This is a genomic window from Achromobacter sp. UBA4530, from assembly GCF_002388205.1.
Lineage (GTDB): Bacteria > Pseudomonadota > Gammaproteobacteria > Burkholderiales > Burkholderiaceae_B > Achromobacter > Achromobacter animicus.
In genome coordinates, this window is record NZ_DGMA01000031.1 from 1 (window position 1) to 57,162 (window position 57,162).

Genomic DNA, 57,162 nt, shown 5'->3' on the forward strand with positions numbered 1-57,162 from the left:
GCGGTCCGGAGCCTTCGCTCCGGACTGCCCCTTCGTCATCGTCGTTGTCGCCTGCGGCGCCTGCCTTCCGATTCCCTCGGGCGCATCTACACGCCCCGCGCACCCAGGCCGCCGCCACACCGGGCTGCGGTGGTTTGAACTTGATAGGACGCTGGCGTGGGTGGGGTTCTTGAGGTTCTTGCCGACGCTTTTCGTGAGTCGGACCGTCTTGCGGGGCCCGCCCCACTGCGGCTGTCGTGGTCAAGTTTTAGTGGACACTTAGGTCGGTTGTTTTCGCGGCCGGCGGGCCTCATAGGTGGCCGGAGCCAGATACCCTAACGTAGAGTGCAACCGCCGGGTGTTGTAGAAGTTCTCGATGTAGTCCTGGATGTCCCGATGGGCCTCGGCACGGGTGGCGTAGGACGCCTTCCATAGGCGTTCGACCTTCAGGCTCAGGAAGAATCTCTCCATGACTGCGTTGTCCCAACAGTTTGCTCTGCGACTCATGCTGCACACGATGCCGTGCGCAGCAAGAATTGCCTGGTATTCCGCGCTTCCGTACTGGAAGCCTCGATCGGAGTGAAGCACGAGCCCAGGTCGAGGTCGGCGCTGCCGAATTGCCATCTCCAGTGCTTGGCGAACGACGGGCGTATGCGTCGTTGGCGATGTCGCCCAGCCAATCAGACGTCGCGAGTACAGATCCAACACGGCGGCCAGATGAAGCCATCCCTGAGCCGTATTGATGCAAGTGACATCCGTCACCCAAGCTCGGTTGGGCTGGCTCACATCGAACTGCCGATCGAGCACGTTCTTGAACGTCGGCTGCCCTAAATCGGTGATCGGGTTGCGAACGAACCGACGCTTCCAAACGGGTCTTAGAAAGGCCTGCCGCATCAGAGTGCGCGCACGATAGCGGCCAATGACAATGCCTTCAGCTCGCAACGCGTGAGAGATACGGCGGCTACCGTACGTCGATCCACTTGCGTTAAATGCCGCAGCTACATGCACCTGTTCGCGCAACGCCTTAGGACGTATCCGTCGGCTACGCTGAGCGTAATAACCGGATCGGCTAACACCCAACACCCGGCAGATGTGGCTGACGTGATAGGCCTTCTGTTGCATATGCGCCACCAGGGCAAAGCTCACTTGAGCTCGCGGGCAAAGAAGGCCGAGGCTTTTTTTAACAGCTCCATGTCCACCTTCGCTTGGCGCAACTCCATCTCCAACTCGCGGATACGTCGTTGCTCGGGCGTGATCGGCAAGCCTGGACCAGGATCGCCCAGTCGATCTGCCTTGTACTGGACCAGCCACCGCCGCAGTGCTGTCTCGCCTATCCCCAACGATTTGCAGACCTCGGCCACGCTAAGGTCTTTGTCCATAACCATGTGAACCGCCTGAAGCTTGAACTCAGCCGTAAAGGCACGCCGCTTTATCTTGGTCATGACTCACCTCCTAGGTTCAACCTAAATGGGTGTCTACCAAAATTAGACCACTACAGGCCGCGCGGGCGGCCTGGTGGGGCTTACGCGGTGTCTTGCGTCGGGGTGATGGCGCTGCGCGCTGGCGCGCGGGTGGCTTTTTGGCGGTGCCGTGTCGGTTGGCGACGGCTTGGTGATGGCTAGGTGTCTGACACCCCTGGGGCTTAACCGTAACGAGTGCAAGCCGGTCTACGCGGGGTGTCTGACACCGGGTTAGAAACGCCTCGCGTGTCAGACACCAAACTGGTTTGCGTTACTTCGTCGCGACCTTTTCCGGCGGGACCGGATTATCCCAGCCTCCGCCGATAGCGCGAATCAACCCCACCGTCGACCGGGCCTGTTCGGCAGTCAGTTGCACCGACACGCGTTGCTGCAAGAGCACGCTGCGGTCGGCTTCAATCACGTCCAGATAGCTGATCGAGCCTTCACGGTACTGCGTGTGCGAGAGCTTCGCGGCGCGGGCAGCCGCTTCCACCGCCTCGTTCTGGGCCTTGGTCTGGTCCGCGAGGATGCGCAGGTTCGCGAGGTTGTCTTCCACTTCGCGGAACGCGTTCAGGACGGTCTGGCGGTAGACGGCGACGTCTTCTTCGTAGACGGCGCGGGCGCGGTCCAGGCCGGCTTGGCGGCGGCCGCCGTCGAAGATGGGCATGGACAGGGCGGCGCCGACCAGGGGGCCCAGCAGGAACGTGCGGCTGGACCATTGGAAGAGGTTGCCCAGTTCCGAGGACTCGTAGCCGAAGGCGCCGGTGATATCCAGGCGGGGGAAGAACGCGGACTTGGCGGCGCCGACGCGGGCGTTGGCGGCGGCCATGGCGCGTTCGGCGGCGGCGATGTCGGGGCGGCGTTCGAGCAGCGTGGAGGGCAGGCCGGCGGGGATGGTCAGTGCGATCTTTTCGATGGGCTGCGGCGGCATGGTGAATTCGGACGGGGCGCGGCCCAGCAGGACGGCCAGCGCGTGTTCGGCGGTGGCGCGGCGGCGGTCGATGCCCAGGGCCTCGGATTGCGCGGAGGCGAGTTCGGCCTTGGCGCGTGCCAGGTCCAGTTCACTGATGTCGCCGGCGTCGTAGCGGCGCTGGATGAGTTGAAGGGTGTCGGTGCGCAGTTTGACGGTCTGGTGGTAGAGGCGCGATTCGGCGTCTTGTTCACGGACCAGGAAGTAGGTGGTGGCGACGTCGGCTTGCAGGGCGAGCAGGACGGAGCGGTAGAGCGCTTCGCTTTGCTGGGCGTCGGCGGTGGCGGCGTCCACTGTCGATGCGACGCGGCCGAAGAGGTCGGCCTCGTACGACACCGTGCCTTGCGCGCGCCAGGTGGTGACGGGGGAAGTCGACGTGCCGTCGGGCAGGCCTTGCGAGACGGCCGAGGGGCGTTGGCGGTTGGGGCCGAAGCCGGCGTCGAGGCTGGGGAAGAAGCCGGAGCGCGCTTCGCGTTGCAGGGCGCGGGCCTGGGTGAGGCGGGCGGCGGCGGCTTGCAGGTCCTGGTTGGCGCGCTGGGCTTCTTCTTCAAGCTGGTTCAGGCCTTCGTCGTTGAAGACCTTCCACCAGGCGCCGCGCAGGGCGTCCTCAGAAGGTTCGGCGGGCTTCCAGGTGCCGGCCTCGGACGCGGGCAGGGCGGCTTCCTTGAAGGCGGCGGGCGTGTCGGCCGTGGGGCGCTGGTAGGTGGGACCCACCGCGCAGCCGGCCAGCACGAGCAGCATGGCGAGCAGGGCGGATCCTCGGGTCAGTCTTTTGATCATGATGACGTTTCTCTTTGGCGCGCGTCCCGTGCAAATTTGGACGGGACGCGCTGGCTACTCTTTTTTCTGTCGGCTTACGCGTGGTGTTGCGGCGCGGGCGGCGCGTTGGGGTCGATGTGCGGCACGCAGACGGGCGCTTCGTGCGGCGCGGCGGAGTGCAGCTTCTTGCCGCCGAGCGAGCGGAGCAGGACGTAGAACACCGGCGTGAGGAACAGGCCGAACAGGGTCACGCCGAGCATGCCGAAGAAGACGGCGACACCCATGGCGTGGCGCATTTCGGAACCGGCGCCAGAGGACAGCACCAGCGGCACCACGCCCATGATGAACGCGATGGACGTCATCAGGATGGGACGCAGGCGCAGGCGGCTGGCTTCGATGGCGGCTTCGAGCGGCGTGCGGCCGTTCATTTCGAGCTCCCGGGCGAATTCGACGATCAGGATCGCGTTCTTCGCCGACAGCCCCACCAGCACCATCAGGCCGATCTGCGTGAAGATGTTGTTGTCGTTGCCGGTGAGGTAGACGCCGGTCAGCGCGGCCAGGATGCTCATCGGCACGATGAGGATCACGGCGAGCGGCAGGGTCAGGCTTTCGTACAACGCGGCCAGCACCAGAAAAACGAGCAGGACGCTGATGGGGAAGACCCACAGGCCGGCGTTGCCCGCGAGGATCTGCTGGTACGTGAGGTCAGTCCATTCGAACTTGACGCCACGCGGCAGGGTTTCGGCGGCGACGCGCTCGGCGGCGGCTTGCGCCTGGTCGGACGAGTAGCCGGGGGCGGGGCCGCCGTTGATGTCGGCGGCGGTGTAGCCGTTGTAGCGCACGACCATTTCGGGGCCGAAGGTCTGCTTGACGGTGACCAGCGAGGACAGCGGGACCATGTCGCCGGCGGCGTTGCGGGTCTTGAGCTGCAGGATGTCGTCGGCGTGGGCGCGGAAGGGCGCATCAGCCTGGGCGCGAACCTGGAAGACGCGGCCGAACCGGTTGAAGTCGTTGACGTACATGGAGCCCAGATAGATCTGCATGGTGTCGAAGACTTCGGTCACCGGCACGCCAAGCTGCTTGGCCTTGACGCGGTCCAGGTCGACGTCGAGCTGCGGGACGTTGATCTCGTAGCTGGAGAACGTGGGGCCCAGTTCCGGCGTCTGGCGCGCCTTTTCCAGGAAGGCCTGCTTGGCCTTGTCCAGTTCGGCATAGCCGAGGGCCGCGCGGTCTTCGAGCTGGAGCTTGAAGCCGCCGAGCGTGCCCAGGCCCATGACGGGCGGGGGCGGGAACACGGCGATGAACGAGTCCTGGATGGCTGCGAACTTCTGGTTCAGGGACGCGGCGATGGCGTTGCCGGACAGCTCGGCGTTGTTGCGTTCGCCGAAGGGCTTGAGCGTGACGAACACGATGCCGGCGCTGGAGCTGTTGGTGAAGCCGTTGATGGACAGGCCGGGGAAGGCGATGGCCGATTGCACGCCAGGTTCCTTCAGGGCGATGTCGCTCATGCGGCGGATCACGTCTTCGGTGCGGTCCAGCGAGGCGCCGTTGGGCAGCTGCGTGAAGCCGATCAGGTATTGCTTGTCCTGCGCGGGTACGAAGCCGCCTGGCACCAGGTACGACACGCCAATGGTGGCGGCGACCAGCACGGCGTACACGCCCATCGCGCCGGCCTTGCGGCGGATGACGCTGGCCACGCCGGTGCCGTAGGACTCGGACGCGCGGCCGAACATGTTGTTGAACCAGTTGAAGAAGCGGCCGAAGATGCGGTTCATGCCGCGGGTCAGCCAGTCGGGCTTGTCGTGGTGGCTCTTGAGCAGCAGGGCCGACAGTGCGGGCGACAGGGTCAGCGAGTTGAAGGCCGAGATCACCGTCGAGATGGCGATGGTCATGGCGAACTGCTTGTAGAACTGGCCGGTCAGGCCCGTCATGAAGGCAAGCGGCACGAACACGGCGCACAGCGTCAGCGCGATTGCGATGATGGGGCCGCTGACTTCGCGCATGGCGCGATAGGTCGCATCGCGTGGACTCAAGCCCGCCGCGATGTTGCGCTCGACGTTTTCGACGACCACGATGGCGTCGTCCACCACGATCCCGATGGCCAGCACCATGCCGAACAGCGACAGCGCGTTGATGGAGTAGCCGAACATCAGCAGCAGCGCGAACGTGCCGACGATGGACACGGGCACCGCGAGCAGCGGGATGATGGACGCGCGCCAGGTCTGCAGGAACAGGATCACGACCAGCACGACCAGCGCGATGGCTTCGAGCAGGGTGTGCACGACGGCTTCGATACTCGAGCGCACGAATTGCGTGGGGTCGTATTCGATGCGGTATTCCACGCCCGGCGGGAAGTCCTGGGCCAGCTCGGCCATCGCGGCGCGCACCTGGCTGGAGACGTCCAGCGCGTTGGCGCCGGGCGACTGCATGATGCCCATGCCGACCGCCTGCTTGTTGTTCAGGAGCGAACGCAGGCCGTATTCCTGCGCATCCAGTTCCACGCGGGCCACGTCGGACAGGTGCGTCACGGCGCCGTCCGGCGAGGTCTTCAGGATGATGTCGCGGAATTCTTCTTCGGTCTGCAGTCGGCCGCGCGCGTTCACGTTCAATTGCAGCGGCACGTCGCCCTGCGTGGGCGAGGCGCCGATCACGCCGGCGGCCACCTGCACGTTCTGTTCGCGGATCGCGTTGACGACTTCGGATGCGGTCATGCCGCGCTGCGCGACCTTTTGCGGATCGAGCCACACGCGCATGGAGTAGTTGCCCGACCCCCACACCGTCACTTCGCCCACGCCCGTGATGCGCGACAGGCGGTCCTTGACGTTCAGGATGGCGTAGTTGCGCAGGTAGGTGATGTCGTAGCGGTCATTGGGCGAGATCAGGTGCACGACCAGCGTCAGCGTGGGCGAGCTCTTGGCCGTGGTCACGCCCAGGCGCTGCACATCCGGCGGCAGGCGCGGCAGCGCCTGCGACACGCGGTTCTGCACCAGCTGCTGCGCCTTGTCCGGGTCCACGCCCAGCTTGAAGTTGACCGTCAGCGTCAGGTTGCCGTCGCTGTTGGCCTGCGACTGCATGTACAGCATGTCTTCGACGCCGTTGATGGATTCTTCCAGCGGCGAGGCGACGGTTTCGGCGATGACCTTGGGGTTGGCGCCCGGGTACTGCGCGCGCACCACCACAGACGGCGGCACGACTTCCGGGTATTCGGAGATGGGCAGCTGGAACATGGCCAGCAGGCCTGCCAGCAGCACCAGGATCGATAGCACGCCGGCGAAGATCGGCCGGTCGATGAAGAATTTCGAGATATTCATAAACGTTCTCGTTCGACGCGTCGGCTCAGTTCTGCGCCGAGGCGGTCTTGACCGGGTTGCGCTTGGCGGCAACCATGGGGACAACGGTCGGGGTCACGGCGTCGCCGGGGCGGATGCGCTGCAGGCCGTTGACGACGATGCGTTCGCCGGCAGTCAGGCCGGCGTCGACGACGCGCAGGCCTTCCTGATTGGCGCCCAGCTTCACCTGGCGGTAGACGGCGTGGTTCTTGTCGTCCAGCACCAGCACGAAGCGCTTGTCCTGGTCGGTGCCGATGGCGCGTTCGTCGATCAGCACGGCCTCGCGGGGTTCGCTGCCGCCCAGGCGGATGCGGGCGTAGAGGCCCGGCAGCAGGGTGCCGTCGGCGTTGTCGAACTCGGCGCGCACGCGGATGGTGCCGGAGGTGGCGTCCAGGCGGTTGTCCACCGACTGCACGGCGCCGGTGCGCGAGTAGCCGTCTTCATTGGCCAGGCCCAGTTCGACCGGCACCGCGCCATTGCGGCCGTTGCGGGCGGGGTTCACGTAGCGCAGGAACGTTTGTTCGTCCACGTCGAACGATGCGTACATCTTGGACACCGACACCAGCGTGGTCAGCGGCACCGATGCGGCGCCGGCGGCGACCACGTTGCCCACGGTGACCTCGGCGCGCGACACGCGGCCGTCCACGGGGGCCTCGATACGCGTGTAGCCCAGGTTGAGCTTGGCGTAGTCCAGCGCGGCCTGGGCGCCCTGCAGGTTGGCGGCGGCTTCGCGCGCGGCGTTCTGCTTTTCCTCGAAGTCGCGGCGGGCGATGGCGTTGTCGGTCAAGAGGCGCTGGCCACGGGCCAGTTCCGAGGCCGTGTAGGCGGCGCGCGCCTTGGCGGCGGTCAGCGCCGCGGCGGCGCGGTCCACTTCGGCCGCGTAAGGGCGCGGGTCGATGGTGAAGAGCACGTCGCCCTTTTTGACGATGCTGCCGTCCTTGAAATGGACGGCGGTCAGCGTGCCGGAGACCAGGGGGCGGATGTCCACGCGGTCGATGGCTTCCAGGCGGCCGGAATAGCGCTGCCAGTCGACGATCGTCTTGTTGAGGACTTCCGCAACCTCGACGGGCGGCGCGGCGGGGGCGCCCTGCGCCATCGCGACATTGCCGCCCGCGGGGCCGCGGGTGAGGGCATAGCCGCCGCCCGCCGCCAGCACGGCTGCAAATACGACGAGCACAGCAATACGTTTACGCGAAACCATGGTGTTTCCTTGAGTGGTCTTTTAGAGGCGGAAGCGCGCTTGCCCGGGATGCGGGGACGACGAGTCGGCGGGGCGGGGATGCCAGTCCTAAGAATCCGGCGCTATATGGATATGCTGCGGTGCAGCATCGACCGGGGTCGCTTATCCAGAGGCGGCGGGCGCCTGATCAGGGCGGGTCGCTGCGGGGGCGGAATCTGAGGATTGACATGCCCTTTTCTTGCGCCGGGCGGCAAGGGCACTTCAAGATGGTTTGCATTCTGAGTGTTTTGTCCGGGCGGATAAACCTGTCTATCCCGGCAACACTGTTCGTGGAGAATGACTAATCCAGGTCGAAATCGGGTTATGCTCCGTCCACCCCGACTTATTTGCCTAAGGACACCCTTGCCATGGACCGCTTTCAGGCTATGCAGGTGTTTGTGCGCGTCGTGGACGCCAATAGCTTCACCCGGGCGGCCGACAGCCTATCGCTTCCGCGCACCACCGTCACCACCATCATTCAGAATCTGGAACGCCTTCTTGGCGTTCGCCTGTTGAACCGCACCACGCGCCGCATCGGCCTGACGCCCGACGGCGCAGGCTATTACCAGCACTGCGTGCGCATCCTGGCCGACGTGGAAGAGACCGAGGCCTGCTTCCAGGAAGCGGCCCTGCGGCTCAAGGGCCGGCTGCGCATCGATGTGCCGACCTGCATCGGCCGGCTGATCCTGATTCCCTCATTGTGTGATTTCCACGACAAATACCCCGACGTCGAGCTGGTGCTGGGCCTGGGCGACCGTCCGGTCGACATGGTCCAGGAAGCCGTGGACTGCGTGATCCGCGCCGGCGATCTCGAAGATTCCAGCCTCGTCGCCCGCCGCATCGGCACTCTGCAGACCGTGACCTGCGCGTCCCCCACCTACGTGGCGCGCCACGGCATGCCGCAGACGATCGAATCGTTGCGCGACCACCACGCGGTGCACTATTTCTCCAGCCGCACCGGCCGCAACTGTGCCTGGGACTTCAAGGTGGACGGCAAGCACCAGGAAGTGGACATGAAGGGCACGGTGGCCGTGAACGAAGCGGGCGCCTACCTGGATTGCGGGCTGAAGGGCTTCGGGCTGATCCAGACCGCCCGCTACATGGCGCTGCCGTATCTGCAATCGGGTGAGCTGATCGAGATCCTGCCGCAGTGGAAGCCCAGCTCCACGGCAATCTCGGTGCTGTATCCGCAGAGCCGGCAGTTGTCGCCCAAGGTGCGGGCCTTTACCGACTGGGTGGCCGAACTGTTCGCCGGGTGTCCGCTGCTCAGCGGCCGCGACGAGACCGACCCGGCCGCCGCGTCCTGCGCGGTGTACCAGCGCAATCAGGGGCAGACCGCTCCGGCGCAACCGCCCGTGCCCGCTATCCCGGCGCTGGCCGACATGGCCCCGCGTCGCCGCACCGCCCGCGAGGAAGCTGCGGAATACGTGCTGTAAATCCGCGTAGGCTGGACGACGACATGGCGGACCTTCGGGTCCGCCATCTGCGTTAAGCACGGGAAACCCCGTAGTAAATACAGCCCTTACGTCCCTCGTATTGCATGAAACGTCTGTATAGTCCGACAGTCAAAGCCTACAACGCCCTTACAGTCGATCCGCTATGCAGCCTGTTCTACCCGCCTACCTGATCGCCCGTTGGCTGTTGCTGCTTGTGCTGTTGGCGGGGGTTTACTTCCTTAGCGGATTCCTGGTTCCGGCCCTGGCGGCGCTGATCATCGGCCTGGCCAGCTGGCCCCTGTACCAACGCCTCGTCGTCCGTTGCGGCGGCCGCACGGCGGTTGCCGCGTCGCTGGCGCTGCTCGTCGTCGTCGTGGTGCTGATCGTCCCGTTGTCGCTGGCCCTGTCCTATGCCATCAAGGAAGCCAGCGCTTTCGTCGCCTGGGCCATCGCGGCCAACCGCCACGGCGTGGACGTGCCCGCGTGGATTTCGTCCCTGCCGGTGGTGGGCGATCGCCTGGGACAGTACTGGCAATCCTATATCGGCCAGCCTCACGCGCTGGGCGCGCTGGTCGAAGCCGTCAGCGGCGAACACCTGGGCAACATCTACCGCATGGCGCTGGCCGCCACGGGCAACGTGTTCCAGTTGCTGCTGACGGTGCTGTTCATGCTGATCACGCTGTTCTTCGTCTACAAGGACGGCATCCGCATGGTCGCGCAACTGGACGTGCTGGGCGAGCGCATTCTGCCCGCCCGCTGGCAGCGCTTTTCGCGCGTGGTCCCGGCCACCATCAATTCCACCGTCACCGGCATGGGCCTGATCGCGCTGGGCGAAGGCGTGGTGCTGGGCATCGCCTACTGGGTCGCGGGTGTGCCGTCGCCCGTGCTGCTGGGCGTGGTCACCGGCTTCATGGCGCTGATTCCCGGTGGCGCGCCGTTGTCGTTCACGCTGGTGTCCCTGTATCTGGTGGGCTCGGGCCATGTGGTCGCGGGCATTGCGCTGATGGTCTGGGGCAGCGTCGAACTCTTCATCGTCGACAAGACCCTGCGCCCGCGCCTGGTGGGCGGTCCCGTCAAGCTGCCGTTCCTGCCGACCTTCTTCGGGCTGGTGGGCGGCGTGAAGACCATGGGCATCGTGGGATTGTTCGTGGGGCCGGTGCTGATGGCGCTGCTGGTGGCCGTCTGGCGCGAATGGGTGCACCACGAGGTCCAGGAGCGCGACGCCGCCCGGCTGACGCCGCCGCCGGTCCGCCCCGAGAAGACGCCAGCGGGCTGAGGACGCGGGAGCCGCCCGGCGGCCTTGCCATTTGGTAATCTAGCCATCCCGCGTGACCGGCGCCTTGCCCGGTGCGCGCCTGCCCGCCCGCAGACGCGCCGCCTACGCCGCGGGCTGTGAGGATCAAGATGTCCGGGTTATTGCCTGATGATCAGATAGCCGTCCTGCGCGAGCAGGGCTTCGTGGTGGCGCGCCAGTTCGCCAACCCGGAGCAGCTTGCCGCGCTGCGTGCGCTGGCTGAACGCCATTTGCGCGATCACGTCGCACCCATCGAATACGAAGCCGACCTGCGCTATCCCGGCGCGCCGCAATCGCGCAGCGCTGAGGGCGGCCTGACAGTGCGCCGCCTGCTCAACGCCTACGCGCGCGACCCCCTGTTTGCCCAATGGGCCACCGATCCGCGCATTGGGCAGTGGTTGAAGCGCTATTTCAACGAGACGCCGGTGCTGTCCACCGTGCACCACAACTGCGTGATGACCAAGCACCCGGCGTACGGCAGCCTGACGGGCTGGCATCAGGACATCCGCTATTGGTCGTTCTCGGATACGGATCTGGTGTCCTGTTGGCTGGCCCTGGGGCCGGAGACGCGCGCCAATGGCGGGCTGTCGTTCATTCCGGGCTCGCACGCGGCGGCATTTACGCCGGACCAATTCGACGACAAGAAATTCTTCCGCGAGGACGTGCCGCAGAACGCCGACTGGATCGCGCGCGCCGTCTGTCCGGAACTGCAAGCGGGCGATGTGGTGTTCTTTCACTGCCGCACCTTGCACGCCGCGCAGGGCAACAGCAGCGACCGCGTGAAGCTGTCGGTGGTTCATACCTACCACCCCGAGTCCTGCCATCCGCTGCCGGGCACGCGGTCGTCGTCGCAGGCGGGCGTGCCGCTGGCGGGGGCGTGACGCCCCGGAAAGCCCGTAGACTGTGGCATCAATGATCCGCGCGCCGGCAATGCTCCCATGCCGGACCGGTCCGCAATCCCTACTTCGGAACTGAAGCAACATGCGTGAAAAAATTGTCTTCATCGGCGGCGGCAATATGGCCTCCGCCATCATCGACGGACTGATCGGCCAGGGCCGGGCGTTGACCGATTTTCTGGTGATCGAACCCTACGCGCCGACCCGCGAGGCGCTGGTCGCACGCGGCTTGCCCTGCCAGGAAGGCGTCAGTGCCGACATCGGCGACGCCGCCCTGTGTGTGCTGGCCACCAAACCGCAAGTGCTGCGCGAAGCCTGCGGCCAGGTCCGGCAGCATCTGCCGGCCGAGGCCACCGTGGTCAGCATCGCGGCGGGCGTCGAGCTGGCTGCGTTGTCGGAATGGCTGGGCGGGCACGCGCGCATCGTTCGCGCCATGCCCAACACGCCGGCCAAGGTGGGCCTGGGCATGACCGGCCTCTTCGCCACGCCGGCTTGCGAGCAGGCCCAGCGCGATCAGGTCGACGCGCTGTTCGCGGCGGTCGGCGAACGCATCTGGACCGAATCCGAAGCCATGATCGACGCCGTCACTGCGGTGACGGGCAGCGGCCCCGGTTACGTGTTCCATTTCATGGCGGCGCTGGAAAAGGGCGCCGTCGAATTGGGCTTTGCGCCCGCCGATGCGCGCCGGCTGGCTGTCGCCGCCTTCCGCGGTGCGGCGGAACTGGCCGCCAGCGAAGACGTGCCGTTGACCGAATTGCAGGACCGCGTCACTTCCAAGGGCGGCACCACCTACGCCGCCCTGTCGCACATGCAGCAGGCGGGCGTGGCCCAGGCCATCACCGAGGCTGTGCACAAGGCGCAGCAGCGCGCCCGCGAGTTGTCCGCGGGATAAAGGCCCCGGCGCGGCAACGGGCCGTCAGCGATGACGGCCCAGCCGCCACAGCAAGACGGCCGCCACCAGAACGGCTGCGACATTGAACTGCATGGCCGACGCAAACGCCTGCGCATGGCGCTCGGCCGCGCTGGCTTCCGCGTAAGCCTCCAACGCACCGCCATACAGCATGCCTGCAGCCGACACGCCCAACGCGGCGCCCACCTGTTGCAAGGTCGACACCACGCCCGCCGCCATGCCGGCCTGGCGGTCGTCGACCAGCCCCATCGCCAGGTTGACCAGCGGCGTGTTGACCGCGCCTTGCGCCGCGCCCAGCCACACCAGCGCAGGCAGCAGCGTCCACGGCGACAGGCTGGCGCCGGCGATGCCGGTTTGCATCATCAGCGCCGCCGTCGCCCCGCCGTACAACAGCGCGGCCAGCGCGATCGCGCGCGTGCCGTACCGGGCGACCAGTCTTGGCGCCACCATCGATCCCGCCACGAATCCGACGCTGGCCGGCGCGAAGATCATGCCGGCCGTCAACGCATCCAGGCCAAAGCCCGTCTGCACCAGCAAGGCGTAGCAAAGAAACATGGCGCTGGCGGTGGAGAACACCAGCATCACGACGAGGCACCCCGCCGCAAAGCGCGGCTGCGCCAGCAAGTCCATGTCCACCAGCGGCACGCCGCCGCGCGCGGCGACCCGGCGCTGCAGCCGCACGAAGGCTGCCAGCGCAACCACCGATGCCCCGCCGCAGGCGAGCGTCCAGGCGGGCCATTGCTGGGCGGGGCCTTCGATCAACGCCAGCAGCAGCAACGCCAACCCCAGGCCCACGAGCGCGGCGCCGGGCCAGTCCATCGCCGCGCCCGAGGGCTCGGCGGATTCGGGGATGTGCCGGGCAAGCCAGCACGCCAGCAGCCCCAGCGGCAGATTGATCAGAAAGATGGCACGCCACGCCAACCCGAACAGATCCGCATGGACGATCCAACCGCCGAGCACCTGCCCGGCGATGGCGGCCAGGCCCAGCGTCATGCCCAGCAGCCCGAACGCCCGGCGCCGCGCATGCCCCTCGAAGCTGACGCGGATCAGCGCATACACCTGCGGAAACAGCAGGGCCGCGGCGGCGCCCTGCAGGATGCGCGCGGCGATCAGCGTGTCCGGCGTGGGCGCCAGGCCGCACAGCGCGGACGCCACCGCAAAGCCCGCCATGCCCAGCATGAACAGCCGTCGCCTGCCATGGCGGTCGCCCAACCGGCTGCCCGCGATGAGCAGCACGCCATACGCCAGTTCATAGGCGGCGATGATGAAGTTGATCTGCGCGAAGCTGGCCGACAGCGTGGCCTGCATGCTGGGGATGGCCACGTTCACGACGAACAGGTCGAAGATCGTGATGAAGCCGCCGGATAGCAGCACCGCCAGGCCGAGCTTGCCGAGTCGTGGCGAAGCGGGGTCGGCAGGGGCGGCCGACGGCGTGGCGGGAAGGGTCGTGGTCGACATGAAAGCGTCCAAAAAGTCAGGATCGGCGCTATTCTGGGCGGACCTTTAGCCTTATACAATTTAGCTGTTTATGCTATTACTCCGTGCAACCCCGTCATGACCGAACCCGCCATTTCACGCCGTCTGGACCGCACCCGGGCCGACCTGTCCGAATTCCTGCGCCTGCGCCGGGAACGGCTCACTCCCGCTGACCTGGGGCTTCCGCCCGGCCGCCGCCGCCGCACGCCGGGGTTGCGCCGCGAGGAAGTGGCGGCGCTGGCCGGCGTCGGACTGGCCTGGTACACGTGGTTTGAACAGGGGCGCAACATCAGTGTGTCGGCCACCTTTCTCGAAAACCTGGCGCGCGTGCTGCGGTTGGACGACGCCGAGCGCCGCCACCTGTATCTGCTGGCGCACCAGCGCCCGCCGGCCGAGACCGGCCGCACGTGGTGCACCGTGCCCGCGCAAGTTCGCCGCTTGATGGATGACCTGCCCGCGCGGCCCGCCTACATCCTGAACCTGCGTTGGGACGTCGTCGTGTGGAACGCCGCCGCGGACAAGGTGTTCAATTTTTCCGGGCAGGCGCCGGGACGGCGCAACCTTCTCTGGATGCTGTTCGTGGACCCCGCGATGCGTGAACGCTTTGTGGATTGGACGGTGCAGGCGCCCCGCATGCTGTCCTCGTTCCGGCGCGATTTCGCCAGCGCGACCGGCGTGTCCGATATCGCTGAACTGGTTGATGAATTGGAACGTGTGTCGCCCGAATTCCAGTCGTGGTGGCGCGAGCACGACGTGCATGGCACGTGCATGGGACTGCGCACGCTGCATGTGGATGCGTTGGGCGATATCGCGTTCGAGCATGCCACCTTGAGTGTCGATGAAAGCCGGCACTTGCGATTGGTGGTCTATGCGCCCGCGCCGGATGAACCCCGTGCCGCCGACTTCGCGCGATGGGTGCAGGCGGGTCCAGCTGTGTCGCTGGCGCCCTCGGAGTAGGATTTTTAGGGGACGCCAGCACAAGACATTGGCAGGGGATTTGACGCGACGGACAACGCGGGTATATCGTACGAGCTATCGTAAGACATATCGTAAGAGCTACCTATGCGCCAAACGGCTTTCCGCGAACACCCGCACCATGGGCGTCCCCACCATGGCCACCACCACCCCAGTCACCGCCACCCGCGTCACGCCAGCGCGGGTGGCGACTGGTTTTCCGGTTCCTCCGACGGCCGCGGCGATGCGGACGGGTTCGGCGGCGACGGACGCGGCTTCACTCGCAGCCGCAAAGTATCCAGCGACGACCTGCAACTGATGCTGCTCGGACTGCTGGAACAGAACCCCAGCCACGGCTACGAACTCATCAAGGCATTGGGCGCGCTCAGCAACGGTTTCTATACGCCCAGCCCCGGCATGGTCTACCCCGCGCTGACGTATCTGGAAGAACTGGGCTACGCCACCGTCGAGCAAGAGGGCGCCAAGAAGCGCTATCACCTGGCGGAACCGGGCAAGGCGTATCTGGACGCCAACCGCGAACGCCTGACGCTGATGTTCAACAAGCTCAAGCATGTCGCGCGCAAGATGGACTACATGCGCCAGGCCTGGAGCGGCCAGCCGCGCGCCACCGGCCCGGAAGGCGAGGACGCCCGCACCGGCTGGCTGCCGGAGTTCGTGGAGGCGCGCCAGGCGCTCAAGCGCGCGCTTCTGGACCGTACCGACGCCTCGCCTGCAGAACAACGACGCATCGCGGCCATCCTGGCGCGTGCGACCGACGAGATCACCGGCAAATCCGGCGCGTGATCCCGTCTCACCCTACTGGAGTTTCCATGACTCAAAGCGACCTGACCGTGGCGCGTGTGCGCCACACCCTCAAGATGCGCACGCTGACCGTGGCGCGCGTCGAACGCATTGCCGGCCTGCTGGCGCGCGTCACCTTCACCGGCGAAGACCTGCAGGATTTTGTGTCCGCTTCATTTGATGACCACGTGAAGATCTTCTTTCCCGCCGATCCCTCGCAGCCGCCCGTGCTGCCCACGGCCGGGCCCGACGGCATCAAGTTTCCCGATGGCGTGGCCCGGCCCGCGGCGCGCGACTACACGCCGCGCCGCTTCGATACGGCGCGCCAGGAACTGGAAATCGAATTCGTGCTGCACGGCGACGGCCCTGCGTCGACGTGGGCCGAACAAGCCGCGCCTGGCCAGCAACTGGGCATCGGCGGCCCGCGCGGTTCGTTTGTGGTGCCGACGGCGTTCGACTGGCATGTGCTGATCGGCGATGAGACCGCATTGCCCGCCATCGCACGGCGGCTGGAAGAACTGCCGGCCTCGGCGCAGGCGCTGGTGCTGATCGAAGTGCCGGGGGCGACCAACGAAATCCCGCTGCAAACGGCCGCGAAGGCATCGGTGCGCTGGCTGCATCGCAACGGAACGGCGCCCGGCTACAGCACGCTGCTGCTGGAAGCGGCGCGCGAACTGGCGCTGCCGTCAGGCGATGGCTATGTGTGGGTGGCGGCGGAATCGGCCACGGCAAAAGCCGTGCGCGAAATCATGGTGGCGCAGCACGGCATCGACAAGAGCCGCATTCGCGCGGCCAGCTACTGGAAGCGCGGCGCGGTTGCCGTCCACGAATCGCACGACGATTGAGCGTCAGGACTTGCGGGCGGTCCGCGCCAGCGCCAGCAGATTCGCTGCCCGTCCACCCGCCGCGTCGCGCACAGCCAACCCTAGTACCGCGCGCGGCCATTCCAGCGCAAACGGCCGATACACCACGCCATCGGGCCGCAGGTGACGCAGCGACGCCGGCACGATGGCCACGCCCATGCCCGCCGCCACCAGGTTCACCGCCGACGACAACTGCGGCGCTTGTTGCCCGATGCGCGGACTCAGCCCGTGCTGCCGGCACGCCGCCATGATGTCCGCGCTGAGTCCATAGCCCGATTTGCGCGAATACAGAATGAAGGTCTCGTGCTGCAGGTCGGCGGGGGCGATGCGCTTGCGGCGCGCCAGCGCATGACCCAGCGGCAGCGCCGCCACCAGCGGCTCCTCGACCAACTGCGTGAACGCCAATCCGCCGTCCAGCGCGAAGGGCGGACGCACGAACGCGGCGTCGATCGTACCGTCGCGCAACTGCGCCACCAGCGTTTCACTATCCCCCTGAGACAGCGTCATCTCGACCTCCGGATAGCGCTCGCGATATTGCCGGATGAGCTCGGTCACCACGCCATTGAAGGACGCTGATTCGGTAAACCCCAATGTCAGTTCACCGACCTCGCCGCGCGCGGCGCGCTGCGCCGTGCGCACTGCGGCGTCCGCGCGTTGCAGGATGTCCTGGGCGCACGCCAGGAATGCGCGTCCCGCGTCGTTCAGCGCCACGCCGCGGCCCATGCGGTCAAACAGCGGTGTGCCGACTTCCTGTTCAAGCTGGCGGATCTGCTGGCTGAGCGGCGGCTGCGCCATGTTCAGCAGTTCGGCCGCGCGCGTGAAATGCTGGGCTTCGGCAGTGACGACGAAATAGCGCAAATGGCGCAGTTCCATTTTGATATCCAATAAGTACTGATAGGCAATTTTCACTATATTGGACATTCTAATGGCGCGCGCCGATCATGCAGGCATCAGATCCCCGGAATGAAGGAACGCCCATCATGACTGCCAATCCATCCCCTGGCGCGCGACTGCGCCAACACCTTGCCGACAGCATCGTGGTGGCGCCCGGCGCATACGACGGCCTATCGGCCCGCCTGGTCGCCGCGGCCGGGTTTCCAGCGGTGTACGCCAGCGGCGGCGCCATTGCGCGCGCCGCCGGCTATCCGGACATCGGACTGCTCAGCTTTACCGAAGTCATGGACCGCGTTGAAAAGATCGTCGAGGCCAGCGGCCTGCCGGTGATCGCGGATGCGGACACCGGATTCGGCGGCTCGGCCAATGTCGAGCGCACGGTGCGCACGATGGAACGCGCGGGCGTGGCGGCGTTCCATATCGAAGACCAGTCCTTTCCCAAGCGCTGCGGCCATCTGGACGACAAGAGCCTGGTGGACGCTGCCGAGATGGCCCGCAAGGTCCACATCGCGCGCCAGACGCTTGCCGACGCGGACACGCTGGTCATCGCGCGCACGGACGCCATTGCGGTCGAAGGCTTTGACGCCGCCATCGCGCGCGCCGAGCTGTACCTGAAGGCCGGCGCCGACATGATCTTTGTCGAGGCGCCCGAGACGCTGGCGCAGATCCGCGCCATTGCTGAGCGGTTGCCGGGCCTGAAACTCATCAACATGTTCTACGGCGGCAAGACGCCGCTGGTGCCGCTGCCGGATCTGGCCGCCATGGGCTATCGCCTGGCGATCATCCCGTCGGACCTGCAGCGCGCGGCGATCCATGCGATGCAGGCCACGCTCCAGGCCATCCGGCAGACGGGCGACAGCAGCGCGCTGGCGGATCGCCTGACCAGCTTCGCGGAGCGCGAAGAGATCGTGCAGACCCGCCGCTATCTGGCGCTGGACGCTCAGTAGGCGCGAGACGCCGCCGTGCGGTTGCAGCCATGCGGCATGCGCAGCGGCCACAGCCGTTGGCCGGCCGCACCGTACAGCGTGCGGATGCCGCATTGCATCTTCACCTGCGCCAGCATCTGGCCGGCGTGGTCGATGATGCGCGAATCGTCTTCCGTGGACACCACCGCGCGTTGGTCCGTAAAGCCCGACAAGGCCCGGAACTCGGCTGGAATGACGAACTGGCCCTGGCCGTTCACGTAGCCGTAGCTGCGGTCTTCGCTCGCGGGCGCCAGGCCTTCGCGCATCGGACCCAGCGCGTCGAAAGCCGGTCCCGTCAGCGCACCCTTGGCATCCACCCAACGCGCACCGCCGCCGGACAGCTGCGTCACGGCGCGTCCCTCCGAAAACGCGGACGCAAAGCCTTCGACCGTCACCCGGGTTTTGCCCGAAAGGTCGGTGTAGTCCGTCATGGTGCCGCGGTCTGCCGAGTAATGGCGGATCAGCAGGTCGGAACGCGACGGCCAGCTCCATTCGCCCTTGGGCAGGGTCGCGAGGATCTTGCCGCTGGCGTCCATCACGTGCGTGCCCGCCGCGTCCGCCGCCAGCGCGCGCGCCGGCGCGCCCTGGAACGCGGTGCCGATACGGGACGACGGCGCGATCTGCCAGGCGCCCTTCGCGTTCAGGTAACCCTGACGGTCGGCGCGGCGGATCTCCATCCAGTCACCCAGACGGACGTAGTCTGCGTCCTTCATGTCCAGCGCGTCCTCGCCGTCCGGCGAGATGATCCAGCGGCGCTCGCTATTGCCCGCGCTGACCGAGCCGTCTCCAAAATCGCCCACCTGCAAGCCGCGCATGAATGCGGTCAGCGCCTTGCCCTTGGTGTTGAAGACCGCGGCGGGACGTTCGTATTCGTTCTCTTGCTTGCCCGGCTGCGTCACGCGCCACAGCGTGTCGTTCACGCGTTCCGCGCCTTGATGGCTGGCCGGCAGGATCCACTGCCCTTGCAGGTCGATGACGCCGACGCGCCCCGTGCCCAGCGAAGCGACGGCCTGGCCATTCTGGAACTCGCCGATGCTGCGGAACGCCGGCGCGGCCAGTTCCTTGCCGGCGACGAAGTCATACAGGCCCCACGGCGCGCCGTCGGCCGCCGTCTTCAAAAAACGCACCACGCCCGGGGCGACGACCTGCGTATCGAAGTTCTCGGGCAGTTCGAACGTCTTGCCGGCACGGTCGATCATGCGTACCACGCCGTCGCCATATACCTGCGCGTAGCCCTGGCGGAACATACCGATGTGCTGCTGCGCGGGCAGGTCCAGCGGCTTGCCGCGTGCATCCAGCAGCACCATGCCGTCGGCCGTCTCGGCCGCATAGCGCAACTGGTCCGCCGTGAGATCGGCGCCGTCGCCGGCGTCGTCCAGCGGCGTCACGGCGGTCCACGACGGATCGGTGACCGTGCTGCCGTCGGCCAGCAGCAGTCCCACCTGGACATCGTCGCAGTGGCAGTGGCTTTGACCCAGCAGGCCCAGCGGCGCGCCAGGCACGCCGGCCGGCAGTGACTGAAGCTGCTGGTTCTGAAGCGTCTTCACTATCTCGGGCTTGAGGAGCGCCTTGCCGTTCTTGTCCAGCACGTTGAGCAGCGCGCCTTGCGCGTCGGACAACCACAGATTGCCTTCGCGCGTTTCCATGCGGCGGGCGTCCGCCAGCCACGCGGGCGCCGCGTCGCCGTGCACCCACGCGCCCGTGGGCGTCAGTACGCCCGCGGTGCGGCTGGCGCCGTCCACGAACATCACATAGCCTTCGCTTTCGTCGCCGGCCGACAGGCCCTTGCCCAGCGTCAGGGGCTGCGGGCGCCCCGGCACCAGCGCCACGAGGTTTTCGCCGGACGGGTACACGATGGTGTCGGCAAAGCGTTGGGATGCGTGGCCTTCCGCGTCCGTCAGCGTCGCAATCACCGCGCCGTCGCGGTCCAGCACCGCAAACCCCGCCCGGCGCGGCAGCGCTGCGCTGTAGAAAGCCTTGCCCACGGGGTTCATGCTTTCGTATTGCTGGTCCGCGCCGATCAGTTTGCCGTCCGCCGTCACCAGCACCGAACCGTCAGGGCCATAGCCGGTGGCCAGGTTGCCGCTGTCCTGCGCGTAGATGTCGTCCAGCACCGGTTCCACTACCCAGTTCCAGTCCTTGTCCACCACGCCGTACTTGGACTCGCCGTTGGTGGCGATGTACAGGCCCTTGTCGCCCAGCGGCCGCGTGATCACGACGCCGGTTCCGCCGTAGCGCCGCTCGCCCTTGGCCGAGCGGTATTCCTCCTTGTACTGGACCGTGGCGCGCGCGGGCACGCCGTCGTACAGGCGCACCGCGCGCACCACGTCCTCGAACGGTTCGCCCGCAGGATTGCCGTGGCGATCGATCAGCAGCGGCTTGCCGTCCAGCGTCACAACTGCCAGTCCGATCTCGACAAAATCCTGCACCGCGTCAAAGCGCGGCGGAACGGCCATGCGGCCATTGCGGTCGATGTATCCCCACTTGCCTTGCCAACGCACCGCGGCCAGCCCGTGGCGGAAGTCGCCAACCGCCTCGAAGATCGGCTCGATCGCGACGCGGCCGTTCTGGTCCAGAAAACCCCAGGCGTGGCGGCGCAGCGAGTTGTCGCGCGGTACGCGGTCGATGTTCTCGATGGCGGACGGCAGCAGCACCGCGGCGCGGCCGTCGTGCAGGTCCCGGATGCAGCCGTTGCCGAAGGGGTTGCGCGAGGAAATGTCGTCGGCTGCCGGATAGGCCTGGTACTCCGCATCGCTCATGCAATACAGGTGCATCGACTGTATATAGCCGTTCTGCGCCTGGGCGGACAGGGATACGCCCAGCGCGGCCAGGGCGCAGGCAAGGCGGGTGGTTCGTAGCACGCGTGACGTCATGATCATTCTGCGTTGGCGTTGGCGGTCTCGGCGACGGGCGGTTTGACGCCGGTGGCCTCGGGGCAGGTGAGCTTCTGGGGCGGCCAGCTCTGCTGGTCCTTCGCATCCACGATCACCATCGTGTCGCACAGCACGCCGAACAGCGCGGTCGTGTTGCCCTTGGTGTCGATGTACTCGATCAGCCGATTTCGGCGGACCAGCGCGCGGCCTTCGTGAAAGTTGTCGGCCCACGTGAACGCCGGCGCAATCGCATAGCGTCCGGTCAGGTCGACGTACCCGAACAGCTTGCCGGTGCGTTCCAGGCGGCGGGCCCGCGCCAGGCCGTCCTTCAAGGGGCCAAGCTGATTGAAGTGCGCGCCCACGACGCGCTTGCCGTTTGCGTCGATGAAGCCGTACTTGTTGTCGCCGTCGCTGTAAGGCACGACGCCTTCGCTGGCTTTGTCATAGTCGACGGCGTGGCGGCCCGGCAGGCGCGCGATCTCGCGTCCTTGCAGGTCCACCAGGATGCTGGACGAGCCCTCGTCGTCGTTGAATACGACGCGCTGCATCGAAGCCAGCGGCATGCCATCGCCCCATTTTTCCAGCATCGTCTTGCCGGTCTGGTCGATCACGCGATAGCCCGCGCCGCTGTTGGCGCGCGCCAGGCCTTCGGGCTGGGTGAAGAAAGGATTGAATTCTCCATAGCGCGCCGGCACCTTCATGTTGCCGCGCGCGTCGATGGCGCCTTCGCGCTCGTCGAACTTGATGTAAAGCCAGTCGCCGTACTGCTGCTTGTCTTCGGGACGGCCGTCGGAGACACGAATCGCGCCGCCTTGCGCGTCGAACAACACGGCGCTCGCGTCGGCCAGTTCGCCCAGAAAGCGACCATCCTTCAGCTTCTGCGGCTTGCCTACTACCGGCTCGCTTGCCTTGCCGGTGCGCAGGTTGATGACGCGATAGGCGCGTTCGGTGTAGCCGCCGCGCTTGCGCGTGTCTTCGGGCGCTTCGGCCAGCATCATGCCGTTACCCAGGTATTCCAGGTCGTAGGCGCCGTTATAGCGGGCAGGCACTACCCACTGCCCCTCGCGGTTGACCACGCCCCAGCGATTCTTGTCCCGCACCTTGGCCCAGTCGTCCTCGAACTCCTGGACTTCATCGAAGGCCGGCTTGAGCACGGGCGCACCCTTGCGCACGTTCCACAGGCCCATGCGGCGCTGGCGGTTTTCGTTCACCGCGCGGTATTGCAGCAGTTCGCCGTCGAGGCGCGATGTGTCTTCCAGCACGTTCGCGGGAACGGCCACCGTCTGGCCGCGGGTGTCGATGAGCAGCGCATCGCCGCGCAGCATGTCCTTCGTGCGGGCCCAGGTGTAGGGGCCTTTGAAGGGGCGCATTTCGCTGTACTGGGGCTCGATGGCCCACGTGCCGTCCGCGCCGATCGCGCCGACCGCGCCGGCCCGATCGGCCTTTGAACGCGCCACGATCGGCAGCGTGACGTCGTAGGTGTCGATGTTTGCCCAGTCTGGATTCGTGACGATATCGCCCGCCGCCGTCAGGATGCCGAGCGGCTGGTCATATTCGCTGGGTCGCAGGAGGGCCAGCGGCGCAGCGGCATCGGCGGCCGACTTGCGTGCGTAGTGGAACTCGCTGATGTCGTAGCCGCGCAGCTTGGCGACGGTGGTTTCGTCAAGGATGCCCAGGCCGTCGGGGTTGTAGATTTGATGCAGCGTCTCGTCGTCTGCGACGGCATTGACGCTGCTTTGCACGGCGTCGGCGGCTGCGGTGGCGGTGTCGCTGGCGGCGTCCATTGCCGCGTCCATGGCAGCGTCTGCGGTCGCTTCTGACGGCGTTGCGGGGGGGCGGGCTGCGTCCGCGTAGGTCGCCTCCTGCGCGGCGTCCGCCGCGTCAGCGGCGACCGGCGGATCCTGGATCGCGGCTGCGGTTTCCGCTTGCGACGCGGCCTGCACGGCTGCACCCGCCGCAGCCGCCGCGGCCTCGTCTTCCGCGCTCATGTCGTCACGGGCGGCGTCCATGCCGGCGCCCGTAGCGCCTGCCAAAGAGACAGGCACGCCATACACCCATGCGCGTCCCTGATGAATCTTGACGTCGCCGTTGCGCAGGGCGAGCAGCTGCACGCTGCCTGCGGGATCGATCAGCAGCGTCATGCCGGGTTCGGCGGCAAAGCCCCAGCCGTCGCGGCGCTGCACGCCCAGATAGTCGCTCTTGAACGCGTGCAGGGTCTCAAGCTTGCTGTCCAACAGCACCGAACCGCCCTCGGCGTGGCGCGCCAGCCAGACGCCCGGCGCCAGCAATTCGACGCGTTCGTAGCGCTGTTCAGACAGCGGTTCGCCGCGTGCATCCACGAATTCCCAAGCGCGTTCGCGGTTCACAGCCAGCACGTCGCCATCGCGCAGCGGCGGGGCGAGCGAGCGCAGCACCTGCGGACTGATCGCCCATGCGCCGCTTTGGTCCAGCAGTCCCCACCAGCCGCCGTAGCGCGAGTCGCGCGATTGCGCCGGCAGATAGTCGCCCGTCGGTTCGGCCAGCGCCATCACGCCGTCGGGCAGCGTGGCCGGTTTGCCGGTTGCGGTGTTGAAAAGGCGCGGCGGGGTAGGGATCTCCATCGCCGCGAGCTTTTGGCCGGGCTGGAACCCGCCAGTGCGCGTGCCCAGCGGAAAGGTCTTCACGACCTTGCCCTGGCGGTCGATCAGCACGTCCCGGCCGTCTTCCTCGGCCAGCGCCGTACCTTCGGCATTGAAGCCGGTGGCTTCCGCAAAGCGCGGCTCGATGACCCAGCGTCCACGCTTGTCGATGTAACCCCAGCGTTCATCCTGGCTGACGGCGGCCAGCCCATTCTGGAAGGATCGGGCATCCGAATACGCAGGCGTAATCGACATCACGCCCTGCTTGTCGATGTAGCCCCACGCCGCGGATTCGCCGTCGGCGGTGCCCACGAGCACCGCCGCCAGGCCTTCCTGGTAGGGCTGGTGGCACATGGTCCCCGCGCCTTCGCCGTAGCTGCTGTAGGAGCACTGCTGCGTCCAGTCAGGCCGCGCCTGCGCGTTGCCAGGCGTCAGCAGCGTCACCCCGCCCAGCGCCACGACCAGCGCCAAGGGCTTGAAGAAGGGCGCCGCCGTCATGGCTTGCAGGCGCGGCGCAAGACCGCGGAAATGAAAGAGCCAGACCGGGCGTGCCACATGATTCGATGCCTGCCGAATGATTGGGAAGGCAGCACTGTAACCAGGGGTACCCGGGGACGGATCGGGAGATGTAACTATTGCGGACGAAGCGTTAACACCAAGCACGGGTGTGCCGCATTTCCCCGCTATTTCGCCTAATTTCAGATAAATAAGAGGAATTTGTGGTTAGGCGTCGGATAAGGATTGTTTGCCGCTAGAAGAAGTATGAGGGGCCATCGACCAGCTCAGATATCTTCTTTCCGGCCAATGCTTCTGACCAATCGCTCTGTGATTGCAGTTCCTTCACGCCCAAAATGAACTTCCCTGTGGCACGCCGGGCAAAGCGCGGCCGTATTGATGGGATGGTCGACGCCTCCATCTGAGAGACGGTGGACGTGATGCACTTCGAGATAAGGAGATCCGTCAACTCGTTTAAAGGGGGCGGGGGATCCACAGCTTTCACAAATTCCATCCGCGCGCTTAAGAACGTATGAACGAATCACTTCGCTTCGTTGATATTGGGTGTAAACCGTGCTCTTAGTCCCTTTGCCTCGATGCGCTTCAAACGCCGCAATAGCGAGGTTGCGAGCCTCTCGAAGCGAGAAACTCGGCGCCACCTCGGCAGGTGAAGCGTAGGAGGCTGGCGGTTCGTCAGTATTGCCTCCGGGTAAAAGCTCGAAAATGATGAGCTTTCGTTCGGCCCCGTTGCGATCTGGCCCTCTTCTATCGGTGTGCGCTCGGATCAATGAGAACTCGCCCAGGTACCGTTGCTTGCGCGGCTTTCTAAGCGCTTCGAACAAATGAAGCGTCTTTCCGTTAGCCGCATGCTCCTGAATGGCTTTGTTGCCCCGGACGAATTGCATGTCCCCGACTTGCCCTTCTCCCGTGTATAGAAATGTTCCGCTGGGCGTATGGCCGTCCCGATATCCATATTGGTTACCCGTTTCACCAGTGAACAAAAAAATCACTGGAAAGACGCTCGAAGTGGAAATTCCGCTCTGGGCGCTACCCCCGAAAGGAGCATGAATTTCTGTTCTGCGGTCATAGTCCGCGCCGACCACGAAGCGGGGCGGTTCAGAAGAGCGACGTGCCGACACGCCAAGACAATCCGAGCACCGCTGCACTTCGCGAGCGAGGGGGCGGTGATTCTCGGCCCAGTGAATCAGCTTATGTTCATGCGGCGAGCAGATTTTTACGTAGCCATTTCCCGTAAAAGCATCACCTTGGTGCGCGGATTGATAAATCGAAATGTGCCGACAACTGGCCCGATGCAAAACTGCATATTGAGTGTTTGAGCTTGCACGAGCGTTCAGTACAAAGCCATCTGCGTTCTGTTCACGCCAGGCTTGATAGGCATCCTCTCGATTTTCAAACACCTCCGCCATTCGCCGCTCCTGAGCATAAGTACCTAATGTGGATTACGGAGTGTAATTTTTGTTTATTTGTTGAAGCAAGTGGAGGTCCTTTGGCTCCTTCTTTACATTCCCCCCGCGCATGCAGCGGACAAAAATTAATCGGTTGAATCGCCCGCGCGCCAGTTCTGTAATACATCCACTGCCCGCCCGGACGGGGGCGACGTTCCCTGCGAGAGGTTCGCCATGTCCACCCCCCAAAAACCTTCATTGGACGCATCCCAGCTCTGGCTGCTGGTCCTCGCCGGCGGCGTCGTCATGGGCCTTGCCCTTGGCGTGCGCCATGTGCAGGGCCTGTTTCTCCTGCCCGTCACGATGGACAGGGGCTGGAGCCGCGAGACCTTCGCCATTGCCCTGGCCGTGCAGAACCTGACGTGGGGCATCGTGCAGCCCTTCACCGGCATGATTGCCGACCGCTATGGCTCGGCCAAGGTGATTGCCGGCGGGTTGGTGTTCTACGCGCTGGGCCTTGCCGGCATGGCGCATGCCACGACGCCCGCCGCCTTCATGTGGACGGCGGGCGTGTGCATCGGCATCGCGCTGTCCGGCACGGCATTCGCAGCCATCTACGGCGCGCTCAGCCGTCTGGTGCCGCCGGAGCGCCGGAGCTGGGCGTTGGGCGTGGCGGGAGCGGTTGGCGGCCTGGGACAGTTCACGATGGTGCCGGCGGCGCAATGGCTGATCGGCGGCTGGGGCTGGGTCGCGGCGTTGCTGGTGTTCGCGATGGTGCTGATGATCTTGCTGCCGCTGGCGTTTCCGCTGCGCGAGCCCGCGAACCGCGTGCGCGATGCGGCCGCGCCCGACGCGAACCTGTCGCTGTCTGACGCCATCCGCGAGGCCTTCACACGCCCCGGTTTCTGGCTGCTGAATCTGGGATTTCTGGCGTGCGGCTTCCAGCTGGCGTTCATCGGCACGCACCTGCCCGCCTACCTGATGGACAAGGGCCTGCGCGCCTCGGACGCGGTGGCGGCGCTGGCCATTATTGCGCTCACCAACGTCATGGGCACGTACGTCTGCGGCATCCTTGGCGCGCATCATCGGCGCAAGTATCTGCTCGCGGGCATCTACTTGGTGCGGACCGCGGCGATTGCACTCTTCGTGCTCGTGCCGCTATCCACGTGGTCGGTCTATGCGTTCGCGGCCGTGATGGGGTTTGTGTGGCTGGGCACGGTGCCGCTCACCAATGGGCTTATCTCGCAGGTGTTCGGTGTGCGCTACATCACGACGCTTTTCGGCTTCGTGTTCTTTGGCCATCAGGTCGGCTCGTTCCTGGGGGTGTGGCTGGGCGGCGTGGTGTTCGAGGCCACACGATCCTACGACCTGATCTGGCTGGGCGCGATGGCGCTGGGCGTGCTGTCGGCCGCCTTGCACTGGCCGATCGACGACCGCGAGATCCAGCGCGCACGGCCAGCGGGCGCGGCGGGATAACCAGCGGGATGCGGCTACGCAAGCCGGTGCTGCGTGCCCGCGCCCATGGTGATGTGCAGCATGCGGCAAGGCTCCATGACCTTGACCGTATGCCATGCCCCTTTGGGGATGACGTAGGCGTCGCCGGCCAGCATCTTCACCACCTGGATGCCGGTGGGCCATTCCAGGTGCAGCTCGGCCGCGCCGGCCATCAGGCGCACTATCTCGTCGGCGCCGGGGTGCATCTCCCATTGCGGCCAGTCCGCGGCGAACTCGTATTCGGACACCAGCCAGCCGCGCCCGTATTGTTCGAGGTCTACCGGGGATTGGGACCAGAACTCGTCGCCGCCCGTCACGGTGGCGGCGGCGCCGGAGGCGTCCAGGTACACATAGTGCGACGTCAGGTCGATAGCCATGTTGCGGGTCCTCGGGTGTGGGGATCAGGGCAGTGTATGTCAGCGCGCAACCTGTCACATCGTTGCGTTTATCATGTCTGCCATCGGCAACAGGGAGAGCATGCGATGAGCAAGGGATTCGAAGGGGTGCGCCCCGCGTCCGAATCGTCCATCGAGATCGGGTTCTTCCACGACGGCCGGCATTGTGTCGAGCGTATCCGGGTCAAGCCCACCGCCGCCAACCTCAAGCGCGCTGCCGACCGGCGCGTTGCCATCCTGGAGGCCATAGCGCGCGGGGACTTCGACTACGACGCCGAATTCCCCAAACGCGGCGCTAAGCCATCACAGGGTCCCGCATGACGAGCAACACGCAGCTTGAAATCCACGATCTGTCGCCTGATGCCTTCAACGCCTACGGGTGGATGCTGGGCAAGCCTATGCCGGACGGCAACGGCGTTCCGTTGTACACGCACCCGGCCACCGACTTCTGGCACGAACACCAGTTCAACACCGGCGCCGGCGGCGATGCCGAACTGCTGTGGGTCAATTACCGCAGCCAATCGCTTGAGGTCGCCAGCCTTGAAAAGCATCTGCTGACGCAGCAGGCAATCGTTCCGCTGACCGGAAGCATCATCCAGATCGTGGCGCGCAGCGCCGCCGACGGCACGCCTGACCTGTCCACGCTGGCGGCCTTTCATGTGGCGCAGGGGCAGGGCGTGTGCATGCGGCCGGGCTGCTGGCACGCCACCCGGGTGGCGGGCGATGAGGTGACCTGCATGATGCTGACGCGTCGATCCACGACGGTTGATCTGATCCAGCATCTGACCACGGACGCCAACGCCACCGAAAGCGCCATCACCGCCATTCCCGCGCGTCAGCTGGAAGTGCCTCAGGATCTGCTGCAAAGCGCCTGAGAAGGGTCATTCCGCTTAGTTGCATTCGTAGCCCAGGCGCGCGAACAGGGGCCACTTGTTGCGGTAGCTGTCCGTCCAGCACATGCCGAAGAAGGCGGCAAACGGTGCATCGATCCGTTGCGCGGATATCCGCGCTGCCGCGTCGGCATCCCGAGGGCAGAAGGGCTGGCCGGGCGTCGGGTACAGCGCGCCGTCCCAGACCGGCTGCTCGCAATGCTCGCAAAAGTTGGACCATTCGCCGGATCGTGCCGGGTTTTCGCGGTAGAACGGCGCAATCGTGCGCAGGGTTTGCGCCACCTCGGGGGCGAGCGCCCGGGTCGACGAGATCATCGCCGGGCCGGGCATCGCCTGCCATTGCGCCGGCCCGAACAGCCAGTCCCGAAACGCCTGCGGATCCAGGCCGGGGCTGTCGGCGTCGTCTTCATCCAGCTCCAGTTCACCCTCGGTGCTTTCATGACCGGGCGGCACGGCCAGCGCCGCCACACGCGTCAGTTTGCTGCAGGCCGCGCAGGGGTGCTCGGCCTGCAGCACGAAGTACGACGACGCGCGAATGTTGAAAGCCTCTCCGTCCGGGCCGGTCATGCTGGGGTCTTGCGCTGCCATGCTGCTGTGTCTTTCCTGTTGCGTCGGCAAGGTGCGCCGATTCTTTGATATGCGGGGGAAATATGCCAGAATCCCCCGGAATTCGAGCCTGGCGCATTACACGCCGCCGTCACCGGGCGCCCGCGCCATCCCGTCATGCCGGAGCCCTGAATGCGCCACCGCCAGATTAGCACCGCATTTCGCCGCGCCACCTGCCGTCCGTTCATCGGTCTCGTTGCCGCCATCGCATTGGCGGGCGCCATGGCCGGCTGCACCTTCAGGTCACCCGACGCCGCTTCCGGCTCGCAGTGGGTCGGCATTGAAGGCGTCTCGGCACAACACGCGCGCACCATCGCCCGCGAATCCTACCTGTACGGCGCGCCCATGGTCGCCAGTTACCAGGCCATGTATGCATACAGCATCGACAAGAACGGCGCGCAATACAAAGGGCCGCTGAACACCATCAACCCGATGGGCACTGCCGCCGCTGCGGCGGCCGGGCTGGATCCCGCCTATCTGTATTCGTACGCGGCCCTGGACTTGCGCGCCGAGCCCGTCGTCGTCACCGTGCCTCGCGTGGAAAAGCAGCGCGACGCCTCGCTGCAGGTGATGGACCTGTATATGCACCACATCGGCGACCTGGGTTCGCGTGGCCTGGGCGGCGGCGTGTTCCTGGTGGCGGGTCCTTCCTGGAAGGGCAAGACCCCCGCGGGCATCACCAAGGTGATTCGCGCCGAGACGGAGCTTGCCACGCTGGTCGCCCGCACGCAGCGCTTCAATCCCGCCGACCAGGACAACGCCAAGCGCATCCAGTCACGCTTGAAGGTCCAGCCCCTGTCGGCGTTCCGCAACCGTTCCGCGCCTGCGGCGCCCGCCAAGGTTGAATGGATGGCGCCCGTACCGCGCGCGCAGATGTATTCGTCGCTCGAGTTCTACGACGAGCTGGCCTTCCTGCTGCGGTTCGCGCCCGCGCACAAGTCCGAGACGATGCTGCGCGAGCGCATGGCCAGCCTGGGCCTGCGGCCTGGCGATGCCTACGACACGGCGTCGTTGAACCCAGCCTTGCGGCGCGCGCTGCAAGAAGGCATGCACGACGGACAGAACGACATCGACAAGAACCGCGCGGCGCAGGGCGCCAACACCGATGCACTGTTCGGCGGCAGGGAGGCACTCAAGAACAACTACCTGACGCGGGCGACCGGCGCGCAGATGGGGCTGTTTGCGTTTGGCGGCATGAGTGCGGCCAAGGCGCCATCCAAGGCGCCACCCAAAGCCCAGCCTCCAACGCGTTAGGTGCGCACCGCATGAAGCGCAACTTCAACATCCACGACCTGCGGATTTTCTACGCCGTGGTCATGACCGGCTCGACGCGGCAGGCGGCGTTGGCCATGCACCTGACGCAGCCGGCGATCAGCCACGCGATCTCGCGCCTGGAAAGCGCGACTGGCGTCCAGCTGTTCGACAGATCGCACAAGACCCTGCGTCCCACGGAGGCGGGGCAGTATCTCTACAGCGAGGCCAAGTTCGTGCTGGACGAACTGGTGCGTATCGACGAGGCCCTGCACAGCATCGAACAATTCGGCGGGCGCGGCTTGCGCATCGCTTCTTCGCCCGCGTTGGCTCTGGGTTACGCGCCCGACGCCGTGCGCCGCTATCTGGACATCAACGGTACGCGGCCGTTTTCCATCGACGTGGAATCGTCGATGCAGGTCATCAGCGCGGTGGAAACGATGCGCGCCGACTTCGGCCTGGGCGCCGTGGGCCGCGACAGCACGCGGCTGACCTTCACCCCGTTTCTGCGTGCGGACGTCATGGCGATCGCGCATCGGGAACACCCGCTGGCCGGACGCGAGACCATTTCGGTGCTGGATATTCCGCCGGACACCTACGTCAAGCCGTTGTGGTCCGACTACGTGGTGGCGCAGGGCGACATCGCCGACTCGCTGCTGCTGCGGTCCGGCATGCAGGCGCACATGTCGCTGCTGCCGGGCACGGTGCGCGCGGTCAAGGGCATCAGCCTGGTGAACGCGCTGTCCGCGTCCGATATCGTCGCGTCGTTTCCAGATCTGGTGGCGGTGCCGCTCGCCTCGCGCCAGTGGTTCGACTTCCTGCTCATCACGCGCGCCGAGTCCCGCAACAACGAGCTGACCGGGCGGCTGCTGGATGCGCTGAGGTCCACGGCGCAGGCGCGGCGGCAGGGCGTTTACGCGGAGACGATCGCGCTGCTGTAGCGGCGATCGCCACGCCGTCATTGCGCCGGCGGCTGCCACGGCAGCGATTGCAGATCGCCGTCGATGCTGATTGCCTGGCCGCTGACCATGGCCCCGAACGGACTGGCCAGAAACAACGCCATGTTGGCGATGTCCGCCGCGCGAACAAACTGCCGCAGGCTGACGCCCGACAGCTCCAGTCGGGTCTGTTCCTCCACCGACAAGCCCATGTTCTTCGCCCGAGCCGCAATCACGCGTTCGATGCGTGGTCCGGCGACCAGTCCCGGCAGCAGCGCATTGACGCGGATGTTCAGCGGCCCCAGCTCCATCGCCAGCGAACGTGTCAAGCCCACCACGCCCCATTTGGTGGCGGCATACGGCGTGCGCATGGGCAGGCCCATCCGGCCTGCCACCGAACTGATGTTGATGATGCTGCCACCGCCAGCCTCGCGCAGCGCCGGCAACGCATGCCGCACCGTGTGGAATTGCGAGGCCAGGTTGATGTCCAGCGTGGCGTCCAGCTCCGCTTCCGTGATGTCGGCGATGCCCGCCGTCGGACCCGCGATGCCGGCGTTGTTCACGAGCACGTCAAGCCCGCCCAGATGCGACAGCGCGGTCTGCATGTAGCGGTCGATCTCGGCTCGGCTGCCCACATCTGCGCGCGCCCAGGGATGGCGGCACGCGGTCAGGGCTTGTTCATCCACGTCGCACAGATGCACGCGCGCGCCGCGCTCCGCAAAGGCGTCGGCCAGCGCGGCGCCGATGCCGGACGCGCCGGCCGTGACGATGACGCGCTTTCCGGACAGGTCGACGGGCAGGGCGGTGATCGCGGCGGGCGTATGCATAGGGGTTTCCGGTCGGTTCATGGTCAGGGCTTCATCAAGCGGCAGGTCGATTCCGCAGGCGACGTATACACCTGGTCGCCCGGCACCCGCGCCACCAGCTTGTAGTAATCCCACGGCGCCTTCGATTCCGCCGGCGTCTTCACCTGCATCAGGTACATGTCGTGCACCATCAGCCCGTCCGCACGGATCTTGCCGTCCTTCACGAAGAAGTCATTCACCGGATTGGCCTTCAGCCACTTCATGATGGTGTCGCCGTCGGTGCTCTTGGTGGCTTCCACCGCCTTTAGATAGGTCGTTGCCGCGGAATAGTCGCCGGCCTGCAGCATGGAAGGCTTTTTCTTCATCACGGACTCGAAACGCGACGCCCATTTACGCGATGCGTCGTCCTGATCCCAATACCACGCCGTGGTCAGGTACATGTTCTGCGCCGCTTGCAGGCCCAGCGCATGCACGTCGGTGATCAGCACCAGCAGGCCGGCAATCTTCATCTTGGGCGTCAGGCCGAACTCGTTGGCTGCCTTGACCGCATTGCTGGTGTCGCTGGCGGAATTGGCCAGGCCCAGCACCTGCGCGCCCGAGGCCTGCGCCTGCAGAATGAACGACGAGAAATCGGCTGTGTTCAACGGGTGCCGCACCCGGCCCTTGGCGTTGCCGCCATCGTCCTGCACCACCTTCGATGCGTCCCGCTCCAGCGCGTGACCAAACGCGTGGTCTACCGTCAGAAAGAACCAGTCCTTGTTGCCTTCCTTCATCATCGCGCGCGCCGTGCCGCGCGCCAGCGACACCGTGTCGTACACGTAATGCACGGTATAGGGCGTGCACTGTGAGTTCGTCAGCTCGGATGCGCCCGCGCTCACCACGAAGAACGGCGTTTTCTTTTCCTCGGCCACCTTCGCCATCGCCAGCGCTGCCGCAGAGTTTGCGCCCGCGATCAGCATGTTCACGCCGCGCTGATCCAGCCATTCCCGGGCGCGTGACGACGCGATATCCGCCCGGTTCTGATGGTCTGCGACCAGCACCTCCACCTTCTTGCCCGCCACGGTGCCGCCCAAGTCGGCGATCGCCATCTTGATCGCCTCGGCCCCGCCCGGTCCATCGGCGTCGGCCGACAGCCCCGACATATCCGTGATGAATCCGATTCGGATGACCCCGTCATCGGCCTGGGCCGCGCCCGCCATGCCCAACAGCGCGGCCAATGCCGTCGCACGCAACGTTTTCTTCATGTCTCGTCTCCCCACTGGGTGGATGTGTGTTTTCAGAACGCGACGTTGCCGCGTCCCTTCAGTTGCAGGGTCTCGCGTGCGTCGTCGGGTGTGGCGACCTGCAAGGACAGGTTTTCCAGAATCCGCCGGATGCGGCGTACCTGGTCTGCGTTGGACTGCGCCAATTCGCCGGGGCCGTCCCACAACGAATCTTCCAGGCCCACGCGCACGTTCCCGCCCATCGTGGCCGCCATCGTTGCCAACGGTGTCTGCTTTCGACCAGCGGCCAGCACCGACCAGATGTAGTCGTCGCCAAACAACCGGTCCGCCGTGCGCTTCATCATCATGACGTCTTCCGGGTGCGTGCCGATGCCGCCGCGGATGCCGAACACAGACTGGATCAGGAACGGCGGCTTGAGCAGCTTGCGGTCCACGAAATGCGCGGCCGTGTACAGGTGGCCGATGTCGTAGCACTCGATCTCGAAGCGCGTGCCGTTGTCACTGCAAGACGTGAGGATGTGCTCGATGTCCTTGAACGTGTTGCGGAAGATCAGGTCGTTGCTGCCCTCCAGATAGGGCCGTTCCCAGGCGTGTTGAAATTCCTTGAACCGCTCCAGCAGCTCATACATCCCGAAGTTCATCGACCCCATGTTCAGCGACGCGACTTCGGGCTTGAACTGCAGGGCCGGCGCCATGCGCTCGGCAATGGGCAACACTGGCGATCCACCCGTCGTGATGTTGACCACGACGTCCGACGCCTCCTTGATACGCGGCAGAAACTGCCCATACAGCACTGGATCCTGCGTAGGCTGGCCGGTGTCCGGCTGACGCGCGTGCAGATGCACGATGGCCGCGCCCGCCTCGGCGGCATCCAGCGCAGACTGCGCGATCTGATCGGGCGTGACGGGCAGATAGGGCGACATCGACGGCGTATGGACCGAACCGGTGATGGCGCAGGTGATGATGACCTTCCTGGACTTTTTCATGGGCCTCTGGCGCCGTGTGATTGCGCTGTGGATTCTTGTGGCCCCGGCTGTCTCCTCCGGGTGTAGGCCATTCTGTCGCAGGCCTTCGGGTCCTGTCACTTGAACAGAAATTATCAATTGATAGGGAATCCGGTGCTGCGGTGCAGCGTGGACAGAAGAACCTTTGCCAATGCGATGTTCACGACGCGCGTCAACCCACTAATCACCCAGGTTGTTTACTCTAGGCGTCCCTGTAATCAAATGTGTGGGAGAGCCGTTGTGAAGGTGGTGGAACAGGCTGATGGTGAGAATAAAAAGGTGGTAAGCGGGGCTTTGATAGGAAAGGACCTCCTAGAAATCCTTGATTTGGCATTCTCGGTAATCTACAAGTTTTCGATCGGTGTTGGGGCGATATTGATTGTCGTGTACCTGTCCTCAATGGGCTTCTATCCGGCATTCAGCGCGAGCGAAGTGGTCTTCCTGGTTTTTCTCACAATGATGTTTGGGTTCGTCTTTACCCTAACGTTGATGTACGGAGCTCTCGGGTGTTTGTGGATCGTGACCGGTGTAGAGGCCATTATGAGAATGAGAGGTCGCCTCCGAGAAAATCCTGGCGCAGATCGGCGAAAGAAATTTCGTAGTCAGCTTCGCAAAGCGAAAGCTAAAAAAAGGTCGATATCGCTGAGTATCAGAAAAAGACTGCGAAAAGTCTTCAAGACTGATCAAAGGGGAAAGGCACCGGTTCGAAGTCTACGGCCTGAATTTGCTAAAGGGTGGATGCCTTTCTTGATGTCGATTTTGGTGTTCGGCATATCGGGGTTGGTGTTCTTTGAATTGGCAGAAACAAGACGTCTGTTTATCGGTGCTGCTATCGCAGGTTTCACGTTGATTCTAGTAGCCGGATCCGTGTTTCGTTCACAACCCGCCACGACGCGTGGATCACGGGTTGAGTCAAGAGCGGTCGCCAAATTCTTCGCTTGGGGGCTGTTGGCGTCGACAACTGTGTATGCAGTTTTCGCCGGATTTTCGACTCAATTAGATATTGTGATGTCGCAATTAGGCATGCGATCGATATCAGCGACGGTGGAAGTGTCGGAGGGCGAAACAGCCCGTCTAATGATGATCTCTGACGCCTTGAGCTTTCCCGTCGTGGATTGCAGGAAGGCGAGTTCTGGGCGAATCTTGGCTCACTACGCTACCGTGCCTTGGCATGGCGTAGGCGAGAAGAGTCGATTGGAATTCAACATTCCCGGGGAGAAAGAACGCATGCCAGGATTGGCCGGCGAAAGGCCGTGGAAGCACGCAGCCGTGTCTGTAGATGCGAGCCAAACGACCGTTATAGATACTAATCCGCGATTGGCGCGATGCCTCCCTTACAGTACTAAGGCAATGTACGGAGTGAACGATGCGGAGTTTTCCGAATTCGGCAAGCGCGCTTTGGAGTCCATGCTGCGCGTGCTTAGCCGTGACAGGTCTGCTGATTCTGCTCATATCATGATCTATGTCGATCATGAAAGTGACAAAGCGCTGGCCCAAGAAAGAAGCGACGCAATCGCTCAACAACTACGTCGCATTTCAGCCGAAGTAGACATGAAAATTACGACGCAGGTAAAAAAGGGATCGGCATCTTTCACGTTGGTGCCAGGGTTTGACATTGAGATATGGATTGGAAGGTCTGGGCTACTCCAATTCTGAAATGAAAGATCAATCAGAGGGTGGCAGTGCCGGCACATATAAAAAAAGGCTTTGCCAGAGATATCTGGCAAAGCCTCTATTTCTATAGTGGACCTTAGTCCTTGCGGCTGGTCACTTCAACCAGGTGGTAGCCGAACTGGGTCTTCACCGGGCCTTGCACTTCGCCGACCGGGGCGCTGAACACGACGGTGTCGAATTCCTTGACCATCTGGCCCGGGCCGAAGGTGCCCAGGTTGCCACCGTCGCGGCTCGACGGGCAGCTCGAGTTTTCCTTGGCGAGCTGGGCGAAGTCAGCGCCGTTTTCGATGGCGGTCTTGAGTTCGTTGGCCTTCGCTTCGGTGGAAACGAGGATGTGACGGGCGGAGGCTTGTGCCATGAGGGAACTCCTTGCAGACTGATTTGGGGAGGGGAGAGTAACGCATTCGCGTGAACTCGCTACGTTGGCAATGATAAACGGGGATTGATCCGGCCCCGGATCGGGCTTGGTATGCGCATGTGACCAGCATCCGCACTTCCCCTAATACCTGCCCATATCCTTATACGATTATCGTATTTTCAACGCGCCCTCCCGGGACGCGTCCACAGCCGAGGCAACGCGGGCTGGCAATGAGATGCACGTTTTCGGACGAGACTTCCTATGCCTGATTCAGCTTCCCGAGTACTGTTGAAAAGAGAGTCGGTCCCGCCATTCTCGTCAGAGCCCAATCTGACGGACCGCGTCACCGAGATGCTGCTGGACGAGATTACCAGTGGCGACTACCAAGTCGGCGAGGTCCTGCCCCCAGAGCAGACCATCGCCACCCGGCTTGGCGTTTCGCGCACCGTGCTGCGCGAAGCGGTTTCCCGCCTGAAGGGCGACGGCATTGTGCAAAGCAAGCAGGGGCGCGGGCTGACCGTCATGCAGACGGCGCGGCCGTCGGTGCTGCGCATGCAGGCGGCGGACATTGGCGACGCGGATCAGGTGCTGCGCATCGTGGAATTGCGCCGCGGCTTTGAGATCGAAGCAGCTCCACTGGCGGCGGCTCGGCGGGACGAGGACGATCTGGCCGCGATGCGGCTGGCGCTGCGCAAGATGGCCGATGCGATTGCGTCCGGCGACGTGGCAATTGGCGTGGATGCCGACATGGAGTTCCACCGCTGTGTGGCGCGCGCCACGCGCAATGAACACTATCTGAATTTCTTCGATTTCCTGGCGGTCCTGCTCAAGAAGAACCTGCGCGTGTCGCGCTCGCGGTCGGCCAAGATCGCGGGCCGCGGGGCGCAGGCGCAGAAGGAGCATGAAGCGCTGTTTGCCGCCATCGAGAAGGGCGACGTGGAACTTGCGCGGCAGTACGCGCGCACGCACGTCGACAACACGGAAGCACGTCTGCGTACAGCGGCGGCCACGGCTGAGAAGCCGTAGGCGCCCAATAAGGGCATCCTCCAAGGGGAAGTGGTGATGGGTCAGAAGACGATCGATGAGTTGGTGCGCGCCGAGGAAGGACTGGTCAGCCGGTCCATCTTCGTGGACGAAGAGATCTTTCAGCAGGAGCTGAAGCAGATCTTCTCGCGCGCGTGGCTGTTTGTGGGGCACGAAAGCCTGGTGCCCAAGCCGGACGATTACTTCGTCTCGCGCATGGGCACGGAGTCCGTGATCCTGACGCGCGACCGGCAGGGGCAGATCCAGGTCATGCTCAATAGCTGTGCGCATCGCGGCATGAAGCTGTGCCGCTATGACCACGGCAACAACCGGACCTTCACCTGTCCGTACCATGGCTGGAGCTTTTCCACCGACGGCAAGCTGGTGGAACGTCCCGGCGAGCTGGTCGGGGTGCCCGGCCACGCGACGCACTACAAGGGCGAGCTCGACAAGAAGCAGTGGGGCCTGAAGACGGTGGCGCAGGTGGTGAATTACAAGGGCGCCATCTGGGCAACGTGGGATCCGAACGCGCCGCCGTTTCTGGACTACATCGGCAACATGCGCCTGTACCTGGATGCGGCGCTGGACCACCGCAACGGCAGCCCGGGCGGCTCGGAGGTGATCGGCGGCGTGCAGAAGTGGCGCGTGAAGTGCAACTGGAAGTTCGCGCCCGAAAACTTCATTGGCGATCTGTACCACGACATCAGCCACCGCTCGGTGGACATCGTGGGCATCGGGCCGGGCGGCGGAAAAGGGCGGCGCGATGCGTCGGCCACGCGGTCGGCAATCTGTTTTCCGGAATTGGGCCACGGCCTGCTGGGCCGCTTGCCGTTCTACGAAGAAGGCCCCTACGCGCCGCAATACGGCCGCTACCCGGAGGTGGAAGCCTACTACCGCGAAATCCATGAGCAGCGCGAACGCACGCTGGGTTCGGCGATGCGGGTGCAGACCAGCGTGGGCACCATCTTCCCGAATATGTCGTTCCACGGACGCCAGCCGCGCACGCTGGCAGTGTTTCATCCGATCAGCTCGACCGAGATGGAAATGTGGCGCATGTATCTGGTGGACAAGGATGCGCCGGAGGCGGTAAAGGAGGCGGCTCGCCATTATTTCCTGCGCTATTCCGGACCGGGCGGCATGACGGAATCGGACGACATGGAGAACTGGACGGGCGCCACCGAGGCCAGCATGGGTACGATGTCGCGCGAACTCTTCTTCAACTACCAGATGGGCGTGGGCCACCGGCAGGACGTGCCCGAGATTCCCGGCTGTGCGGTCAACGGCGAATACACCGAGGAAAACGCCCGGATCTACTACCGGCGCTGGGCGCAGTTCATGAACGGCATGTCCTGGGACCAACTGATGGCGGGCGCGGTGCGCCTTGAGGAGGCGGCATGAACGCACCCATCGAGAGCGCGCCGCCCGTGGCGCAGGACGACAGCGTGGACGACATGCTGCTGTGGTGGGAAGCGCACCGCTTCCTGCACTACGAGGCCGATCTGCTGGACCACCGCGAGTTCGACAAGTGGCTCACCCTCCTGGACGAGGCCATCACGTATCGCATGCCGCTGACGCGCAATGTTCGCCGCGACGCGATGGCGCAGGAATACTCCGGCAAACAGGATGCCGCCTGGTTCGACGAAGGCATCGACACGCTGCGCCAGCGCGTCGCGCAGATCAAGACGGGCATTCACTGGGCCGAAGAGCCGGCCTCGCGTGTGTCCCATCTGGTGACCAACATCCGCGTGCTGGACGTGACGCCAGACGACGACGGCGGCGATCTGGTGCGGGTGCGGTCGCGCTTCCTGATCTACCAGAACCGCCTGCAGTCCGAAGTGAATCTGTTCGTCGGCAAGCGCGAGGACGTGCTGCGCAGGCGCGATGGACGCTTCACGATTCTGTCGCGTGAGATCCACCTGGACCAGAACGTTCTCTTATCGAAGGCGCTGACGATCTTCTTCTAGCGCGCCCATGCCGGACCCGGCCCGTCTGCCGGGATTCGATGGTTTTCCTTCCACTCGGGGCCTGACCGCCGACAGGACGCGCTCGCCCATACCTGGAGTTGCAGCATGCAAAGACGTACTGTACTGAAGGCCATCGCCGGCGCGGCCGCGATGACGGCGACGGGAATTTCGTGGGGCGCCGACGCGGCGTATCCGAGCAAGCCGATCCGCCTGATCGTGCCGTATCCGCCGGGCGGCGTCACAGACGTGGCCGGACGCCTGGCCGGTGAGATCCTTACCCGCAAGTTCGGCCAGCCCGTGGTGGTGGAGAATCGGCCGGGTGCAAACGGCATGATCGGCAGCCAGCAGGTGGCTTCGGCGCCGCCGGACGGCTACACGCTGCTGCTTAACGGCCTGGGCGGCATGGTGCTGCCGATGGCCACCGTGACCGGACTGCCGCTGGACACGGCGCGCGCCTTCACGCCGATTGCGCAGATGGCCGAATTCATCAACGTGCTGATCGTGCGGGCTGATTCGCCGATCCGCAGCGTCGACGACCTGATCGCCACGGCGCGCAAGCGCAGCAAGGACGGCTTGAACTACGGATCGAACGGCATCGGCTCGTCGGTGCATCTGACCACCGCATTCTTCGCGCAGCACACGGGCACCAACCTGCTGCACGTGCCGTACAAGGGCAGCGGCGAGATGCTGGTGGACGTGGTCAATGGCAATCTGGACTTCAGCTTCAGCAACCTGCCGCCGGTAATGGGCCTGATCCGCAAGGGATCGATTCGCCCGATTGCGGTGACCAGCAGCTATCGCAGCAAGCAGTTGCCGGATGTGCCGACGATGGCCGAGCAGGGCGTGGCGGACTTCGACGTGACGAGCTGGCTGGGCGTGTACGGCCCCGCCGGCATGCCGCCCGACATCGTGCAGAAGCTCAGCGCGGCTTTGCAGGAAGGCATGGCGCAACCGCAGTCGGTGGAAACCTTGACCGCCGCGGGCTTTGAGCCCAAGCCACGAGGGGCCGACGCCTTTGCGGAGCTGAACCGGGCTGAGCTGGCCCGCTGGAAGCAGGTGGCCACCAAAGCCAGCATTTCCCTGAAATTCGGAGCCTGAGCATCATGGAAATTTCATCAGTCCCGCCGCGTGTCCACACAGCCATCATCGGCGCTGGGCATGCGGGCGTGGAGTGTGCGTGGGCCTTGCGTGCCGCGGGCGTGGAGGGCGACATCGCGCTTTTTGGCGCGGAGACGCATGCGCCGTATGAACGGCCGCCGCTCTCCAAAGCATTGCTCACCGGCTCGACCAGCGCCGAGCGCATCGCGTTGCGCGCGGGCAGCGCGTACGAGAAGTCGCGAGTGATCGTGGTGGCAGGCGATCCGGTGGCCGCCATCGACACGGCGGCGCACACGTTGCGCACGGCGTCGGGTCATATAGTGGCCTATGAACACTGCGTGCTTGCCACCGGCGCCAGCGCGCGTGGCATTGCGGAGGTGGCGGGCGAACAGGTGTTTTCCGTGCGCGGCCTGGACGACGCGCACCGGCTGCGCGAGGCGCTGCGCCCCGGCATCCGGCTGCTCGTCGTGGGCGCAGGATATCTGGGGCTGGAGGCCGCGTGTTCAGCGCGCAAGCTGGGCGCCGAGGTATTGGTGCTGGAACAGGGCGGCAACGTGATGGCGGGCAAGGTGTCCGAATCCACTGCCACGCGCATCGGCGACCTGCACCGCGAGGCCGGCATCGAGATCCGCCACGGCGCTGCGGTGCGGCGCTGGGAACGCACGGCGACGGGTTGGCGCGCGCATCTGGCCAGCGGAGAGCCCATCGACGCTGAACTCGTGCTGGTGTCCATCGGCGCGGTTGCCGAGACGGCGCTTGCCGAAGCGGCGGGCCTGATCTGCCTGGACGGCGTGGTCGTGGATGAATGTTGCCGGACCTCGGCGCCCGACGTCTACGCCATTGGCGATTGCGCAAGCGCCTTTCGCGGAGAGCTGCAGCGTTATGCCCGCATCGAAAGCGTGCAGAACGCGCTGGCGCAGGCGCGCACGGCGGCGGCAACCATTGCCGGCAAGGCCCCGCCAGCGGCGCGTCCGCCCACCTTCTGGTCCGAACAGCAGGGCCGCCGTCTGCAGATGGCCGGCCTCGTCGACCCTGCCGCGCCTTGCCGTGACGTCTTGCTGCCCACTGCCAAGGGCTGGCTGGTCGAGCGATACCAGCACGGCCGACTGGCCGCGATCGAAGCGGTCGACAGTCCCGTGGAATTCATCAAGGGCGTGCCACGGATCGGCGCGCCCGAAGCGGTTGCGGCCGCTGTGTAAACGAACCCTGGAGACAACATGCCCGTTGCGATATTTGAATTGCCCGATGGCGCCGAACAGGTGCTGGACGTGCCCGACGACTGGTCGCTGATGGAAGCCGCGCGGCGCGATGGCCTGGAAGGCATCGTCGCCGAATGCGGTGGCGGCGCCATCTGCGGTACCTGCCACGTGCAGGTGGACGCGGATTGGCACGCGCGGCTGGAGCCGCCCGGCATGGCCGAGGAGGCGCTGCTGGAAGTCGTGCCCGAGCGCTGTCCGACCAGCCGACTGTCCTGTCAGGTCATTATGACGCCCGAGCTGGACGGCATTCGCGTACGCGTGCCTTCGTCGCAGCTTGAACTGTAGCCGCGGCGCCTGACTCGCAAGACGCGAACACAAGGAGCAACCGCATGGCCGACAACAAATCCATCAACCTCGTCGATCTGCAACCCGGCGTGCGCGTGCGCATGGCGGGCGGCGCGTTGGCCGAGATCGTCGAGAACCCGCAAGACGGCTTCTGGCTGATCGTCCGTTACCTGGACCATCCCGCCGAGCCCGCGCTGGTCGACGCCGGAGAGCAACAGGTGTTTGCCACCGACGTCGAAGCAATCGAACCCTGACCCCACTGGAGCCCCCAATGAATCAAAAGCCCAAAGTCATCGTCTCCGCACCCGTGCCGCCGGACCTGCGCGAACGCCTCGCTGAGCGCTGCGACATCGTCGAAGTGCCCACCGGACAGAATCCGGCCGAGGTGCTGGGCGCGGACGAGCGTGCGCAGATCGAAGGCATGGTGTGCACCGTGCGCACCAAGGTCGATCAAGCGCTGCTGGATGCGTTGCCCGCGCTGAAGGTCAGCTCGAACTTCGCAGTTGGGTTCGACAACGTCGACCTGGCGGCCGCCACGCGGCGCAAGGTGCTGATCTGCAATACGCCGGGCGTGCTGGATGGCGCGGTGGCTGATGTGACCATCGGCCTGATGCTGTGCCTGTCGCGCAACCTGGTGGCGGGCGACGCCTTCGTGCGCAGCGGCGCCTGGACCAAGGGCGCCTTTCCGTTGACGCGCGACATCCGCGGCAAGACGCTGGGCCTCTTGGGCATGGGCCGCATCGGCCGTGTCGTGGCGCGCGCGGCGCAGGCCTTCGACATGAAGGTGATCTATCACAACCGCCGCGAGGACCCGCAGGCCGAAGGCCTGGCCACCTATGTGGACCGCGATGAACTTTTCAAGACGTCGGACGTGCTGAGCGTGCATATCCCGCTGTCGGCGGAAACGCGCCATTCCATCGGCAAGCGTGAATTGGAACTGATGAAGCCCACGGCGTATCTGATCAACACCGCGCGTGGCCCCGTGATCGACGAGGCCGCGCTGATCGAAGCGCTGCGCGCCGGCACCATCGCGGGTGCGGGGCTGGACGTGATGGAGCAGGAACCGCTGCCGGCCGACAGCCCGCTGTGCGCCTTGCCGAACGTGGTGCTGCAGGCCCACGTAGGCAGTGCCACGCACGAAACGCGGCGCGCGATGATCGATCTGGCAGTGGCCAATCTGATGGATGCGCTGGGAGGCCAGAAGCCGAAGGCCATGGTCAATGCCGAGGTGTGGCAGGCGCGCGCCTGACGGCACTGCGCCGATAGACGCGGCCCCGCCAACATGGGGCTGACATGGCGGGGCCGGCGCATGCAGCCGGTCCCGCCTTTCCCTATTTCCCGCCGTAATCCACCACGATTCCCGCCTGCTGCGCGACCTCGCTCCAACGCTTGAACTCCGCCTTGGAGAATGCCTGGAACTGCGCGGCGTCGCGCAACTTGGGTTCAAAACCGGCGTTGATGATGCGGTTCTGGTATTCCGGCGCGGCCAGCCCGGTGACGATGGTGTTGGACAGTTGGGCGATGATCGCCGGGTCCACCTGCGCGGGCGCATACATGCCCAGCCAGCTCGTCACGTCGAAGTCCTTCATGCCCTGTTCCTGCATCGTCGGCACATTGGGCAACTGCCGCGCGCGGTAGGCGCTGGTCACCGCCAGCGCCTTCAGGCGCTTGCCGTCCACCATGGGCAGCGTGGGCGGCAGGTTCATGAAACAGAGGTCCAGGTCGCCGTTGGCCGTGCCCACCAGCGCCTCGCTGGCGCCCTTGTACGGCACATGATCGAACTTCAGGCCCGTGCGCATGGCAAAGAGCTCGGCCGTCATCTGCGACGAACTGCCGACGCCATTGCTGCCGTACAGCGGTTTGCGCTTCGTGGCGCGCAGGTATTCGATCAGCTCAGGCACCGTATCGGCCGGATGGTCCACCCGCACGACGAGCGCGTTGACGAACTCGGCCACCTGGGCGATGGGAAGCAGTGCGGTGGGGATGTCGATGGGCAGCCCGCGCAGCGTGGCGGGGGGCAGCACGTTGTGGCCAAGACCCCCGGTGGTGAGGGTGTAGCCGTCAGGCTTGGAGGCGGCGGCGGCCTGCATGCCGATGACGCCACCGGCGCCGGCGCGGTTTTCGATGACCACGCTCTGGCCGTACTCGGCATAGAGCAGGTCGCCGACCAACCGTCCCGCAAGATCGGTGGCGCTGCCTGGGGTGGATGAGACGATGATCTTGATGACGCGGGACGGATACGCCCCGTTCTGTGCCCAGCTTGCGCCGGTCAGGTGCAGGCCGGCGGCGGCCCCCATCAGCTTCAACGCACTGCGACGTTTCATGACGACTTCCCCTTGGGTTATAGACCTACTGCTTCACGTGCTGCTCCAAAAATGTGATCCGGACTTTGTACGATAAACATATTTCTCGTACGGTACGGGGCACACAAGCGCACGCAAATTGCGGCTAACCCTAGGGGAGTCGTTGCGGGCCTTGCGGCCCGTTTTTTAGCGCACCGGCCAGCCGTACATCAGGCCGCCGTTGCGGTACGAGGCGTTAAGCCCGCGTTCCAGTTTCAGCGGGCTGTTGGGGCCCAGGTTCTTCTCGAAGCTCTCGCCGTAATTGCCGACGGTCTTGATGATGGTGTAGGCCCACTTGTCGTCCACGCCCAGGTTCTTGCCCATGCCCGGCGTCACGCCCAGCAGGCGCTGGATGTTCGGGTTGGTGCTTTTCAGCATCTCGTCCACGTTCTTGGACGTGACGCCGTATTCCTCGGCTTCCAGCATGGCGTTCATGGTCCAGCGGACCAGGTTGAACCACTGCTCGTCGCCTTGGCGGACCATGGGGCCGAGCGGTTCCTTCGAAAAGTTCTCCGGCAGGATGTCGTATTTTTCCGGGCTTTCCAGGTTGCTGCGCGCGGCGGCGAGCTGCGACTTGTCGCCCGTGAATGCGTCGCAACGGCCCACGGCGAAGGCGCGGATGATCTCGTCCAGGCGCTCGACGACGACCGGCTTGAAGTTCACGTTCTGCGAGCGGAACCAGTCGGCCAGGTTCAGTTCGGTGGTGGTGCCCGGCTGCACGCAGACGGTGGCGCCTTCCAGTTCCTTGGCGCTTTTCACGCCCAGGGACTTGTTCACCATGATGCCCTGGCTGTCGTAGTAGTTGACGCCCACGCCGATCAGGCCCAGCGTCGTGTCGCGGGTCAGCGTCAGGGTGGTGTTGCGGGTCAGCACGTCGACTTCGCCGGATTGCAGGGCAGTGAAGCGCTGCACGGCGCTGATCGCCTGGATCTTGGCCTTGGACGCGTCGCCGAACAGGGCGATGGCCAGCGCGCGGCACAGGTCCACGTCCAGGCCGATCCAGCCGCCCTTGCTGTCGTTCACGGAAAAGCCCGCGACGCCCGTGGATACGCCGCAGTGGACAAAGCCCTTGCTTTTGACCGCGTCGAAGGTCGCGCCGGCATGGGCGGTCCAGGACGAGATGAACAAGGCGGTTCCTGCCGCAGCCAGTTTGAGTGCTTTCATGGTGTCTCCGCGCAGCGTTGCGCATGTTTATCGCTCAGCCGAAGGCTGAAGTGCGGCGCATAGTACCAGTGGGTCCGGGAGGGAGAATCGGGGAATTCCCCTTAAATCCGCAAGACGGAATTTGATGAGGAATAGAATCGGGCATGCGCGGCTCGTCGCGCCGCGCTTGCCCGCGGCGGCCGGCGGGCCGAATACGCCAGACCGCACCCACGCCAGCCTATGAAACGACACGACGATCCCGCAGGGCCGGACGACCGCTCGAGGCGCCCCTTCGCCTTCGTCAAGGACCAGTTGCACGGCACCTGGACCGAGCTGACCCGGGTCAACGCCAGCGACCGCCCGTGGGAGATGCCCCTGGCCGCCGCGCTGTCGTCGGGCCTGCCGCTGATGGTGGGCGCGTATTTCGGGCGCATGGACTACGGGCTGATGTCCAGCCTGGGCGGCATGGTGTTCCTGAGCCTGCCCAACGCCTCGTTGCAGATCCGCATGATGATGCTGCTGGCCGCGTCGTTCGGCATGGTGGCCTGCTATGCGCTGGGCGCGCTGACGCAGTTCTGGCCCACTGCCACGATCGCGGCGCTGACGCTGATCGCGATGGTGGTGAACATGGTGTGCCGTTGCTACCGCCTGGGACCGCCGGGCAGCCTGTTCTTCATCATGGCCACGGCGATTGCCGCGTACACGCCCGGCACCGTCCACGACGTGCCGCTGCGCGTGGGCATGGTGGCGCTGGGCTGCCTGGTCGCCTGCCTGGTGGCCTTTGCGTATTCACTGCATATGACGCGCGTCGCGCCGCCGCCCGCGCCCATGGAACTGCCCAAGCCGACCTTCGATTTCGTGGTCTACGACTCGGTGATCATCGGCCTTTTCGTCGGTATCTCTTTGCTGGCGGCCGAACTGCTGCAGCTTCAACGGCCCTATTGGGTGCCGGTGAGCTGCCTGGCGATCATTCAGGGCGCCAGCCTGCGCGCGGCATGGAGCCGGCAGATGCACCGCATCCTGGGCACCGCGGTAGGACTGTGCGTGGCGTGGGCGCTGCTCAGCCTGCCGCTCAACGTCTGGACGTTGAGCCTGGTGATGATGGCGCTGTCCTTCGGCATCGAGACGCTGGTGGTGCGGCACTACGCCAGCGCAGTTGTGCTGATCACGCCCTTGACCATCTTCCTGGCCGAGGCGCCGCATCTGGGGCAGGGCTATCCCATCGACGTCATCGAGGCACGCTTTGTGGACACGGTGCTCGGCGCCTTCATCGGCGTGCTGGGCGCGGTGCTGCTGCACAACCAGCGCATCCGTCCCGTGCTGTCGCGATGGATGCGGGCGGTGCTGCCTCGCCGGGTGAATTGACGCCGCCGCGCCAACGCGGCAGCATGGGCTTTCCAAAACCCTGGAGGCACTTATGGATTGTTCTGTCGAAGGAAAGGTCGCGTTCGCCGACGGCCAGTCGTATCACTTCGCGACCGTGGACGCGGCGCTCGCATTCGCGGAATGCGTCAAAAGCACCCAGAATCCCGCGCAGTGCGCCGCCACGCACGGCAGCACCAGTCAGGTCAAGCTTGAAGACGTGGCCGCGCAGGAAGACGCCGAGCGGCGCGAGCAGGATCCGGGGGCGGGTGTGTGAATCGCGTGGCGCGGGGAATGACACCGCGCCATCGCTCAGGGATCAGTCCGCCGTCCCGTCAGTCCCTTCGCCCGCCAGATACGCCTGCACCAATGTGATGATCCGTTCCGCGGTAGGCGACAAGCTGCGGCGGGCGCGATGGATGACGCTGTAGGTCAGCGGGCCGGAGGCCGGATAGGGCAGGGGCAACGGCACGAGCGCCCCTTGCGCCAGCTCGGCGACGATGGCCTCGCGCGTGCAGAACAGCACCACGTCGCTCCCCACGGCCACGTCGCGCAGCGCGCTGACGCTATCGCACTCGAAGGCAATCGGCAGTTCATCCACGCCGGCCACTTGATATAGCTTTGCCAGATACTCTCGCGCGCGTTGCGGCAGGTCGGTGGCAGCCAGCCGATATTGCGCCAACGCGGCACGTAACTTTGGCTTTCGGACCGATTGCAGCGGATGCCCGGCCCGCACGAAAAGGCCGCCGTGCTGCGGTGGCAGCGCACGCACGATGAAGTCCGCCGGCGGCGGCAGGCTGTGCGTCACCGCCACGGCAAAGTCCAGCTTGTCCTGCAACAGCTTGTCCAACAGCCGCTGCCAGCTTTCGATCTCTACATGCACGCTCAGGCCCGGGTGATCGCGTGCCAGGCGGACCAGCAGCGGCGACAGAAACCCCGCCGCCGGAAAGGCCCCGACCCCGAAGCTGACGCGTCCCGTGTCGTGGCCCCTCATCAATTCGGCCTCGCGCCGAAGGGCGAGAACATCGCCCAGGATGCGGCGCGAACGATCGAGCACCATTTTTCCTGCCTGCGTCGGCGTCACGCCGATCGACGCGCGATCCACCAGCACCAGGCCCAGCGTCTCTTCAAGGGACTGGATGCTGCGCGTCAGCGCCGACTGCGTCAGATGCAGCCGCTGGGCCGCCCGAGAGAAGTGCCGCTCTTCGGCGAGGACGGAAAAGTGCTGGAGCGAACGTATCGTCAGGCCCATGTGTTTTTCTCATCGGAACTGCGCCAAATATGCAATTGATTCGCGTCAGTTGCAAGACTAAAACAGCTTGACCACGGGCCGGCAGCAAATGTTGCAAGCACCCGGGAAAACACCATACAGAGCGATGCGCGGCCCCGCGACACGCCAACCTCGCAGGAGGAGACAACATGAACCGCAAGCCGATATTCCATCTGGCGGGCTGGAGCGCAGCCGCTGCGCTGAGCATGCTGGCCTGTACGGCGGCCGTCGCGGCGCCATCCCCGCAACCCGACGCCTGGCCTGCCTCGGGCAAGCCGATACGCATGGTCGTGCCGTTTCCGGCGGGGTCGGGCTCGGATTCGCTGGCGCGCATGCTGGCGGCCAAGGTGTCGCAGCAGACCGGCGCCTCCGTCATCATCGACAACAAGCCGGGCGCGGGCACGATGATCGGCGCGCAGGACGTGGCGCGCGCCAAGCCGGACGGCTATACGCTGCTGTACACCATCGTCGTCACGCACACGCAAAATCCGCATCTGTACAAAAAGCTGCCGTACGACCCGGTCAAGGACTTCACGCCGGTCCTGCAGGCGGTCAGGTCGGCAACCGTGCTGGTTGCCAACAACAACGCGCCGTTCTCCACAACCGCCGAGCTGATTGCCTACGCCAAGGCAAATCCCGGAAAGCTCAACTACGCCTCGTACAGCGCCGGGTCGACATCCCACTTGAATGGCGAGATTCTCAAGATGAAAACGGGCACCGACATCGTCCACGTGCCCTACAAGGGCACCGCCGACGCCAGCCGCGCGCTGTTGGCGGGCGATGTGCAGGTCTACTTCGACGGCACCGCCACCGCGGTCGAGAACGCCCGCGCGGGCAAGGTCAAGCTGCTGGGCCCGGCGACGGACCGGCGCCTGAGCGTGCTGCCTGAATTGCCGACGCTGGAGGAACAGGGGATCGAGGGTCTGAACATCGTGGGCTGGCAAGGCATCTTCGGTCCGGGCGACATGCCGCCCGCACTGGCCGAACGCGTGGCCCAGGTGTTCCGCGCCGCGCTGGAAACCCCTGAAATCACCCAGACCATCCTGTCGCAAGGCAATGAGGTCAGCGGCGCCGGGCCGAAGGAATTCTCGGCCATCGTGCAGCGCGACAGCGCGCGGTGGGGCGACGTGATCCGCCGGATCGGGCTGGTATTGGAATAAGGCTGACGGGCCCCCGGGCCCCAGGAGACAACAATGCACGATGTAGTGATACGCGGCGGCACGCTGGTGGACGGTTCAGGCGCCAGCGCCCGGGTGGGCGACCTTGCCATCGACGGCGGCCGGATCGTACAGGCCGGCGGCAAGGCAGGCGCCGCGCGGCGAGAGATCGACGCGGCGGGCGCGCTGGTGACGCCGGGCTGGGTCGACATCCACACCCATTACGACGGCCAGGCGACGTGGGACCCCTACCTCAGCCCGTCGACATGGCATGGCGTCACCACCGCCATCATGGGCAACTGCGGCGTGGGCTTTGCGCCGGTCAAGCCCGACAGGCGCGAATGGCTGATCAAGGTGATGGAGGGCGTCGAGGACATTCCGGGCTCGGTGCTGTCGGAAGGCATCGAATGGGACTGGGAAACCTTTCCCGAGTATCTGGATGCGCTGGATCGGCGGCCCAAGGCGCTGGATATCGGGGCGCAGATTCCGCACAGCGCGGTGCGCGCGTACGTGATGGGCGACCGCGCCATTCATCACGACGAGGCCTCGCCCGCCGACCTGCTGGCCATGCGCGAGGTCGTGCGCGCCGCCTTGCAGGCGGGGGCGGTCGGCTTTTCGACGTCGCGGACGTTCCTGCACAAGTACGACGAGCGCAAATACCCGCCGGGCACGTTCGCCACCGGCGAAGAGATCAGCGCGCTGGGCTCCGTCATGGGCGAAGTCGGCCACGGCGTGTTCCAGATGACGGCCAACCATCCCGCGATGGAGGGCGAGATTCCCTGGCTGGAACAGCTTGCCCGCCACAATCGTCTGCCGGTGCTGTTCAACCTTCAGCAGACCGACGGCGCGCCTGACGTCTGGAAGCAGATCGTGCGCACGCTGGACAAGGCGCGCGATGAAGGCGTGCCGCTCATGGCCGGCATCAGCGGCCGGCCGCTGGGCATCCTGTTCTCCTGGCAAAGCTCGTTGCATCCCTTCATTGCCCATCCGACCTATCAGGCGCTGCACGCGCTGCCCCTGCCAGAAAAGCTCGCGCAACTGCGCGATCCGCAGGTCCGCCAGAAAATCATGAGCGAGCAGCGCGGCCTGCTGGACCGCCGGGCCGAGACCTTGTTCAGCAGCTTTCACAAGATCTACCGGCTGGGCCAGAACCCCGACTACGAGCCGCTGCCGGAAGACAGCGTGGCGGCCATGGCGGCGCGCACCGGGCGCCCGCCGTTGGAACTGGTGTATGACCTGATGCTGGAGAACGAGGGCCGGGCGATTCTCTACTATCCGTCCTTCAACTACTCATACGAAAACCTCGATCACCTGCACCAGTTGATGCAGCACGCCAACACGGTGAACAGCCTGTCCGATGGCGGTGCACATTGCGGCTACATCTGCGATGTCAGCATGCCGACCTTCATGCTCAGCCACTGGACGCGAGACCGTCGCCGAGGCCCGCTCCTGCCGCTTGAACACGTGGTGCGCCGGCAGACCCGCGATACCGCGCTGGTGTATGGCTTGCATGATCGCGGGCTGTTGCAGCCGGGATACAAGGCCGACATCAACGTCATCGACCCGGATGCGCTGAAGGTGCATTGCCCGGAAATGGTGTTCGACCTGCCGGGAGGCGGGCGCAGGCTGGTGCAGCGTGCCGATGGCTATGCGGCCACGCTGGTCAACGGCCTGCCGATCTTCGAGCGCGGCGAGGCAACGGGAGAGCTGCCGGGCAAGTTGTTGCGGGGGGGCGGACCGCAACCGGGATGAGCATTGGGGCGTTCCTGTCAGACCCCGGAAGGCGGCGCCTTTTTGGTCCTTCTGCCCAGCACCTTCACCCCCGCTGGCACCGGCTTGTCGTGGATGACGTCCCGGATGTACTGCAGGAACAGTTCCGAACTTGCCGACAGCGACCGCAAGCGTCGCGTGATCAGACAGACCTCGCGCGACAACCGGGGCGAACTCAGTTCCCGGAACACGAACGGCCCCGGCTCGCTCCCTAGCGTCTGCGACGGCGCGATGGAGCTGGCCGCAAGCGCCGGCAGGATCGAATATCGCCCGCCGCCACGCAGCACGGCGTGCAGCGACGACGTGCGCGACACCTCATCGTGCTGCTGCTCGAAGAACCCCGGCTTGCCGGCGTGTGCGCGCAGGAACGCGCCGATGCCGGTGTCTTGGGTAAACCCCACGTATTGCGCCGGGTCCAGGTCGGCCCACTTCAAGGGCTTTGCGCCTTGCGCGTACGGATACGACGCGGCGCAGATTACGCCGTAGCGGTCCTCGAACAGCGGCGTATAAACCAACTCTTCCAAACCATGATGCGAGGTCGAAATCGCAAAGTCGATGTCGCCGTTGGCGATCATCTTCTCGACCAGTTCCGAGCCGGCGTCGTGCAGTGAAAACGTGATCTTGGGATAGGCCTGGCGAAAGGCCGCGATGGCGTCGCCCAGAAAGTAGTTGGTGACCGATGCCACCACCGCGATCCGCACGTGTCCCTGGCGGCCCTGCGACAACGCCTCCAGGTCGCTCAGCGCGCCGTCGAACTGGCTGAGGATGCGCTCGGCCTCCGCCTTGAAGCGGGCGGCCTCCGGCGTCATCGCCACGCGCCGCGTACTGCGGTCGAACAGTTTGACGCCCACGGCGTCTTCGAATTGCTGGATGGTCGCGGTCAGCGAAGACTGCGTCAGAAAGAGCTGCGACGCCGCCACGGTGAACGAGCCGGTGTTGGCCACCGCCACGAAACTGCGGAAGTGCCGCAGGGTGATGCTGCGCTTGGTCGACATGCTTCGCCACCGCTCTATATATTGGCAAAAACGAATAATAAGTAAAAACCAACAATTTGTAGTGAAGAAAAGCGCGCTCTAGAATTTTCTTCGACTCGGCGTCCCGTGCCGCCGTCATCGCGTGCAAGAGGGAGCAATCCGAGATGAGCAGTGCAGATGTATCGCAGACCGCATCATGGTTTTCGCGCGTGGGCTGCCGCCCATGACCACACCACAACAACCGCTGCGGATCCTCATGTCCGAACCGACGCTAAGCCGCATCGGCAGCGAGATCGCGCAGGCGTTGGATGGACGCGCGTTCGAACCCGTCATCGCGGCGCGGACGCAGGGCAACGCGCCCGCCGGTGTCGACGTCGCTTTCATCTCGCGCGATGTGACCGGCCTGTCGACCAAGCATCGCGTCCTGGAACCGCTTGAAGCCTTCTACGTCTCGCTGCGTCAATCGCCGAAGCTGGCCTGGGTGCACGTGCACTCGGCGGGCGCGGACCGGCCGATCTTTGGCGAACTGAAGTCCCGCGGCGTGCGTGTCACCACCTCGTCCGGCGCCAACGCGCAGGTGGTGGCGCAGACCGCGCTGGCCGGGATTCTGGCGCTGGCGCGCGAGTTTCCGCGCTTGTTCGACGCCCAGCGTGCCCAAACCTGGACGCCGCTGATCGGTGACCGGATGCCGCGCGATCTGCCTGGGCAGACCGCGGTGATCGTGGGATGGGGCCCGATCGGCCGCGCGCTGGGCGGGTATCTGCGGATGCTGGGACTGAACGTCATCGCCGTGCGCAGCGCGGCCGCGCCGCCCGCGGACGGCGTGGAGACCTACGCCTTTGAAGACCTGCCGCACATTGCGGGCCGTGCCGACTGGCTGGTGCTGGCGTGCCCCTTGAGCGACCGTACGCGCGGCCTGGTGAACGCCCGCGTGCTGGCCGCCATGGCGCCGCACGCCCGGCTCATCAACGTCGCGCGGGGCGAAGTCGTTGCCGAAGCCGACCTGATCGAGGCACTGCGCGCCCACGCGCTGGCTGGCGCCTTTCTGGATGTCTTCGAACACGAGCCGCTGGACGCCGCATCGCCGCTCTGGACGCTGCCAAACGTGATCGCCACGCCGCATTCGGCTGGGCACTCCGACGGCAACGAGGCGCGCGTGGACCGCATCTTCCTTGATTACCTGCGCGACTGGCGGCAATGATTCCGCCCGCGATGCCCGCGACCCTTTCAGGACCCTTCATGATCCAGACCGCCGCGCGCATCCCGCGCGGACCGTCTACGCGGCCGCCACGCAATACGGGCAATCGGTCGCGCACGCTTGTCCGTTGGCAGGTTTGCCAAGATCCGGCTTTCCTGGCGCCTGCCCCGCAGGCGCAGTGCCGCCGCCATGAAAGCACTCATGCGCCAGCCACTGGCTCAGCCGCTCGTAGCTTTCCATGTTGCTGCGCCAGTTCGGCGCGCAAAGATAATAGCCAAGCGGGCTTTCAAAGGTGCGGTCGAATATGTCGACCAGCTGCCCCGTGGCCAATTCCTTTTCGATCAGGCAGTGCGGCATCAGCGCCACGCCAAAGCCGGACGACGCGGCCTGGATAATCATTGAAAACAGATTGAAGCCGGGGCCAAAACGGGCGCGGTCATAATCGCCCAGGTACGTCGAAAACCAGTATTCCCAGGACAGCGGAATCTCGATGTGCTGCAGCAGCGTGCACTGCTTGATGTCTTCCAGGCTGCTGATCGGATGCTGATCCAGGTATTCCCGCGAGCACACCAGGCGGGTTTCGCGGCCCGTCAGATACTTGGCGGCGCCGTCGTGCCAGTCGCCATAGCCGTACTGGATGGAGGCATCGAAATCCAGCTCGGTGCTCTTGTAATCCGCGACGCTGTAACGCACGAAATTGATGGAGATGTCCGGATTGACCTCGCGGAACGTCTTCAGACGCGGAAACAGCCATTGCGCCGCAAACGTGGGGGCGGCCGAGACATTCAGGGATTTTGCCGACTGCTGCGTCGCCATGACCTGCGACGTGGCGCTTTCCAGCGTATGCAACGCCGGCCGGATCAGGCTGAGGTAGGTGGCGCCCATGCGCGTGAGCTGCAACCCGTTCGTGCCCCGAATGAACAGCGCGTGGCCAAGGTAGCTTTCCAGCGTGGCGATATGCCGGCTGATGGCGCTTTGCGTGACGAACAGTTCCTTGCCCGCCTTCGAGAAAGACAGATGCCGAGCGGCCGCGGAAAACGCGTTCAATTCGGACAGGGTGGGGCAGCGGCGTCTCATAGGGGGGTATGAGTAAAGCTCATAAGGCTCTTCAAATTTGTGTCGAACGCATAGGGGGAGACCCGGTATCGGACCCCGGAATTGTACCGGTAGAGTTCGGCATGCCGCGATTTCCCGGCGTTTTGAACTGTTTACGTGGTTGATTTATGAATCCGGTTGTCATCAAGAATTGCAGGATCCTCAATACCCGAACCTTGGCCCTCGAAGCCGCTTCGACCGTGCTGGTCGAGGACGGGGTCATCACCCGCATCGCCGCCGACGCAACGGCGCCGGCGGATGCGCAGGTGGTGGACGCCAAGGGCATGACCTTGATGCCCGGCATGATCGACTGCCACGTGCACGTGGTGGCGTCGTCGTTCAACCTGGGCCGCGTCGCGGCCCTGCCCAATGCGCTGGCGCTGCTGCGCGCGCTGCCCATCATGCAGGGCATGCTTGACCGCGGCTTCACCTCGGTGCGCGACGCCGGCGGCGCCGATTGGGCGCTGGCGCAGGCCGTGCTGGACGGCACCATCGACGGCCCGCGTCTCTTCTGCTCGGGCAAGGCCCTGTCGCAGACTGGCGGCCATGGCGACTTCCGCCAGCGCAACGACGAACTGGATCCTTGCCCATGCTCGGTCAAGATCGGCAACATCGGCCGCGTGGTCGACGGCGTCGACAACTGCCGCCTGGCCGTGCGCGAGGAAATCCTCAAGGGCGCCACGCAGATCAAGGTCATGGCGTCCGGCGGCGTGGCATCGCCCAACGATCCCATCCAGAACCTGGGCTTCTCCGAAGCCGAGCTGATCGCCATTGTGGAAGAGGCCAGCAACGCCAACACCTACGTGATGGCCCACGCCTACACCCCGCGCGCCATCACGCGTGCCGTGCGCTGCGGCGTGCGCACCATCGAGCACGGCAACCTCGTCGACCGTGAGGCCGCCGAGGTCATGAAGGAACACGGCGCCTACATGGTGCCCACGCTGATCACCTACGAAGGTCTGGCCAACGACGGCGAGCGCTACGGCTTGCCGCTGGACTCGGTCAAGAAGATCGCCACCGTGCGCACGCAGGGCCTGACCGCGCTGGAGATCCTGGACGACGTCGGCGTAAAGATGGGCTACGGCAGCGACCTGCTGGGCGAAACCCACTACATGCAGTCCGACGAACTGGTGCTGCGCAGCCGCGTGCTGGGCAACGCCAAGGTCATCCAGCAAGCCACGCTGATCGGCGCCGAGATCCTGAACCAGGAAGGCCTGCTGGGCGAAGTGTGCGAAGGCGCCTACGCCGATCTGCTGCTGATCGACGGCAATCCGCTGGACGACATCGAACTGCTGACCAAGCCGGATTCGATCAAGCTCATCATGAACCGCGGCCTGCTGCACAAGAACGCCTGCTGACGTTCGACCGCTTCGTTCCCCTCTTCTTTACTCCGGAATTTCCCCCATCATGTTTTCCGTATCCGACCGCCTGGAGCGGTTGCCCTTCAGCAGCTTTCATTTCCGGCTGCTGATGATCGGCGGCCTCGGCCTGGCCTTTGAAGCTTTGGACGCTGGCATCATCGCCTTCATCATTCCCTCGCTGCGCACGCAGTGGGGCCTGACCACCGGCCAGATCGGCTGGATCGCCAGCAGCACCTATGTCGGCTTCCTGGTCGGGGCGCTGTTTTCCGGCATCCTGGGCGACCGCTACGGCCGCAAGAAGATCATGATGTGGGCGCTGCTGCTGTTCTGCGTCGCCACGTTCTTCAACGCCTTTGCCCGCAACTATCACGAGTTCTACATCCTGCGCATGATTGCCGGCATCGGCATGGGCGCTGAAGGCGCCATCATCGCGCCGTACCTGGCCGAATTCGTCAGCAGCAAGTATCGCGGCCGCTTCACCGGCGCGCTGGCCGGCTTCTTCTCGTTCGGCTTCGTGATGTCCGCGTTGCTCGGCTATTTCATCGTGCCGATGAGCGACGACGGCTGGCGCTGGATCATGATCATCGCTTCTGTTCCCGTCGTGTTCCTGTTGTGGTGGCGCAAGTCGCTGTTTGAATCGCCGCGCTGGCTTGAACACACCGGCCAGACCGCGGAAGCCAACCGCATCTGCGAAGCCATCGAAGCCGAAGTCCTGAAGAGCACCGGCCGCCCGCTGCCCACGCCCGTTGCTACGCGCAAGGCCACTGCCACCGCCGCGCCGCAGCAGACCGCGATGGCCAAGCTGGCGCAGCTGTTCTCGAAGGAATACCTGGGCACGACCGTGCTGGTGTGGGTGTTCTGGATCACCGTGCTGTTCTGCTACTACGCCTTCCTGGTGTGGATTCCCAGCTTGCTGGTCGAGCGCGGCTTCACCATCACCAAGAGCTTCTCGTACACCATCCTGATCTACCTGTCGCAGATCCCCGGCTACTTCTCGGCCGCGTACTTCAACGACAAGATCGGCCGCAAATACACCATCCTGGCCTACATGCTGCTGTCGTGCCTGTCCGCCCTGGGCCTGGCGCTGGCCAGCGGCGAGCAACAGATCATCATGCTGAGCATGCTGCTGTCCTTCGGCATGAATGGCGTGATCGCCGGCCAGTACACGTACACCGCCGAAATCTATCCCACGTCCATCCGAGCCACCGGCATGGGCGCGGCCTCGGCCTTTGCCCGCATCGGGTCCATCGCATCGCCGACCATCGTCGGCGTCGCGTACCCGGTCCTGGGCTTTGCCGGCGTATTCGCGATGATGACCGCCATCCTGCTGGTCGGCGGCCTGGGCATCCTGTTCTACGGCAAGAACACGCGTGGCGTCGTGCTTGAGGAGATCAACGCATGACGAAGGGCTCCGCATTCCGGCCGCTGGCCGGGCACGCGCGCGATCTGGCGCTGGCAGCGGACCGGCAGGCGCAGTGGAGCGTGATCTCCAACCTGCTGCACGCCTGCTTTGGTCACAAGCTGTTCACTGCGTTGCTGTACCTGCAGGACCACCGGCTGATGAAGCGTCTGCATACGTCGGACGAGAGCATCAGCCCGCTGGGCGGCTTCAAGGCCACTGGCAA

At 65.2% G+C, this 57,162-nt stretch carries 50 protein-coding genes (1 of these 50 only partly in view); 30 read left to right on the forward strand and 20 right to left on the reverse strand.

Annotated elements, in window-relative coordinates:
• Positions 1-258 precede the first annotated feature (258 nt).
• The 4 genes from B2W22_RS21210 to B2W22_RS21225 form a co-directional block, all read right to left on the reverse strand.
• A protein-coding gene (locus B2W22_RS21210; RefSeq protein ID WP_174245396.1) for an IS3 family transposase occupies positions 259-1,421 on the reverse strand; the annotation gives its coding sequence in 2 pieces (ribosomal slippage) (positions 259-1,151 and positions 1,151-1,421; 1,164 coding nt in all).
• Between the two features lie 289 nt (positions 1,422-1,710).
• Positions 1,711-3,189: an efflux transporter outer membrane subunit gene (locus B2W22_RS21215; protein WP_286939459.1), complete on the reverse strand. Its 1,479-nt coding sequence runs from the start codon at positions 3,187-3,189 to the stop codon at positions 1,711-1,713.
• Between the two features lie 74 nt (positions 3,190-3,263).
• Positions 3,264-6,479, reverse strand: coding sequence for an efflux RND transporter permease subunit (locus tag B2W22_RS21220; protein WP_286939461.1), 3,216 nt, complete (start codon positions 6,477-6,479; stop codon positions 3,264-3,266).
• 25 nt (positions 6,480-6,504) lie between these two features.
• Positions 6,505-7,698: an efflux RND transporter periplasmic adaptor subunit gene (locus B2W22_RS21225; RefSeq protein ID WP_191579534.1), complete on the reverse strand. Its 1,194-nt coding sequence runs from the start codon at positions 7,696-7,698 to the stop codon at positions 6,505-6,507.
• A gap of 386 nt (positions 7,699-8,084) precedes the next feature.
• Between B2W22_RS21225 and B2W22_RS21230 the strand changes: the two genes are divergently transcribed.
• The 4 genes from B2W22_RS21230 to proC all read left to right on the forward strand — a co-directional run bounded on the left by B2W22_RS21230 (position 8,085) and on the right by proC (position 12,234).
• Complete coding sequence (locus B2W22_RS21230; protein ID WP_175122249.1) at positions 8,085-9,152, forward strand: LysR family transcriptional regulator; 1,068 nt, start codon at positions 8,085-8,087, stop codon at positions 9,150-9,152.
• Positions 9,153-9,315: 163 nt separating this feature from the next.
• The gene (locus B2W22_RS21235; protein WP_056559631.1) at positions 9,316-10,428 is read left to right on the forward strand and encodes an AI-2E family transporter; all 1,113 of its coding nucleotides are present in this window, start codon (positions 9,316-9,318) and stop codon (positions 10,426-10,428) included.
• Between the two features lie 128 nt (positions 10,429-10,556).
• On the forward strand, positions 10,557-11,327 hold the full coding sequence (locus B2W22_RS21240) for a phytanoyl-CoA dioxygenase family protein (protein ID WP_239216124.1): 771 nt from the start codon (positions 10,557-10,559) through the stop codon (positions 11,325-11,327).
• Positions 11,328-11,427: 100 nt separating this feature from the next.
• Positions 11,428-12,234: a pyrroline-5-carboxylate reductase gene (gene proC, locus B2W22_RS21245; RefSeq protein ID WP_286939462.1), complete on the forward strand. Its 807-nt coding sequence runs from the start codon at positions 11,428-11,430 to the stop codon at positions 12,232-12,234.
• A gap of 24 nt (positions 12,235-12,258) precedes the next feature.
• On the opposite strand, the gene B2W22_RS21250 is transcribed toward proC, so the two are convergent.
• On the reverse strand, positions 12,259-13,710 hold the full coding sequence (locus B2W22_RS21250; protein WP_239216126.1) for an MFS transporter: 1,452 nt from the start codon (positions 13,708-13,710) through the stop codon (positions 12,259-12,261).
• A gap of 96 nt (positions 13,711-13,806) precedes the next feature.
• Between B2W22_RS21250 and B2W22_RS21255 the strand changes: the two genes are divergently transcribed.
• The 3 genes from B2W22_RS21255 to B2W22_RS21265 all read left to right on the forward strand — a co-directional run bounded on the left by B2W22_RS21255 (position 13,807) and on the right by B2W22_RS21265 (position 16,328).
• Positions 13,807-14,685 (forward strand): helix-turn-helix transcriptional regulator, encoded by an 879-nt coding sequence (locus B2W22_RS21255; protein ID WP_286939464.1) that lies wholly within the window; start codon positions 13,807-13,809, stop codon positions 14,683-14,685.
• A gap of 105 nt (positions 14,686-14,790) precedes the next feature.
• Complete coding sequence (locus tag B2W22_RS21260; RefSeq protein ID WP_239216130.1) at positions 14,791-15,486, forward strand: PadR family transcriptional regulator; 696 nt, start codon at positions 14,791-14,793, stop codon at positions 15,484-15,486.
• A 26-nt stretch (positions 15,487-15,512) separates the two neighbouring features.
• On the forward strand, positions 15,513-16,328 hold the full coding sequence (locus tag B2W22_RS21265) for a siderophore-interacting protein (RefSeq protein ID WP_286939465.1): 816 nt from the start codon (positions 15,513-15,515) through the stop codon (positions 16,326-16,328).
• A gap of 3 nt (positions 16,329-16,331) precedes the next feature.
• Here the strand turns inward: B2W22_RS21265 and B2W22_RS21270 are convergent, their stop codons facing one another.
• Complete coding sequence (locus B2W22_RS21270) at positions 16,332-17,219, reverse strand: LysR family transcriptional regulator (protein ID WP_286939466.1); 888 nt, start codon at positions 17,217-17,219, stop codon at positions 16,332-16,334.
• Between the two features lie 107 nt (positions 17,220-17,326).
• On the opposite strand from B2W22_RS21270, the gene B2W22_RS21275 reads away from it, so the two are divergent.
• Positions 17,327-18,187 carry an isocitrate lyase/PEP mutase family protein gene (locus B2W22_RS21275; protein ID WP_175122256.1) on the forward strand — a complete coding sequence of 287 codons (861 nt, stop codon included), beginning with the start codon at positions 17,327-17,329 and terminating at the stop codon, positions 18,185-18,187.
• Here the strand turns inward: B2W22_RS21275 and B2W22_RS21280 are convergent.
• The 3 genes from B2W22_RS21280 to B2W22_RS21290 form a co-directional block, all read right to left on the reverse strand.
• Positions 18,181-21,078, reverse strand: a complete 2,898-nt coding sequence (locus B2W22_RS21280) for a WG repeat-containing protein (protein ID WP_286939468.1) — start codon at positions 21,076-21,078, stop codon at positions 18,181-18,183. The genes B2W22_RS21275 and B2W22_RS21280 overlap by 7 nt on opposite strands.
• 2 nt (positions 21,079-21,080) lie before the next feature.
• Positions 21,081-24,251, reverse strand: a complete 3,171-nt coding sequence (locus B2W22_RS21285; RefSeq protein ID WP_286939470.1) for a WG repeat-containing protein — start codon at positions 24,249-24,251, stop codon at positions 21,081-21,083.
• 227 nt (positions 24,252-24,478) lie between these two features.
• The gene (locus B2W22_RS21290) at positions 24,479-25,618 is read right to left on the reverse strand and encodes an HNH endonuclease (RefSeq protein ID WP_286939471.1); all 1,140 of its coding nucleotides are present in this window, start codon (positions 25,616-25,618) and stop codon (positions 24,479-24,481) included.
• Positions 25,619-25,831: 213 nt separating this feature from the next.
• Here B2W22_RS21290 and B2W22_RS21295 point away from each other — a divergent pair, with 213 nt between their 5' ends.
• Positions 25,832-27,073, forward strand: a complete 1,242-nt coding sequence (locus tag B2W22_RS21295; protein WP_175122258.1) for an MFS transporter — start codon at positions 25,832-25,834, stop codon at positions 27,071-27,073.
• Positions 27,074-27,087: 14 nt separating this feature from the next.
• Here B2W22_RS21295 and B2W22_RS21300 read toward each other — a convergent pair whose 3' ends face one another.
• Positions 27,088-27,468 carry a cupin domain-containing protein gene (locus B2W22_RS21300; protein ID WP_175137962.1) on the reverse strand — a complete coding sequence of 127 codons (381 nt, stop codon included), beginning with the start codon at positions 27,466-27,468 and terminating at the stop codon, positions 27,088-27,090.
• 105 nt (positions 27,469-27,573) lie between these two features.
• On the opposite strand from B2W22_RS21300, the gene B2W22_RS21305 reads away from it, so the two are divergent.
• Both B2W22_RS21305 and B2W22_RS21310 read left to right on the forward strand, forming a co-directional pair.
• Complete coding sequence (locus tag B2W22_RS21305; protein ID WP_175122260.1) at positions 27,574-27,807, forward strand: Arm DNA-binding domain-containing protein; 234 nt, start codon at positions 27,574-27,576, stop codon at positions 27,805-27,807.
• Complete coding sequence (locus tag B2W22_RS21310) at positions 27,804-28,361, forward strand: ureidoglycolate lyase (RefSeq protein WP_175122261.1); 558 nt, start codon at positions 27,804-27,806, stop codon at positions 28,359-28,361. Before B2W22_RS21305 ends, B2W22_RS21310 begins: the two co-directional genes overlap by 4 nt.
• A gap of 15 nt (positions 28,362-28,376) precedes the next feature.
• On the opposite strand, the gene B2W22_RS21315 is transcribed toward B2W22_RS21310, so the two are convergent.
• The gene (locus B2W22_RS21315) at positions 28,377-28,964 is read right to left on the reverse strand and encodes a hypothetical protein (protein ID WP_175122262.1); all 588 of its coding nucleotides are present in this window, start codon (positions 28,962-28,964) and stop codon (positions 28,377-28,379) included.
• A 150-nt stretch (positions 28,965-29,114) separates the two neighbouring features.
• Between B2W22_RS21315 and B2W22_RS21320 the strand changes: the two genes are divergently transcribed.
• On the forward strand, positions 29,115-30,236 hold the full coding sequence (locus B2W22_RS21320) for a DUF1254 domain-containing protein (RefSeq protein WP_175122263.1): 1,122 nt from the start codon (positions 29,115-29,117) through the stop codon (positions 30,234-30,236).
• 11 nt (positions 30,237-30,247) lie between these two features.
• Positions 30,248-31,174 carry a LysR family transcriptional regulator gene (locus B2W22_RS21325; protein WP_175122264.1) on the forward strand — a complete coding sequence of 309 codons (927 nt, stop codon included), beginning with the start codon at positions 30,248-30,250 and terminating at the stop codon, positions 31,172-31,174.
• 17 nt (positions 31,175-31,191) lie between these two features.
• Here the strand turns inward: B2W22_RS21325 and B2W22_RS21330 are convergent, their stop codons facing one another.
• From B2W22_RS21330 to B2W22_RS21340, 3 genes are read right to left on the reverse strand one after another with little or no spacing between them, the layout of a single operon-like run.
• On the reverse strand, positions 31,192-31,998 hold the full coding sequence (locus B2W22_RS21330) for an SDR family oxidoreductase (RefSeq protein ID WP_217467829.1): 807 nt from the start codon (positions 31,996-31,998) through the stop codon (positions 31,192-31,194).
• A 23-nt stretch (positions 31,999-32,021) separates the two neighbouring features.
• Complete coding sequence (locus B2W22_RS21335) at positions 32,022-33,221, reverse strand: ABC transporter substrate-binding protein (protein WP_175122266.1); 1,200 nt, start codon at positions 33,219-33,221, stop codon at positions 32,022-32,024.
• Between the two features lie 32 nt (positions 33,222-33,253).
• The gene (locus tag B2W22_RS21340; RefSeq protein WP_286939473.1) at positions 33,254-34,186 is read right to left on the reverse strand and encodes a 3-keto-5-aminohexanoate cleavage protein; all 933 of its coding nucleotides are present in this window, start codon (positions 34,184-34,186) and stop codon (positions 33,254-33,256) included.
• 258 nt (positions 34,187-34,444) lie between these two features.
• Between B2W22_RS21340 and B2W22_RS21345 the strand changes: the two genes are divergently transcribed.
• Positions 34,445-35,860 carry a hypothetical protein gene (locus B2W22_RS21345; RefSeq protein ID WP_286939474.1) on the forward strand — a complete coding sequence of 472 codons (1,416 nt, stop codon included), beginning with the start codon at positions 34,445-34,447 and terminating at the stop codon, positions 35,858-35,860.
• A 94-nt stretch (positions 35,861-35,954) separates the two neighbouring features.
• On the opposite strand, the gene B2W22_RS21350 is transcribed toward B2W22_RS21345, so the two are convergent.
• Positions 35,955-36,236, reverse strand: a complete 282-nt coding sequence (locus B2W22_RS21350) for a peptidylprolyl isomerase (protein ID WP_006385706.1) — start codon at positions 36,234-36,236, stop codon at positions 35,955-35,957.
• Positions 36,237-36,524: 288 nt separating this feature from the next.
• Here B2W22_RS21350 and B2W22_RS21355 point away from each other — a divergent pair, with 288 nt between their 5' ends.
• The 8 genes from B2W22_RS21355 (at position 36,525) to B2W22_RS21390 (ending at position 43,114) form a co-directional block, all read left to right on the forward strand.
• Positions 36,525-37,262, forward strand: coding sequence for a FadR/GntR family transcriptional regulator (locus B2W22_RS21355; protein WP_286939475.1), 738 nt, complete (start codon positions 36,525-36,527; stop codon positions 37,260-37,262).
• 36 nt (positions 37,263-37,298) lie between these two features.
• Entirely contained in the window at positions 37,299-38,657 is a 1,359-nt protein-coding gene (locus B2W22_RS21360) for an aromatic ring-hydroxylating oxygenase subunit alpha (RefSeq protein WP_286939476.1), read from the forward strand.
• On the forward strand, positions 38,654-39,223 hold the full coding sequence (locus tag B2W22_RS21365; RefSeq protein ID WP_175122270.1) for a 3-phenylpropionate/cinnamic acid dioxygenase subunit beta: 570 nt from the start codon (positions 38,654-38,656) through the stop codon (positions 39,221-39,223). The genes B2W22_RS21360 and B2W22_RS21365 overlap by 4 nt, the downstream gene beginning before the upstream one ends.
• Positions 39,224-39,328: 105 nt before the next feature.
• Entirely contained in the window at positions 39,329-40,321 is a 993-nt protein-coding gene (locus tag B2W22_RS21370; protein ID WP_239216153.1) for a Bug family tripartite tricarboxylate transporter substrate binding protein, read from the forward strand.
• Between the two features lie 5 nt (positions 40,322-40,326).
• On the forward strand, positions 40,327-41,520 hold the full coding sequence (locus B2W22_RS21375; RefSeq protein ID WP_286939478.1) for an FAD-dependent oxidoreductase: 1,194 nt from the start codon (positions 40,327-40,329) through the stop codon (positions 41,518-41,520).
• Between the two features lie 18 nt (positions 41,521-41,538).
• The gene (locus B2W22_RS21380; protein ID WP_056324760.1) at positions 41,539-41,865 is read left to right on the forward strand and encodes a 2Fe-2S iron-sulfur cluster-binding protein; all 327 of its coding nucleotides are present in this window, start codon (positions 41,539-41,541) and stop codon (positions 41,863-41,865) included.
• 44 nt (positions 41,866-41,909) lie between these two features.
• Entirely contained in the window at positions 41,910-42,119 is a 210-nt protein-coding gene (locus B2W22_RS21385; RefSeq protein ID WP_056324762.1) for a hypothetical protein, read from the forward strand.
• Between the two features lie 17 nt (positions 42,120-42,136).
• Entirely contained in the window at positions 42,137-43,114 is a 978-nt protein-coding gene (locus B2W22_RS21390) for a 2-hydroxyacid dehydrogenase (RefSeq protein WP_286939480.1), read from the forward strand.
• Between the two features lie 82 nt (positions 43,115-43,196).
• On the opposite strand, the gene B2W22_RS21395 is transcribed toward B2W22_RS21390, so the two are convergent.
• On the reverse strand, positions 43,197-44,189 hold the full coding sequence (locus tag B2W22_RS21395; RefSeq protein WP_286939482.1) for a Bug family tripartite tricarboxylate transporter substrate binding protein: 993 nt from the start codon (positions 44,187-44,189) through the stop codon (positions 43,197-43,199).
• Positions 44,190-44,354: 165 nt separating this feature from the next.
• The gene (locus tag B2W22_RS21400; RefSeq protein ID WP_286939483.1) at positions 44,355-45,371 is read right to left on the reverse strand and encodes an amino acid ABC transporter substrate-binding protein; all 1,017 of its coding nucleotides are present in this window, start codon (positions 45,369-45,371) and stop codon (positions 44,355-44,357) included.
• A 219-nt stretch (positions 45,372-45,590) separates the two neighbouring features.
• On the opposite strand from B2W22_RS21400, the gene B2W22_RS21405 reads away from it, so the two are divergent.
• Complete coding sequence (locus tag B2W22_RS21405; RefSeq protein WP_286939484.1) at positions 45,591-46,715, forward strand: FUSC family protein; 1,125 nt, start codon at positions 45,591-45,593, stop codon at positions 46,713-46,715.
• Between the two features lie 52 nt (positions 46,716-46,767).
• Positions 46,768-46,989, forward strand: coding sequence for a hypothetical protein (locus tag B2W22_RS21410; protein WP_175137947.1), 222 nt, complete (start codon positions 46,768-46,770; stop codon positions 46,987-46,989).
• Between the two features lie 42 nt (positions 46,990-47,031).
• Here the strand turns inward: B2W22_RS21410 and B2W22_RS21415 are convergent, their stop codons facing one another.
• Positions 47,032-47,964 (reverse strand): LysR family transcriptional regulator, encoded by a 933-nt coding sequence (locus B2W22_RS21415; protein WP_175122276.1) that lies wholly within the window; start codon positions 47,962-47,964, stop codon positions 47,032-47,034.
• A gap of 167 nt (positions 47,965-48,131) precedes the next feature.
• Between B2W22_RS21415 and B2W22_RS21420 the strand changes: the two genes are divergently transcribed.
• On the forward strand, positions 48,132-49,142 hold the full coding sequence (locus B2W22_RS21420; RefSeq protein WP_175122277.1) for a Bug family tripartite tricarboxylate transporter substrate binding protein: 1,011 nt from the start codon (positions 48,132-48,134) through the stop codon (positions 49,140-49,142).
• A gap of 33 nt (positions 49,143-49,175) precedes the next feature.
• Positions 49,176-50,891: an N-acyl-D-amino-acid deacylase family protein gene (locus tag B2W22_RS21425; protein ID WP_286939485.1), complete on the forward strand. Its 1,716-nt coding sequence runs from the start codon at positions 49,176-49,178 to the stop codon at positions 50,889-50,891.
• Between the two features lie 17 nt (positions 50,892-50,908).
• On the opposite strand, the gene B2W22_RS21430 is transcribed toward B2W22_RS21425, so the two are convergent.
• The gene (locus tag B2W22_RS21430; protein ID WP_286939486.1) at positions 50,909-51,904 is read right to left on the reverse strand and encodes a LysR family transcriptional regulator; all 996 of its coding nucleotides are present in this window, start codon (positions 51,902-51,904) and stop codon (positions 50,909-50,911) included.
• A gap of 235 nt (positions 51,905-52,139) precedes the next feature.
• Here B2W22_RS21430 and B2W22_RS21435 point away from each other — a divergent pair, with 235 nt between their 5' ends.
• A complete protein-coding gene (locus B2W22_RS21435; protein ID WP_286939487.1) occupies positions 52,140-53,084 on the forward strand; it encodes a D-2-hydroxyacid dehydrogenase in 945 nt (314 codons plus the stop codon).
• Positions 53,085-53,159: 75 nt separating this feature from the next.
• Here B2W22_RS21435 and B2W22_RS21440 read toward each other — a convergent pair whose 3' ends face one another.
• Positions 53,160-54,128, reverse strand: coding sequence for a LysR substrate-binding domain-containing protein (locus B2W22_RS21440; protein ID WP_175138005.1), 969 nt, complete (start codon positions 54,126-54,128; stop codon positions 53,160-53,162).
• A 176-nt stretch (positions 54,129-54,304) separates the two neighbouring features.
• Between B2W22_RS21440 and B2W22_RS21445 the strand changes: the two genes are divergently transcribed.
• The 3 genes in view from B2W22_RS21445 to B2W22_RS21455 are tightly spaced (at most 49 nt apart) and all read left to right on the forward strand, a layout consistent with a single transcriptional unit that may run on beyond the window.
• The gene (locus B2W22_RS21445; RefSeq protein ID WP_286939489.1) at positions 54,305-55,534 is read left to right on the forward strand and encodes a metal-dependent hydrolase family protein; all 1,230 of its coding nucleotides are present in this window, start codon (positions 54,305-54,307) and stop codon (positions 55,532-55,534) included.
• Positions 55,535-55,583: 49 nt separating this feature from the next.
• Positions 55,584-56,939, forward strand: a complete 1,356-nt coding sequence (locus B2W22_RS21450; protein ID WP_175122282.1) for an MFS transporter — start codon at positions 55,584-55,586, stop codon at positions 56,937-56,939.
• On the forward strand, positions 56,936-57,162 hold the 5' end (the start) of the coding sequence (locus tag B2W22_RS21455) for a GAF domain-containing protein (RefSeq protein ID WP_286939492.1). The gene runs 319 nt beyond the window's last position; the window shows 227 of its 546 coding nt (coding positions 1-227); the start codon lies at positions 56,936-56,938; its stop codon lies beyond the right edge, outside the window. The genes B2W22_RS21450 and B2W22_RS21455 overlap by 4 nt, the downstream gene beginning before the upstream one ends.

Coding starts and splice junctions, on each gene's coding strand:
- B2W22_RS21300 (WP_175137962.1), bottom strand. CDS start 27,468: ATGGCTATCGACCTGACGTCGCACTATGTGTACCTGGACGCCTCCGGC.
- B2W22_RS21225 (WP_191579534.1), bottom strand. CDS start 7,698: ATGGTTTCGCGTAAACGTATTGCTGTGCTCGTCGTATTTGCAGCCGTG.
- B2W22_RS21295 (WP_175122258.1), top strand. CDS start 25,832: ATGTCCACCCCCCAAAAACCTTCATTGGACGCATCCCAGCTCTGGCTG.
- B2W22_RS21270 (WP_286939466.1), bottom strand. CDS start 17,219: ATGGAACTGCGCCATTTGCGCTATTTCGTCGTCACTGCCGAAGCCCAG.
- B2W22_RS21390 (WP_286939480.1), top strand. CDS start 42,137: ATGAATCAAAAGCCCAAAGTCATCGTCTCCGCACCCGTGCCGCCGGAC.
- B2W22_RS21265 (WP_286939465.1), top strand. CDS start 15,513: ATGACTCAAAGCGACCTGACCGTGGCGCGTGTGCGCCACACCCTCAAG.
- B2W22_RS21415 (WP_175122276.1), bottom strand. CDS start 47,964: ATGGGCCTGACGATACGTTCGCTCCAGCACTTTTCCGTCCTCGCCGAA.
- B2W22_RS21420 (WP_175122277.1), top strand. CDS start 48,132: ATGAACCGCAAGCCGATATTCCATCTGGCGGGCTGGAGCGCAGCCGCT.
- B2W22_RS21315 (WP_175122262.1), bottom strand. CDS start 28,964: ATGGCAGCGCAAGACCCCAGCATGACCGGCCCGGACGGAGAGGCTTTC.
- B2W22_RS21340 (WP_286939473.1), bottom strand. CDS start 34,186: ATGAAAAAGTCCAGGAAGGTCATCATCACCTGCGCCATCACCGGTTCG.
- B2W22_RS21240 (WP_239216124.1), top strand. CDS start 10,557: ATGTCCGGGTTATTGCCTGATGATCAGATAGCCGTCCTGCGCGAGCAG.
- B2W22_RS21370 (WP_239216153.1), top strand. CDS start 39,329: ATGCAAAGACGTACTGTACTGAAGGCCATCGCCGGCGCGGCCGCGATG.
- B2W22_RS21290 (WP_286939471.1), bottom strand. CDS start 25,618: ATGGCGGAGGTGTTTGAAAATCGAGAGGATGCCTATCAAGCCTGGCGT.
- B2W22_RS21385 (WP_056324762.1), top strand. CDS start 41,910: ATGGCCGACAACAAATCCATCAACCTCGTCGATCTGCAACCCGGCGTG.
- B2W22_RS21435 (WP_286939487.1), top strand. CDS start 52,140: ATGTCCGAACCGACGCTAAGCCGCATCGGCAGCGAGATCGCGCAGGCG.
- B2W22_RS21405 (WP_286939484.1), top strand. CDS start 45,591: ATGAAACGACACGACGATCCCGCAGGGCCGGACGACCGCTCGAGGCGC.
- B2W22_RS21325 (WP_175122264.1), top strand. CDS start 30,248: ATGAAGCGCAACTTCAACATCCACGACCTGCGGATTTTCTACGCCGTG.
- proC (WP_286939462.1), top strand. CDS start 11,428: ATGCGTGAAAAAATTGTCTTCATCGGCGGCGGCAATATGGCCTCCGCC.
- B2W22_RS21350 (WP_006385706.1), bottom strand. CDS start 36,236: ATGGCACAAGCCTCCGCCCGTCACATCCTCGTTTCCACCGAAGCGAAG.
- B2W22_RS21430 (WP_286939486.1), bottom strand. CDS start 51,904: ATGTCGACCAAGCGCAGCATCACCCTGCGGCACTTCCGCAGTTTCGTG.
- B2W22_RS21255 (WP_286939464.1), top strand. CDS start 13,807: ATGACCGAACCCGCCATTTCACGCCGTCTGGACCGCACCCGGGCCGAC.
- B2W22_RS21220 (WP_286939461.1), bottom strand. CDS start 6,479: ATGAATATCTCGAAATTCTTCATCGACCGGCCGATCTTCGCCGGCGTG.
- B2W22_RS21250 (WP_239216126.1), bottom strand. CDS start 13,710: ATGTCGACCACGACCCTTCCCGCCACGCCGTCGGCCGCCCCTGCCGAC.
- B2W22_RS21230 (WP_175122249.1), top strand. CDS start 8,085: ATGGACCGCTTTCAGGCTATGCAGGTGTTTGTGCGCGTCGTGGACGCC.
- B2W22_RS21335 (WP_175122266.1), bottom strand. CDS start 33,221: ATGAAGAAAACGTTGCGTGCGACGGCATTGGCCGCGCTGTTGGGCATG.
- B2W22_RS21450 (WP_175122282.1), top strand. CDS start 55,584: ATGTTTTCCGTATCCGACCGCCTGGAGCGGTTGCCCTTCAGCAGCTTT.
- B2W22_RS21400 (WP_286939483.1), bottom strand. CDS start 45,371: ATGAAAGCACTCAAACTGGCTGCGGCAGGAACCGCCTTGTTCATCTCG.
- B2W22_RS21330 (WP_217467829.1), bottom strand. CDS start 31,998: ATGCATACGCCCGCCGCGATCACCGCCCTGCCCGTCGACCTGTCCGGA.
- B2W22_RS21445 (WP_286939489.1), top strand. CDS start 54,305: ATGAATCCGGTTGTCATCAAGAATTGCAGGATCCTCAATACCCGAACC.
- B2W22_RS21260 (WP_239216130.1), top strand. CDS start 14,791: ATGCGCCAAACGGCTTTCCGCGAACACCCGCACCATGGGCGTCCCCAC.
- B2W22_RS21215 (WP_286939459.1), bottom strand. CDS start 3,189: ATGATCAAAAGACTGACCCGAGGATCCGCCCTGCTCGCCATGCTGCTC.
- B2W22_RS21375 (WP_286939478.1), top strand. CDS start 40,327: ATGGAAATTTCATCAGTCCCGCCGCGTGTCCACACAGCCATCATCGGC.
- B2W22_RS21425 (WP_286939485.1), top strand. CDS start 49,176: ATGCACGATGTAGTGATACGCGGCGGCACGCTGGTGGACGGTTCAGGC.
- B2W22_RS21305 (WP_175122260.1), top strand. CDS start 27,574: ATGAGCAAGGGATTCGAAGGGGTGCGCCCCGCGTCCGAATCGTCCATC.
- B2W22_RS21380 (WP_056324760.1), top strand. CDS start 41,539: ATGCCCGTTGCGATATTTGAATTGCCCGATGGCGCCGAACAGGTGCTG.
- B2W22_RS21365 (WP_175122270.1), top strand. CDS start 38,654: ATGAACGCACCCATCGAGAGCGCGCCGCCCGTGGCGCAGGACGACAGC.
- B2W22_RS21320 (WP_175122263.1), top strand. CDS start 29,115: ATGCGCCACCGCCAGATTAGCACCGCATTTCGCCGCGCCACCTGCCGT.
- B2W22_RS21275 (WP_175122256.1), top strand. CDS start 17,327: ATGACTGCCAATCCATCCCCTGGCGCGCGACTGCGCCAACACCTTGCC.
- B2W22_RS21395 (WP_286939482.1), bottom strand. CDS start 44,189: ATGAAACGTCGCAGTGCGTTGAAGCTGATGGGGGCCGCCGCCGGCCTG.
- B2W22_RS21310 (WP_175122261.1), top strand. CDS start 27,804: ATGACGAGCAACACGCAGCTTGAAATCCACGATCTGTCGCCTGATGCC.
- B2W22_RS21235 (WP_056559631.1), top strand. CDS start 9,316: ATGCAGCCTGTTCTACCCGCCTACCTGATCGCCCGTTGGCTGTTGCTG.
- B2W22_RS21410 (WP_175137947.1), top strand. CDS start 46,768: ATGGATTGTTCTGTCGAAGGAAAGGTCGCGTTCGCCGACGGCCAGTCG.
- B2W22_RS21280 (WP_286939468.1), bottom strand. CDS start 21,078: ATGACGTCACGCGTGCTACGAACCACCCGCCTTGCCTGCGCCCTGGCC.
- B2W22_RS21360 (WP_286939476.1), top strand. CDS start 37,299: ATGGGTCAGAAGACGATCGATGAGTTGGTGCGCGCCGAGGAAGGACTG.